This is a genomic window from Marivita sp. S0852, from assembly GCF_046591575.1.
GTDB lineage: Bacteria > Pseudomonadota > Alphaproteobacteria > Rhodobacterales > Rhodobacteraceae > Marivita.
Genome location: NZ_JBIQWA010000017.1, coordinates 1 through 54,388 on the forward strand (window position 1 = coordinate 1; position 54,388 = coordinate 54,388).

61 protein-coding genes and 4 pseudogenes (1 of these 65 cut by a window edge) are annotated in these 54,388 nt (G+C 58.3%); 26 read left to right on the forward strand and 39 right to left on the reverse strand.

Annotation, left to right across the window (positions count from 1 at the left end; genetic code table 11):
• Positions 1 to 162: 162 nt before the first annotated feature.
• From ACG74X_RS20070 to ACG74X_RS20090, 5 genes and pseudogenes are all read right to left on the reverse strand, one after another.
• Positions 163 to 1,215, reverse strand: a complete 1,053-nt coding sequence (locus ACG74X_RS20070; RefSeq protein WP_411237104.1) for an IS110 family transposase — start codon at positions 1,213 to 1,215, stop codon at positions 163 to 165.
• Positions 1,216 to 1,408: 193 nt separating this feature from the next.
• A pseudogene (locus tag ACG74X_RS20075) lies at positions 1,409 to 2,025 on the reverse strand (IS3 family transposase); the annotation flags it as partial.
• 4 nt (positions 2,026 to 2,029) lie between these two features.
• Positions 2,030 to 2,173, reverse strand: a pseudogene (gene tnpB / locus ACG74X_RS20080) (IS66 family insertion sequence element accessory protein TnpB); the annotation flags it as partial.
• Entirely contained in the window at positions 2,170 to 2,577 is a 408-nt protein-coding gene (locus ACG74X_RS20085; RefSeq protein WP_411237105.1) for a transposase, read from the reverse strand. The gene ACG74X_RS20085 and the pseudogene tnpB, both read right to left, overlap by 4 nt.
• Positions 2,578 to 2,677: 100 nt before the next feature.
• Positions 2,678 to 3,355 (reverse strand): acyl-homoserine-lactone synthase, encoded by a 678-nt coding sequence (locus ACG74X_RS20090; RefSeq protein ID WP_411237106.1) that lies wholly within the window; start codon positions 3,353 to 3,355, stop codon positions 2,678 to 2,680.
• A gap of 236 nt (positions 3,356 to 3,591) precedes the next feature.
• Between ACG74X_RS20090 and ACG74X_RS20095 the strand changes: the two genes are divergently transcribed.
• Both ACG74X_RS20095 and ACG74X_RS20100 read left to right on the forward strand, forming a co-directional pair.
• On the forward strand, positions 3,592 to 3,798 hold the full coding sequence (locus ACG74X_RS20095; RefSeq protein WP_411237107.1) for a hypothetical protein: 207 nt from the start codon (positions 3,592 to 3,594) through the stop codon (positions 3,796 to 3,798).
• A 314-nt stretch (positions 3,799 to 4,112) separates the two neighbouring features.
• Positions 4,113 to 4,754, forward strand: coding sequence for a hypothetical protein (locus ACG74X_RS20100; RefSeq protein WP_411237108.1), 642 nt, complete (start codon positions 4,113 to 4,115; stop codon positions 4,752 to 4,754).
• On the opposite strand, the gene ACG74X_RS20105 is transcribed toward ACG74X_RS20100, so the two are convergent.
• The 4 genes from ACG74X_RS20105 to ACG74X_RS20120 all read right to left on the reverse strand — a co-directional run bounded on the left by ACG74X_RS20105 (position 4,751) and on the right by ACG74X_RS20120 (position 11,351).
• Positions 4,751 to 5,266, reverse strand: coding sequence for a disulfide bond formation protein B (locus ACG74X_RS20105; protein WP_411237109.1), 516 nt, complete (start codon positions 5,264 to 5,266; stop codon positions 4,751 to 4,753). The two genes, ACG74X_RS20100 and ACG74X_RS20105, sit on opposite strands and share 4 nt — an antisense overlap.
• Positions 5,267 to 5,367: 101 nt before the next feature.
• Positions 5,368 to 5,709 (reverse strand): copper-binding protein, encoded by a 342-nt coding sequence (locus ACG74X_RS20110; RefSeq protein ID WP_411237110.1) that lies wholly within the window; start codon positions 5,707 to 5,709, stop codon positions 5,368 to 5,370.
• A gap of 33 nt (positions 5,710 to 5,742) precedes the next feature.
• Positions 5,743 to 8,925 carry an efflux RND transporter permease subunit gene (locus ACG74X_RS20115; protein WP_411237111.1) on the reverse strand — a complete coding sequence of 1,061 codons (3,183 nt, stop codon included), beginning with the start codon at positions 8,923 to 8,925 and terminating at the stop codon, positions 5,743 to 5,745.
• Positions 8,922 to 11,351, reverse strand: coding sequence for an efflux RND transporter periplasmic adaptor subunit (locus ACG74X_RS20120; RefSeq protein WP_411237112.1), 2,430 nt, complete (start codon positions 11,349 to 11,351; stop codon positions 8,922 to 8,924). The genes ACG74X_RS20115 and ACG74X_RS20120 overlap by 4 nt, the downstream gene beginning before the upstream one ends.
• Before the next feature lie 119 nt (positions 11,352 to 11,470).
• On the opposite strand from ACG74X_RS20120, the gene ACG74X_RS20125 reads away from it, so the two are divergent.
• Entirely contained in the window at positions 11,471 to 11,980 is a 510-nt protein-coding gene (locus ACG74X_RS20125) for a hypothetical protein (RefSeq protein WP_411237113.1), read from the forward strand.
• Between the two features lie 345 nt (positions 11,981 to 12,325).
• Here ACG74X_RS20125 and cueR read toward each other — a convergent pair whose 3' ends face one another.
• Both cueR and ACG74X_RS20135 read right to left on the reverse strand, forming a co-directional pair.
• Entirely contained in the window at positions 12,326 to 12,727 is a 402-nt protein-coding gene (cueR, locus tag ACG74X_RS20130; protein WP_411237114.1) for a Cu(I)-responsive transcriptional regulator, read from the reverse strand.
• Between the two features lie 12 nt (positions 12,728 to 12,739).
• A complete protein-coding gene (locus ACG74X_RS20135; protein WP_411237116.1) occupies positions 12,740 to 15,250 on the reverse strand; it encodes a heavy metal translocating P-type ATPase in 2,511 nt (836 codons plus the stop codon).
• A gap of 205 nt (positions 15,251 to 15,455) precedes the next feature.
• Between ACG74X_RS20135 and ACG74X_RS20140 the strand changes: the two genes are divergently transcribed.
• Both ACG74X_RS20140 and ACG74X_RS20145 read left to right on the forward strand, forming a co-directional pair.
• On the forward strand, positions 15,456 to 15,749 hold the full coding sequence (locus tag ACG74X_RS20140) for a DUF2933 domain-containing protein (protein WP_411237117.1): 294 nt from the start codon (positions 15,456 to 15,458) through the stop codon (positions 15,747 to 15,749).
• A gap of 74 nt (positions 15,750 to 15,823) precedes the next feature.
• Positions 15,824 to 16,000 carry a heavy-metal-associated domain-containing protein gene (locus tag ACG74X_RS20145; RefSeq protein ID WP_411237162.1) on the forward strand — a complete coding sequence of 59 codons (177 nt, stop codon included), beginning with the start codon at positions 15,824 to 15,826 and terminating at the stop codon, positions 15,998 to 16,000.
• A gap of 9 nt (positions 16,001 to 16,009) precedes the next feature.
• Here the strand turns inward: ACG74X_RS20145 and ACG74X_RS20150 are convergent.
• Positions 16,010 to 16,767 (reverse strand): IS5 family transposase gene (locus ACG74X_RS20150; RefSeq protein WP_411237118.1). Its coding sequence is split into 2 segments (ribosomal slippage): positions 16,010 to 16,446 and positions 16,446 to 16,767, totalling 759 coding nucleotides; the frame shifts between segments, so codons are not numbered across the junction.
• A gap of 456 nt (positions 16,768 to 17,223) precedes the next feature.
• On the opposite strand from ACG74X_RS20150, the gene ACG74X_RS20155 reads away from it, so the two are divergent.
• The 4 genes from ACG74X_RS20155 to ACG74X_RS20170 all read left to right on the forward strand — a co-directional run bounded on the left by ACG74X_RS20155 (position 17,224) and on the right by ACG74X_RS20170 (position 19,358).
• The gene (locus ACG74X_RS20155) at positions 17,224 to 17,478 is read left to right on the forward strand and encodes a PepSY domain-containing protein (protein ID WP_411237119.1); all 255 of its coding nucleotides are present in this window, start codon (positions 17,224 to 17,226) and stop codon (positions 17,476 to 17,478) included.
• Between the two features lie 4 nt (positions 17,479 to 17,482).
• A complete protein-coding gene (locus ACG74X_RS20160) occupies positions 17,483 to 18,058 on the forward strand; it encodes a cytochrome b/b6 domain-containing protein (RefSeq protein ID WP_411237120.1) in 576 nt (191 codons plus the stop codon).
• Positions 18,059 to 18,159: 101 nt separating this feature from the next.
• The gene (locus tag ACG74X_RS20165; RefSeq protein WP_411237121.1) at positions 18,160 to 18,642 is read left to right on the forward strand and encodes a helix-turn-helix transcriptional regulator; all 483 of its coding nucleotides are present in this window, start codon (positions 18,160 to 18,162) and stop codon (positions 18,640 to 18,642) included.
• An 11-nt stretch (positions 18,643 to 18,653) separates the two neighbouring features.
• The gene (locus ACG74X_RS20170) at positions 18,654 to 19,358 is read left to right on the forward strand and encodes a VIT family protein (protein WP_411237122.1); all 705 of its coding nucleotides are present in this window, start codon (positions 18,654 to 18,656) and stop codon (positions 19,356 to 19,358) included.
• A gap of 65 nt (positions 19,359 to 19,423) precedes the next feature.
• On the opposite strand, the gene ACG74X_RS20175 is transcribed toward ACG74X_RS20170, so the two are convergent.
• The 7 genes from ACG74X_RS20175 to ACG74X_RS20205 form a co-directional block, all read right to left on the reverse strand.
• A complete protein-coding gene (locus ACG74X_RS20175) occupies positions 19,424 to 20,152 on the reverse strand; it encodes a DsbA family protein (protein WP_411237123.1) in 729 nt (242 codons plus the stop codon).
• Between the two features lie 10 nt (positions 20,153 to 20,162).
• Positions 20,163 to 20,639: a c-type cytochrome gene (locus ACG74X_RS20180; RefSeq protein ID WP_411237124.1), complete on the reverse strand. Its 477-nt coding sequence runs from the start codon at positions 20,637 to 20,639 to the stop codon at positions 20,163 to 20,165.
• Entirely contained in the window at positions 20,636 to 22,021 is a 1,386-nt protein-coding gene (locus ACG74X_RS20185) for a multicopper oxidase family protein (protein ID WP_411237163.1), read from the reverse strand. Before ACG74X_RS20185 ends, ACG74X_RS20180 begins: the two co-directional genes overlap by 4 nt.
• Entirely contained in the window at positions 22,018 to 22,884 is an 867-nt protein-coding gene (locus tag ACG74X_RS20190; RefSeq protein WP_411237125.1) for a CopD family protein, read from the reverse strand. The genes ACG74X_RS20185 and ACG74X_RS20190 overlap by 4 nt, the downstream gene beginning before the upstream one ends.
• A gap of 3 nt (positions 22,885 to 22,887) precedes the next feature.
• Complete coding sequence (locus ACG74X_RS20195) at positions 22,888 to 23,232, reverse strand: copper resistance protein CopC (RefSeq protein ID WP_411237126.1); 345 nt, start codon at positions 23,230 to 23,232, stop codon at positions 22,888 to 22,890.
• A gap of 25 nt (positions 23,233 to 23,257) precedes the next feature.
• Positions 23,258 to 23,572: a c-type cytochrome gene (locus ACG74X_RS20200; RefSeq protein WP_411237164.1), complete on the reverse strand. Its 315-nt coding sequence runs from the start codon at positions 23,570 to 23,572 to the stop codon at positions 23,258 to 23,260.
• Between the two features lie 125 nt (positions 23,573 to 23,697).
• Positions 23,698 to 24,183: a L,D-transpeptidase gene (locus ACG74X_RS20205; protein ID WP_411237127.1), complete on the reverse strand. Its 486-nt coding sequence runs from the start codon at positions 24,181 to 24,183 to the stop codon at positions 23,698 to 23,700.
• On the opposite strand from ACG74X_RS20205, the gene ACG74X_RS20210 reads away from it, so the two are divergent.
• A complete protein-coding gene (locus tag ACG74X_RS20210; RefSeq protein ID WP_411237167.1) occupies positions 24,141 to 24,320 on the forward strand; it encodes a hypothetical protein in 180 nt (59 codons plus the stop codon). The genes ACG74X_RS20205 and ACG74X_RS20210 overlap by 43 nt on opposite strands.
• Before the next feature lie 68 nt (positions 24,321 to 24,388).
• Here the strand turns inward: ACG74X_RS20210 and ACG74X_RS20215 are convergent, their stop codons facing one another.
• Both ACG74X_RS20215 and ACG74X_RS20220 read right to left on the reverse strand, forming a co-directional pair.
• The gene (locus ACG74X_RS20215; RefSeq protein ID WP_411237128.1) at positions 24,389 to 25,840 is read right to left on the reverse strand and encodes an ATP-binding protein; all 1,452 of its coding nucleotides are present in this window, start codon (positions 25,838 to 25,840) and stop codon (positions 24,389 to 24,391) included.
• On the reverse strand, positions 25,840 to 26,568 hold the full coding sequence (locus tag ACG74X_RS20220) for a response regulator (RefSeq protein ID WP_411237165.1): 729 nt from the start codon (positions 26,566 to 26,568) through the stop codon (positions 25,840 to 25,842). Before ACG74X_RS20220 ends, ACG74X_RS20215 begins: the two co-directional genes overlap by 1 nt.
• Positions 26,569 to 26,813: 245 nt before the next feature.
• On the opposite strand from ACG74X_RS20220, the gene ACG74X_RS20225 reads away from it, so the two are divergent.
• Genes ACG74X_RS20225 through ACG74X_RS20240 form a run of 4 tightly spaced genes read left to right on the forward strand, consistent with a single transcriptional unit; the run spans position 26,814 to position 29,324 of the window.
• Positions 26,814 to 27,200 (forward strand): DUF6010 family protein, encoded by a 387-nt coding sequence (locus tag ACG74X_RS20225; RefSeq protein WP_411237129.1) that lies wholly within the window; start codon positions 26,814 to 26,816, stop codon positions 27,198 to 27,200.
• Positions 27,201 to 27,206: 6 nt separating this feature from the next.
• Entirely contained in the window at positions 27,207 to 27,863 is a 657-nt protein-coding gene (locus ACG74X_RS20230) for a TVP38/TMEM64 family protein (RefSeq protein WP_411237130.1), read from the forward strand.
• Position 27,864: 1 nt separating this feature from the next.
• Positions 27,865 to 28,878: a cation diffusion facilitator family transporter gene (locus tag ACG74X_RS20235; RefSeq protein WP_411237131.1), complete on the forward strand. Its 1,014-nt coding sequence runs from the start codon at positions 27,865 to 27,867 to the stop codon at positions 28,876 to 28,878.
• Positions 28,875 to 29,324: a DUF411 domain-containing protein gene (locus ACG74X_RS20240; RefSeq protein ID WP_411237132.1), complete on the forward strand. Its 450-nt coding sequence runs from the start codon at positions 28,875 to 28,877 to the stop codon at positions 29,322 to 29,324. Before ACG74X_RS20235 ends, ACG74X_RS20240 begins: the two co-directional genes overlap by 4 nt.
• On the opposite strand, the gene ACG74X_RS20245 is transcribed toward ACG74X_RS20240, so the two are convergent.
• A complete protein-coding gene (locus ACG74X_RS20245) occupies positions 29,321 to 29,884 on the reverse strand; it encodes a Crp/Fnr family transcriptional regulator (RefSeq protein WP_411237133.1) in 564 nt (187 codons plus the stop codon). The genes ACG74X_RS20240 and ACG74X_RS20245 overlap by 4 nt on opposite strands.
• A 76-nt stretch (positions 29,885 to 29,960) precedes the next feature.
• Between ACG74X_RS20245 and ACG74X_RS20250 the strand changes: the two genes are divergently transcribed.
• The 4 genes and pseudogenes from ACG74X_RS20250 (at position 29,961) to ACG74X_RS20265 (ending at position 32,278) form a co-directional block, all read left to right on the forward strand.
• Complete coding sequence (locus ACG74X_RS20250; protein ID WP_411237134.1) at positions 29,961 to 30,485, forward strand: hypothetical protein; 525 nt, start codon at positions 29,961 to 29,963, stop codon at positions 30,483 to 30,485.
• Between the two features lie 108 nt (positions 30,486 to 30,593).
• On the forward strand, positions 30,594 to 31,151 hold the full coding sequence (gene petA, locus ACG74X_RS20255; protein WP_411237135.1) for a ubiquinol-cytochrome c reductase iron-sulfur subunit: 558 nt from the start codon (positions 30,594 to 30,596) through the stop codon (positions 31,149 to 31,151).
• Positions 31,144 to 31,410 (forward strand): annotated as a pseudogene (locus ACG74X_RS20260) (cation transporter); the annotation flags it as partial. The gene petA and the pseudogene ACG74X_RS20260, both read left to right, overlap by 8 nt.
• 313 nt (positions 31,411 to 31,723) lie before the next feature.
• Positions 31,724 to 32,278, forward strand: a complete 555-nt coding sequence (locus ACG74X_RS20265; RefSeq protein WP_411237136.1) for a hypothetical protein — start codon at positions 31,724 to 31,726, stop codon at positions 32,276 to 32,278.
• Positions 32,279 to 32,507: 229 nt separating this feature from the next.
• On the opposite strand, the gene ACG74X_RS20270 is transcribed toward ACG74X_RS20265, so the two are convergent.
• A complete protein-coding gene (locus ACG74X_RS20270) occupies positions 32,508 to 32,717 on the reverse strand; it encodes a hypothetical protein (protein WP_411237137.1) in 210 nt (69 codons plus the stop codon).
• Here ACG74X_RS20270 and ACG74X_RS20275 point away from each other — a divergent pair.
• Together ACG74X_RS20275 and ACG74X_RS20280 are read left to right on the forward strand one after the other, a co-directional pair.
• Positions 32,717 to 33,877: a nucleoside triphosphate pyrophosphohydrolase family protein gene (locus ACG74X_RS20275; protein ID WP_411237138.1), complete on the forward strand. Its 1,161-nt coding sequence runs from the start codon at positions 32,717 to 32,719 to the stop codon at positions 33,875 to 33,877. The genes ACG74X_RS20270 and ACG74X_RS20275 overlap by 1 nt on opposite strands.
• A complete protein-coding gene (locus tag ACG74X_RS20280; protein ID WP_411237139.1) occupies positions 33,874 to 34,551 on the forward strand; it encodes a uracil-DNA glycosylase in 678 nt (225 codons plus the stop codon). Before ACG74X_RS20275 ends, ACG74X_RS20280 begins: the two co-directional genes overlap by 4 nt.
• On the opposite strand, the gene ACG74X_RS20285 is transcribed toward ACG74X_RS20280, so the two are convergent.
• The 13 genes and pseudogenes from ACG74X_RS20285 to ACG74X_RS20345 form a co-directional block, all read right to left on the reverse strand.
• Positions 34,532 to 35,329, reverse strand: coding sequence for a hypothetical protein (locus ACG74X_RS20285; protein ID WP_411237140.1), 798 nt, complete (start codon positions 35,327 to 35,329; stop codon positions 34,532 to 34,534). The two genes, ACG74X_RS20280 and ACG74X_RS20285, sit on opposite strands and share 20 nt — an antisense overlap.
• Entirely contained in the window at positions 35,271 to 36,002 is a 732-nt protein-coding gene (locus ACG74X_RS20290) for a C1 family peptidase (protein WP_411237141.1), read from the reverse strand. The genes ACG74X_RS20285 and ACG74X_RS20290 overlap by 59 nt, the downstream gene beginning before the upstream one ends.
• On the reverse strand, positions 35,999 to 37,021 hold the full coding sequence (locus ACG74X_RS20295) for an ImmA/IrrE family metallo-endopeptidase (protein ID WP_411237142.1): 1,023 nt from the start codon (positions 37,019 to 37,021) through the stop codon (positions 35,999 to 36,001). The genes ACG74X_RS20290 and ACG74X_RS20295 overlap by 4 nt, the downstream gene beginning before the upstream one ends.
• A gap of 3 nt (positions 37,022 to 37,024) precedes the next feature.
• Complete coding sequence (locus tag ACG74X_RS20300) at positions 37,025 to 37,384, reverse strand: helix-turn-helix domain-containing protein (RefSeq protein ID WP_411237143.1); 360 nt, start codon at positions 37,382 to 37,384, stop codon at positions 37,025 to 37,027.
• Entirely contained in the window at positions 37,381 to 37,665 is a 285-nt protein-coding gene (locus ACG74X_RS20305) for a hypothetical protein (protein ID WP_411237144.1), read from the reverse strand. Before ACG74X_RS20305 ends, ACG74X_RS20300 begins: the two co-directional genes overlap by 4 nt.
• Before the next feature lie 76 nt (positions 37,666 to 37,741).
• Positions 37,742 to 38,434 (reverse strand): dCTP deaminase domain-containing protein, encoded by a 693-nt coding sequence (locus ACG74X_RS20310; RefSeq protein ID WP_411237145.1) that lies wholly within the window; start codon positions 38,432 to 38,434, stop codon positions 37,742 to 37,744.
• A 142-nt stretch (positions 38,435 to 38,576) separates the two neighbouring features.
• Entirely contained in the window at positions 38,577 to 39,182 is a 606-nt protein-coding gene (gene scpB / locus ACG74X_RS20315; RefSeq protein ID WP_411237146.1) for an SMC-Scp complex subunit ScpB, read from the reverse strand.
• Between the two features lie 3 nt (positions 39,183 to 39,185).
• On the reverse strand, positions 39,186 to 40,064 hold the full coding sequence (locus tag ACG74X_RS20320) for a DUF1403 family protein (RefSeq protein WP_411237147.1): 879 nt from the start codon (positions 40,062 to 40,064) through the stop codon (positions 39,186 to 39,188).
• Between the two features lie 183 nt (positions 40,065 to 40,247).
• Positions 40,248 to 41,864: a ParB/RepB/Spo0J family partition protein gene (locus ACG74X_RS20325; protein ID WP_411237148.1), complete on the reverse strand. Its 1,617-nt coding sequence runs from the start codon at positions 41,862 to 41,864 to the stop codon at positions 40,248 to 40,250.
• A 180-nt stretch (positions 41,865 to 42,044) separates the two neighbouring features.
• On the reverse strand, positions 42,045 to 43,256 hold the full coding sequence (gene repC / locus ACG74X_RS20330; RefSeq protein ID WP_411237149.1) for a plasmid replication protein RepC: 1,212 nt from the start codon (positions 43,254 to 43,256) through the stop codon (positions 42,045 to 42,047).
• Positions 43,257 to 43,469: 213 nt separating this feature from the next.
• On the reverse strand, positions 43,470 to 44,399 hold the full coding sequence (repB, locus tag ACG74X_RS20335; protein WP_411237150.1) for a plasmid partitioning protein RepB: 930 nt from the start codon (positions 44,397 to 44,399) through the stop codon (positions 43,470 to 43,472).
• Positions 44,383 to 45,576 carry a plasmid partitioning protein RepA gene (gene repA / locus ACG74X_RS20340; RefSeq protein ID WP_411237151.1) on the reverse strand — a complete coding sequence of 398 codons (1,194 nt, stop codon included), beginning with the start codon at positions 45,574 to 45,576 and terminating at the stop codon, positions 44,383 to 44,385. Before repA ends, repB begins: the two co-directional genes overlap by 17 nt.
• A 134-nt stretch (positions 45,577 to 45,710) precedes the next feature.
• Positions 45,711 to 46,609 (reverse strand): annotated as a pseudogene (locus ACG74X_RS20345) (recombinase family protein).
• Between the two features lie 33 nt (positions 46,610 to 46,642).
• Between ACG74X_RS20345 and ACG74X_RS20350 the strand changes: the two are divergent.
• From ACG74X_RS20350 to ACG74X_RS20365, 4 genes are all read left to right on the forward strand, one after another.
• On the forward strand, positions 46,643 to 46,885 hold the full coding sequence (locus ACG74X_RS20350) for a hypothetical protein (protein ID WP_411237152.1): 243 nt from the start codon (positions 46,643 to 46,645) through the stop codon (positions 46,883 to 46,885).
• A 24-nt stretch (positions 46,886 to 46,909) separates the two neighbouring features.
• Complete coding sequence (locus tag ACG74X_RS20355) at positions 46,910 to 47,683, forward strand: IS110 family transposase (RefSeq protein ID WP_411237166.1); 774 nt, start codon at positions 46,910 to 46,912, stop codon at positions 47,681 to 47,683.
• 428 nt (positions 47,684 to 48,111) lie between these two features.
• Complete coding sequence (locus ACG74X_RS20360) at positions 48,112 to 48,738, forward strand: recombinase family protein (RefSeq protein WP_411237153.1); 627 nt, start codon at positions 48,112 to 48,114, stop codon at positions 48,736 to 48,738.
• Positions 48,739 to 48,914: 176 nt separating this feature from the next.
• Positions 48,915 to 49,955: an IS110 family transposase gene (locus tag ACG74X_RS20365; RefSeq protein WP_411237154.1), complete on the forward strand. Its 1,041-nt coding sequence runs from the start codon at positions 48,915 to 48,917 to the stop codon at positions 49,953 to 49,955.
• 244 nt (positions 49,956 to 50,199) lie between these two features.
• Here the strand turns inward: ACG74X_RS20365 and ACG74X_RS20370 are convergent, their stop codons facing one another.
• Positions 50,200 to 51,315 carry a tyrosine-type recombinase/integrase gene (locus ACG74X_RS20370; protein WP_411237155.1) on the reverse strand — a complete coding sequence of 372 codons (1,116 nt, stop codon included), beginning with the start codon at positions 51,313 to 51,315 and terminating at the stop codon, positions 50,200 to 50,202.
• 156 nt (positions 51,316 to 51,471) lie between these two features.
• Between ACG74X_RS20370 and ACG74X_RS20375 the strand changes: the two genes are divergently transcribed.
• Positions 51,472 to 52,356 (forward strand): DUF1403 family protein, encoded by an 885-nt coding sequence (locus ACG74X_RS20375; protein ID WP_411237156.1) that lies wholly within the window; start codon positions 51,472 to 51,474, stop codon positions 52,354 to 52,356.
• A 2-nt stretch (positions 52,357 to 52,358) separates the two neighbouring features.
• A complete protein-coding gene (gene scpB, locus ACG74X_RS20380; RefSeq protein ID WP_411237157.1) occupies positions 52,359 to 52,955 on the forward strand; it encodes an SMC-Scp complex subunit ScpB in 597 nt (198 codons plus the stop codon).
• Between the two features lie 95 nt (positions 52,956 to 53,050).
• Here scpB (ACG74X_RS20380) and ACG74X_RS20385 read toward each other — a convergent pair whose 3' ends face one another.
• The gene (locus ACG74X_RS20385; RefSeq protein ID WP_411237158.1) at positions 53,051 to 53,890 is read right to left on the reverse strand and encodes a hypothetical protein; all 840 of its coding nucleotides are present in this window, start codon (positions 53,888 to 53,890) and stop codon (positions 53,051 to 53,053) included.
• A gap of 13 nt (positions 53,891 to 53,903) precedes the next feature.
• Positions 53,904 to 54,388: the 3' portion of a nucleotidyl transferase AbiEii/AbiGii toxin family protein gene (locus ACG74X_RS20390; protein WP_411237159.1), read on the reverse strand. The gene runs 433 nt beyond the window's last position; 485 of the gene's 918 nt are visible here — the last part of the coding sequence; its start codon lies off the right edge, out of view; the stop codon is at positions 53,904 to 53,906.

Genomic DNA, 54,388 nt, shown 5'->3' on the forward strand with positions numbered 1-54,388 from the left:
CCTCCGCCGAAAACACCGAAACTATCCAAACCGAAACATGATCGCAGGCAGATGATCAGTCGCGCCCGAACTATCCGGGAATTACTGAGACGGCTGTCCGGGAATTAGCGTAATCGCTGTCCGGTATTTCTGAAATCCGCCGCATGGAAGCTCCTATATTCGTCAAGCGGCGATTTTAGCTGACTTGGACACACAGAGCTGGCTGTAGATTTCGCGGACGATGTAGCGCTTCAAACATCGAATGATCTCACTTTTGCTCTTCCCATCTTTCGTGCGTTTTTTGACATAGGCTAGTGTTGGTTCATGGCTGCGCATTCGGATGATGGCGACGCGATACAGTGCGGCGTTGGCCTGCCGGTTCCCACCTCGGTTCAATCTGAAGCGGTGTGTTTTTCCGCTGGATGCAGGGATGGGGCAGACACCGCAGAGTTTTGCAAAAGCCGCTTCGGAGCGGATGCGTGCTGGATCGTCGCCGACCAAGATCAACATCTCAGCGACCGTCAGTGTCGCTATTCCATGTGAGGCCATCAGGTCTGGTGCGCGCTCCCTGACAAGACGTTCTAGTTTTTTGTCATGCTCAAGGATCTCTTCATGAAGCGACAGCCAACGGCGTGCCAACGCGCGCATGGCCGCTTTTGCAGAAGCTATAGTATCGACGATTTTGCCTGGGCGGAAAGCTGCAATATGACGGATCAAAGCGACCTTTCCTCGGATTTGATCAAGTGTATCGCGTAAATCGACGGGTGCGTTGATGATCAAAGTTTTGAGCGTAACCATGGCCTGTGAGCGCGATTTGACGGCCGTATCGCGTGCAATCTTCAAATGCCGGATCATCTCTGACGACCCCGTTTGTGTTTTAGGGCTTGCTGTTGCTTGCCCCGAGAGAACGGACCGCGCAGCCCCCTCTGCATCCAAGCTATCGGTCTTACCTTGCGTGTATCGCAGTTGCCGATGTGGCCGCGTGACTTCGATGACATTGTGACCTTGCGCCAGCAAAGACCGAGAAAGACCCGCACCATACGAACCAGTCCCCTCAATGCCAAATGCCACAACTTGTCCAAGCGATCGCGACCAGCGCTCCAATTCCAAGTACCCCTTCGGGTTGGTGGGAATAGACAGTGTTGCCAAACGCGTTCCTTGTGTATCGATTGCAACGGCAACATGTGTTGCTTTGTGAGTGTCGATACCGATGATTACAGGATGTGCAGTCTTCATGGTGCCCTCATTGCTTAGAATGCCCAGGCACCGATCCGAGGGGACAGGACTGTGAAGGGGCGTTCCCGTCAGGCTCCTATGAGGTCACATCTCGCCCGTTGCCGGGGCGACTTGACGGTCGACACGTCAACGCAATGACATGCAGTCAATCGTAGCATGGGTCAGGCCATCAAGCCGCAATACCATACTCACAATCATAGCAATTACCTTTGCCAGACATCGATGCCTTGAACCCGTGCTGGCGCAGGATCTTCTGATAGTCGTGTGAGCAATATTGCGACCCGCGGTCCGTGTGGTGGATGCAGTCCTTTGGTGGTTGCCGGAACGCAATCGCCATTTTCAACGCCCGGATCGCCAGGTCGCGCTTCATCCGGTTGCTGACAGCCCAGCCAATCACACGTCGGGAATGCAAATCCAGGATCACAGCCAAATATAGCCAGCCTTCACGTGTCCAGACATAGCTGATGTCGCCAGCCCATTTTTGATTGGGCTGATCAGCAGTGAAGTCCCGGTCCAGTAGGTTCGGCCCGATGTTAAAGGCGTGGTCGCTGTCCCCCTCTCGGCAGATTGCTTTGCAATCGCCTGCCGGGCAGTGGTCGTCACCTTGTGTTTGCGGGTTCTGACAACGGATATGCCGTTCTGGCGCATCAAACGGCCCACACGACGATGACCGACGTCCAGACCGATCTCCTTTAACTCTTCGGTCATGCGCGGCCTGCCATAGCTGCCCAAGCTGAGACGGGATTGTTCTTTGATGTGTGCCAACGTGACCAGATCAGATCGCTGACTGCGGCTGGCCGGGCGGTTGCGGACCTCCCCAGAACACGAACAGAAGGCCGGAATACGGGTCCTCGGCCAGGACCTTTTCATCCTGCGCCGCCAAGGTATTGAAGCCAAGCCGCATGTCCGTCACCCCGACCGCGAGCCACACCCGTGTATTGCTCGGCACCGGGATCATGCCATCAGCCCCTGCACGAGCCCTATAATAGATGATAGCGCCGTCGGCCCTTCAATTAAGACCCGTCGTCCATCCGACAGCGTGATGTCGACCCGATGTGCCAAAAGAGGGGCCGATGTCGAGCCGGCTGTCCTCATGGGCGCGCCGACGGCATCATGATCTATGGACGGCCCCGACACTTCCACCGGCAAGAAGATACCGTCATCTTCCGGTGCCATTTGCGTTTTGTCCGCAGCAGGGGAAAAGCGGGGGTCTTTCAGCAACTTGAAGATCAGGTTCGCGTTCATCGAATAACGACGGGCAACCTGCGCGACCGACACACCGGAGGCCAAAGCCTGCTCGCAGATCGACCGTTTCTCTTCGTCCGCCCAGAACCGCTTCTTCTGGCCCTTCCTGCCCGCCATGGAGTGCCTCATGATTTCCACTATCGATGGTGGGCACTATCAGCCCCAGATTTCCTCGGTCAGAGCGGCGTCAACGGACGGATACACCAAAACAGGCATTCTACTGAGAATACACTTGCCACGAAGCCTCCTGAACTCGAACATTTGGATTAAGCATTATCGAGCGGTTTCCGCCAATCTCAGAAACGTCGAATTGTGAAGCCAGTGTTTGTGGATCAAGGCAAGCTTTGTGACACAATCGCAAAAATGATGAGTTATCAAATTCCCATAGCCCAACTGAAATTGCATCTCCGTCCGTGCAAGAAGTGCCTAAGATCGTTGGCTTGGCACCCAAGCGCGCATAGATTTTGGTCATACGAGCATCAAACACACCGACAAAATGCTGAATCTCGCACTCATGCATTAATTTTGCCCCTGCCGCCAGCAACGCAGGTGCGGTGGTGCGGTCAGCGCTTTCACCGAGGCACAATCTCGTACATTCCCAGATAAACGGACTCTGTATCGCGACCCCATCGCTTAGATGAATGAAATGGTCGTTGGTCATGGTCTGTCCAACAGTTGGCAGTAGACGCATTGACCCGGCATGGAGACCTTCATCGTTTTCGACGATGATATAGATGGGGTTCAGTTCGTCATAACCATCATGTTCTTCACCATACGCATCAACTGTCACATCCCAGCGCAGTCTTTGCTTGAACTGAATTGCCCGATCACGATGCATGGAAGCTTTTAGCTTTGGTATCTGCATTAATGTGTCGCCGTACTGAAATCTAATCATGCTTCTCTCCTATCTATCGAGAACACACTGACCAAAAAAATATTAACAGATCGTTAATCATACAACATGTTGCGTGGGGAATGCAGGCTGACACAGTATGCGTGGCATCATGCTATGGGTAGTTTATTGTCCTTCGGCGCTAATTTGCCGACCACAGAGACAGGTTCATGGCATTAATCTTTAATTAACAAACCACTCACACCGTCTTACGTGGCGTAAACGTGAAAGGTGAAATAATGACACCTGAATACAGTACTGAGGACGTAGAATACCCGCTGCAACTGCTGGAACATTGGCCTTCCGCCACCAATTATCAGCGCGATCTGATGATTGAAATTTCACGAGCGCATGCGCGTGGTTGGTTTGACACAAAACGCATACTGATTCACCAACTCAAGATGTCGGTCTCTACCCCAGAAGACCACCGTCGTGGCGAACGGTGAACTGTCCCCTCTTCCGACCGGACACCTTGGCCTGACCAAGGAAGCTTAAAAATATCCTAGGTGTTTGATCCGTAAGCGTCCGTCTCGGCTACACTGATGTGCCTTAGAGTGTGTTGATAATGGGTCCCATTATCGTTACCGTAATCATAAACTATTTCCGCAATCGGACAGACAGCGCATCGCTGCAACAGTGCTGAGGATATCAAAGTCGCCATTCCGAGTATACAAGGCCAAATGGCAAGGCGGTCGCTCAAAAATCCGAGCTTGCATTGGAACACGTCGACTGTTGCCTTCCGACATGCCAACCTGCTCACATGCAACGGTTCTTCTCAACCAAGATGCCGGGCGTGCAATTTGTAGTTAACGTCTTGGTCTTCAGCCTGATCGGTCTGCTTCCGGTCTTGATCGTTTATGTTTTGCGCGCCCCAGGATTTGCTTCTGCGTTGATGGACGGTGGGCCGACGCTATCACGATTTCTCAGACAGGTTCTGACAAACGGGCTTCCCGTCGTCTTTTTCGTCAACTACGTCGGCTTCTTCCTGTTTGCGGTGTTGAATGCGAAAGACACCAATAGCCGTGATCCGGCGGTATTCATTCTCTTCGACGTGGTAACTCGCGTCGCTCTTTTTCTCGTTCTCCACGCCTTCATCTATGTGCTTTCCGCCAGTTGGTTCGGCTCATTTGGAGGTAGTAGGTCTACGGCTCTTTCAGTGGTTGCGCCCACACTGGCGCGGTCCGCACTCTTTGAAAACATATCCGGGGTCTACCTGTACGCCACGTTGGTAAGCGCACTGCCGCTTTATGCAACAGCAGCCGGAAGATCACCAATCCTGCAACCATTCGTTGGTCTCTTCTCAAAGACTGTCGGCACTGTTCTGATCGCTCTGGCCGCCTTCGTGTCGGCAGCTATGTGTCTGACGACTATCGCAGCCATTGTCATGTATCTTCAGAGCTAGGTTGCCGTAAGGCTTTCAGATGATCGAGACATGCGCCTCGCATTGGCAAATGCCATGATCCAGATCCCTGCGATAACAAGGCTCCAAAGCGCGTTCCAACTCGCCATAGATAGGCTCAGGAACTCCCATGCGACTTCGTCACACATGACCAAGGTTGATGGTGCAGATGATGCGGAGGGCAAAAGGTCCGCACCTGTCAAGTTAGACATATCAAGACCAGAGCCTGCGCACGCCGTCGGACCTTCCCACCAACCCCGTTCGACGCCGGTGTGGAAAATCCCGATGCCCGCTGTCGTGAAGGCGGCACCAGCACCTGCCATCAAGAGCAGCAAGATGGGCAAACCAACCATGAGGAGCGCGCCAATAGCGATGGCAATGACGTGAGGATACCGCTGCCAAATGCACATCGCGCATGGTGCATAGCCCGCTGCCTGAAACACGAAGGCGGCCAGCAAAAGAACGGCTGATCCGCCGGCAGCGATCAAACCAAGTTGTTTCGGAGACAGGCTCATTCATCTTCCTTTCGCCTACAGGCAGCACGGCGGTCGAACTCGGTGTAACTCTCCAAGCACGCGCCGCAGTTGCCGATTTCGCGGCAACTGCGCATTCGTGGTCAGTTCGGCATTATGGCCCCGATTGCGTACATGCCTTCCTTGCCCTTGACGAGCATCAGGGTCACTTCGTCACCATCGGTCACCTCTCCCATCATCTGCGCGTTTTCCAAAACCGTCATATCCATCGTCATTGCAGGCCAGCCGATCTCGGGAATCGGGTCATGGCTCACATTTGCAGTTCCGTCGCCGATCGAATTGATCACGGCCTTCGCGTGAACCGCGCCCTCCATTTGTTCGGCGGACATCGGCATGTTCGAATGATCCATATTGTGGTTCATTTGCGCGATAGCCCCTGTCGCGGCCAGGGTCAGAAGTGCGAGACTTGTAGTCAGTATCTTCATGAGAAGCTCCATTCTTGAGGTTTGTGAGTTCGATTATTCGGCAGGCAGTGCTGCATCGACGGGCTGCTGAATTGGGGACGTGATTTCGCGGTTTACGCGTTTCAGCGCGAGCCGTTTCCAAATCACGAATATGGAAGGAATGACGAAAAGCGTCAGCAGGGTCGCTGTCACCATGCCGCCGATCATCGGTGCAGCGATGCGTTGCATGATCTCCGAGCCGGTGCCTGTGCCATACATGATCGGGATCAGAGCCGCGAAGATGGTCGCGACCGTCATGACCTTGGGCCTCACCCGCAGAACAGCCCCTTCAAAAACGGCCTCTTCGATATCGTCCCGTGTCAGCTTGCGACGTTCGGATTGGCCGAGTTTTCGCCGTTTCTCCCAAGCTAGATTGAGATAGAGCAGCATGACGATGGCCGTTTCGACGGCCACGCCTGCCAGAGCAATAAAGCCGACGAGGACCGCTATCGAAATGTCAAAGCTGAGATACCACAGAAACCAGACGCCGCCCGCCAACGCGACTGGCAGTGCGGCCAGAATGATACCAACTTCGATCACCCTATTGAATGCCATGAACAACATCAGCGTGATGATCATCAGGGTTGCGGGTGCGACGATAGCCAGCCGTTCCTGCATCCGCTCAATGTACTCATACTGCCCGGACCATGTGAGAGAATATCCGGGAGGTAGGCGCACTTGATCGGCCACGACCCTCTGCGCCTCGGCGACATATCCGCCAAGGTCTCGTCCTGCGATGTCGATAAACACGAACCCCGTGCGTCGGGCGTTTTCTGACCGGATCATGCCAGGGCCATCGACAATTCGGATATCGGCCAAGGCTGTCAGTGGCACATGGGCTCCTGAAGGGGTGACAACGGGCAGGTTTTCGAGCCGTTCGGGGCTATCGCGCCATGCTTGCGGATAGCGCAGGTTGATTGGAAAGCGCTCCAGCCCTTCGACGGATTCCGACACTTGCATGCCACCGATGGCAGTTTGGACCACATCCTGAACGTCCCGAACGCTCATCATGTATCGCGCAGCGGAGTCGCGTTTGACGTCAATTTCGATGAAGCGCCCGCCTACCGGACGCTCGGCATAGGCGGAGGCAGTGCCTTCGATATCCGACACGGCCCGCTCTACCTCGATCCCGACGTCTGTGATGACATTCAAATCGGCACCCGAGATCTTGACACCAACAGGCGTTCGTATCCCGGTGGCAAGCATGTCGATCCGGTTCTTGATCGGCTGGATCCAGACATTGGTCACGCCCGGGATCTGCACAATCCGGTCAAGTTCATTGCGTATATTCTCCATGGTCATACCCGGGCGCCACTCAGCTTCCGGCTTGAGTTGGATCGTGGTTTCCACCATTGTGAGTGGTGCAGGATCGGTAGCAGTTTCTGCACGCCCCACTTTGCCATGCACGGTTTCAACCTCTGGAACTGTAGCGATCAGACGATTGGTCTGTTGCATAAACTCGCGTGCCTTGCCTATCGACACGCCCGGGTAGAAGCTTGGCATATAGAGAAAGTCGCCCTCGTTCAGCTCGGGCATGAACTCGGACCCGAGCCGCTGGTACGGATACCACATCGAAGCCACGAGGGCTCCGGCAAGCAAGGTGGTCGCCCACGGCCAGGCGATGGCCGCGTCTAGGAAGGGACGGTACAGGAAGACCACCAATCGGTTCAGTGGGTTTTTGCGCTCGGGCAAAATTCGGCCCCGGACAAAATATCCCATCAAGACCGGAACCAGTGTGATCGATAGGATCGCGGCGGCGGCCATCGCGTAGGTCTTTGTATAGGCCAGCGGGGCGAAAAGCCTGCCCTCCTGATTTTCAAGCACAAAGACAGGCAGAAAGCTGACCGTGATGATTGCCAAGGAGTAAAAGAGGGCCGGACCGACCTCAGAGGCGCATTCCTGGACGATCCTCCACCTGTTTTCTGCGGTCAGCTTTTCCTTTTCCAGCCGCCTGTGCATCGCCTCGATCATTACGATGGACGCATCGACCATGGCCCCGATGGCAATCGCAATGCCACCAAGCGACATGATGTTCGCATTCACACCCTGCGCCTTCATCAGAATAAAGGCGGCAAAGATGCCCAGGGGCAACGACAGCAGGATCACCAGCGATGAGCGCAGATGCAGCAGGAAGGCCGCACAGACCAGGACGACGACAATGAATTCCTGAGTCAGCTTCTTCTGGAGATTGTCGATTGCGCGTTCGATCACGCCGGACCGGTCATAGGTCGCGATAATCTCTACACCTTCAGGCAGGTTCGGCCGCAATTCTTCGATACGGGCTTCGACCGCTTTGATGGTCGCGAGGGCATTACCCCCCCATCGCATTATGACCACACCGCCAACGGCATCGCCCTGCCCGTCAAACTCTCCGACGCCGCGGCGCAATTCCGGTCCCAGGCGAATGTCAGCAACGTCGCCAAGGGTCAGAGCGGCTCCGCGCTCGTTGATCATCAGGGGTGCACTGGAAAGATCAGAAAGCTCATCAATGTATCCGGACGAGCGGATCATGAATTCCGCTTCGCCCATCTCGATCACGCTTCCGCCGGTTTCGCGATTGGCCGCCTGTATTGCGTTTCTGAGCTGTGTCAGTGTGATGTCATAGGCCCGCAATTTGTTCGGATCGACGACGACCTGGTATTGTTTGACCATGCCGCCAATCGTTGCGACCTCGGACACGCCGTCGACAGCTTGAAGTTCGTATTTCAGAAACCAGTCCTGCAGCGTTCTCAGCTGCGCAAGATCGTGTGTGCCGGTTCTGTCGATCAACGCATATTGGTAGATCCATCCGACTCCGGTGGCATCCGGGCCAAGCTGAGGGGACACCCCCTCCGGCAGGCTGCCGGTGATCTGCCCTAGATATTCGAGGACGCGTGATCTTGCCCAGTACAAGTCCGTGCCATCTTCAAAAACGACATAAACAAAACTGTCACCAAAGAAGGAAAAGCCGCGTACATCCTGTGCGCCGGGTACCGCCAGCAACGATGTGGCGAGCGGATAGGTGATTTGGTTTTCGACCACTTGCGGCGCCTGCCCCGGATAAGGGGTGCGGACGATTACCTGCACATCGGACAGGTCCGGTATCGCATCGACCGGTGTCTCGCGGATGGCCCAGATGCCTGCGACGCCCATCATGACGGCAAGGACCAAAATAACAAACCTATTGGCCAGCGAGGCGCGGATGATCGCCGGGATCACTGGGTAACCCTCCCGTCACGGACAACATCGATCAATGTCATCGAGAAATCCGGGTTGCGCCGCAGGATGAGCGTGACGTCCGTTCCCACTGTGAGTTGGGAAATCTCGAGCTCTTCAGCCAAGGGAAAATCCATCGTCATTCCGGGCATGCCGATATCGATCATCGGCCCATGGGTGATGTTCGCCGTCCGTGATTGAGCATCGATGGAGTTGATTTGACCTGAAACCTGCATGGGCGGTGCCACAGGTTCGGCCGCTGCCAGCACCATGTTCATGCCGTCCGGTCGCGCGAAAGTGAGCACCATCTCCACATCTGTCATCAACGCGGCAGCGTCGAGTGACGGATCAATATCAAAGGCCATGGTCATGCCAGGCATGCCGATATCGGTCATCGGTCCATGGGTGATCGTGGCCTTTGAGGCGTCTGTATCGACACTATCGATCGTGCCTGAGACCACGATGGGCGGTGTCGCAGCTGCCTCTAGCTCGACATCAGACAAGATCATGTTCAAGCCATCCGGCCGTGCAAATGTCAGGGTCATTTGGACGCCGGTTTTCAGCGATGCCATGTCCAAGCCCGGATCGATGGGGAAATCCATGGTCATTCCTGGCATTCCGATCTCAGCCATGGGCCCATGGCTGATGGTTGCGGTTCCAGAATTCAGATCCAGGTCGTCGATGGTGCCGGATACCATGATCGGCGCTGCAGCAGATGTTTCAGCCGCTTCCACCTCTTCGGGATCGGCGCCCTCGGCGCGGACTGCGACTACGGAGAAAAGGCCGCCATCACCTGCCGTGAGATCGAATTCGATCGGCGCGTCGAGGGGCACCGTCTCAAGATCGACCCCCAACACCGGCAGGTCCATCGTCATTGCGGGCCAGCCAAGCTCTGGGATCGGGCCATGCTCCAGTGTTAGCTTGCCATCCGACGTCACCGCGCGTGCAATCCCAGTGCCGGTTCCGGCAATTCCATCATCTGGCGCAAATTCGGTGAGGCTCAGGAGTCCATCTGCGCCACGGGCCACGAGAAACGCGACTGCCTCCCCCTCCTTTAGCCGATCCAGGAGAACATCGGCTCTCACCGGGAAGTCGGATGTCATCGCTGGCCAGTCCAGGCTTTCCAGGGCGTCATGCTGCACGGTTGCCACCCGACTCTCAGGATCGAGAGCAACGAGAACACCGCTGCCCCGCGCCGGGTCGGCATCTGTTGGTGCCATGCGCATGAAGCCCGCACTCAGTGCGCTTTCGCTGTCGATGAGGAATTGTGCGGAGGCAACGACCTCTTCACCCGGGCCCAGGCCCTGAAGAATCTCTGTCCGCCCGCCTTCTCCGAAACTGTCCCGGAGACCGGCAGTGACCAATCTCGGTCGGAAGGTCCCCTCTCCTGTTTTCAGGATGACGCGCTCAGCCGACCCGGTCCGTATCACGGCCTCAGATGGCACTGTCAGGACTGTACGGCTTTCGTTGGGCGTGAGACTGACACTTCCGAACATTCCGGGGCGCAGCACGCCATCGGAGTTGTCAAACCTCAGTCGAACAGGGAGCGTTCGTGTTTGGGGATCGAGTTCGGGATAGATGTAGTCGATGTCGCCTTCAAACACGCGCCCGGGTAAGTGTTCGAACCGAGCAATGGCCCGCATCTCCTCAGAAAGCCGGGCAATATCGCGTTCAAAAACATCTACAATCAGCCAGACCTTCGACAAATCAGCAACAGAGAAGGCAAGCGTTCCGGGTTGCAGATACATACCATCGGCCGCGTTCAGGGCGATAACCACGCCGTTCTGTGGTGCTTCGATCTCGATGTTGCGAACCAGTTCGCCGCCCGCCTCGATCTCCGCAACCTGCCGCGCTGACATACCGTGGCTCATCAACTTGCTGCGCGCTGCATCCAGAATGCGCGGATCACCGGCCTCGACGGCACGAACCAGATCTCCGGTTGCGGTCGCAATGAGCGGCGAGAAGAGCTCAAAGAGCACTTGGTCTTGACTCACCCGATCACCGACCGCTCGCACCTTGAGCTTCTCGATCCACCCTTCAGCGCGGACATGGACATGGCTGGTCAGATGTTCGTCATAGCCCACGAAACCAACAGTCTCGATCCGAGGTTGCACCTCGGTCATGCGGGCAACCGCCGTTCGCACGCCGATTGCGTTGATTTCGGCCGCGTTCAGTGTGACTTCGGCGGGATCACCAGATGGTTCCTGTCCGGCGTAGACGGGAATAAGATCCATCCCCATGGGTGACTTGCCAGGTCCCGGTTGACGGAAATTTGGGTCCATGGGCGCAACCCAATAAAGTATCTCGGGGCCTTCAGACCCTCCTTGCACCGTTGGATTCAGGTACGCCCGCTCAACGTAAACCCCACCGCCCAGGCCGGCTACCAAGGCAAGAACGGAAAGTGCCGCGTATCTTCCACGCATAAACATCTTCTCCTGACGACTGCATTGGATGCAGCGATCGATTGGTCAAACAGCCCGCATATGCGGGCACCGAGATGTCAGGAATGCTGGGGTGGGCGATCTGGGACGAGGGTCTCACGGGATGCATGAGCCTTGAAAATTGCGACCTGCGTCGGCGAAGTAAACGCGTTTTCTTCAGATCGATGATCAAGATGTTGCTGGTAGTCCATGACACAGCAAAGAGCAGTGTGGCACCCGTCGCCGTGTCCGGCGTGAGTGTCTGTTTGCCGCTCGCCATTGTTGTGGGGGTGTTTCGCGTGGATGTGGTTGGACAATTCTCCCGCGGAGGCAGCAGCGGCGATGTGCAGGCCGCGCTCTACGCCGCTGATCTCTCCATCAAATGGCATTGCTTGCGTTCCGACGACGGTGATCGTCAGACACACAAAGGCAAGACATGCCGATCGCAGGAAAAAGATCGCGTTCCAAACCATAATCGCGAGATAGCGCTCTTCATAAGTCGCGGCAATTGGAGCGGGGCTGAAAGATTGTATCAGTTTGTAAAGTTGACCTTTTACAAGACGTCACACTACGGCTCTCAAGGGGACGCGGCCAGATCACGCATCGGACGGATTCCAAGAAAAGGTCAACGCTTCTGACGATCGGTGCGATCATCGCAGGTACGCCGCCCTCCGCACAGTTCCCTCTTTGCTGCCGGAGAAACTAGAATCGCAGGCCAGACGACAACATCGCGCGGTTTCTCGAGCGGTATGACCGCTATGGCATCCCATTCAACGTCGCCTTTGGACCAGGGGCGACTTCCGGTATTGCTCTCCCGGAAATACTCGCGCCGCAGGCAGTTCTTGACGCACTCGACACAGCTTCTGTTCGAAGTATCGCTTCGGAATGACACCAATTCTTGCGTTGAATTTGGTAGCTGAAGTCTTGCGCTTATTTCAAAATCACGATTCCCGCGCTGAAGGATTCCCAAGTCAGACGCGTTTTCATGAGATAGTCTTCAAATTACCGGAGAGGTCCTTCAGGATTGGACAATCTGGTCGGTGGTCTCCGTGGCAGGCCTCGACGAGATACGACAGTGTCTCGCGCATCTCCTGAAGCTGCGCGATCTTGTCGTCGATTGCGCTCAGGTGCTCTTCAGCGATGGCCTTCACTTGGGCGCTTTCCCGCGTCTCGTCCTCGTAGAGGCTCAGGAGGGTCCGGCAGTCCTCGATCGAGAACCCGAGCGCGCGGGCACGACCGAGAAATGCAAGCTTGTGTAAATCGGCCTCCCGGAACGCGCGGTATCCACTTCCGCTGCGCTGCGGCCTGACTAAGCCGATATCCTCATAGTAGCGGATGGTCTTGGGCGGGATGCCGGATCGTTCTGCCACTTCTCCAATGTTCATGAGACGATCCTCCTATTCTGCGGGTTGCGTTTGCGCGCTGATCTTAGGCGCGATGATGTCTCTGTCTTCACGCAAGGCTGGCGCGATGCGGCGCAGACGCAGGGCGTTTGTGAGAACCGAGACCGACGAAAGGGCCATCGCGCCCGCCGCGAAGACGGGGGAGAGAAGGAGACCAAAGGCCGGATAAAGAATCCCTGCGGCAACCGGGATGAGCGCAACATTGTAGCCGAAGGCCCAGACGAGGTTTTGGCGAATGTTCGACATCGTGCGCTTGGAGACCTCGACCGCAGTCACGACGCCGCGCAGATCGCCCGACATCAACACCACATCGGCGGATTCGATGGCGACATCGGTTCCGGTGCCGATGGCGATGCCCACATCCGCATGGGCCAGCGCCGGGGCATCATTGATACCGTCGCCCACGAAGGCAATCTTTCGATCTCCTTTCCGCAAGTCGTCGAGGGCCGCAACCTTGCCGTCGGGCAGAACTCCCGCGATCAAGTGGTCGATCCCGGTCTCGCGCGCGATGGCTTCTGCCGTCTCGCGTTTGTCGCCAGTGATCATCGCAACTTTGAAACCACGCGCGTGAAGCGCGGCGATGGCCTCTTGGCTGGCAGGTTTCACCGGGTCCGCCACAGCGATCACTGCGGCCAATTTGCTGTCAATGGCCGCATAAAGTGCTGTCCGACCCCTCTTTGCCAACTCGGCTTCCGTTTCGACCAAGGCGGCGATTTCGATGCCCTCATGGGTCATGTAACGGTCCGCGCCCACCATCACCTCCTGACCGTCGACGGTCGCGGCGACACCGTAACCCGTAATCGACCGGAAGCCGCTCGCATTCGGAACGGCGATGCCTTCGGACCGCGCGCCGCGGACGATGGCTTCGGCGATGGGATGCTCGGATTGTGCCTCAACGGCGGCGATCAAAGTCAGGACCCGGTCCCGGTCGAAGCCGTTGGCGGTGACCAGATCGGTCAAAGATGGCTGGCCTTCGGTGACTGTCCCGGTCTTGTCGAGGGCAATGACATCCACTTCGGACAAGGCTTGCAGCGCATCACCCTTGCGGAACAAGACCCCCATCTCTGCTGCGCGACCGGTTCCCACCATGATCGAGGTGGGCGTGGCCAGGCCCATGGCGCAAGGACATGCGATGATCAAAACCGAGACGCCGGCCACCAGCGCAAAGGTCAGCGCCGGATCGGGGCCGACAAGCAACCAGACCGCCACCGTGAGCGCAGATAGTATCATGACCGCAGGCACGAACCACAGGGTCACGCGGTCAACAAGGCCCTGGATGGGCAGTTTGGCGCCTTGCGCCTCCTCGACCATGCGGATGATCTGCGCAAGCGTGGTATCCGCACCGACCCGTGCGGCCTTGAATGTCAGGCTACCGGTGCCGTTGACGGTTCCCCCCGTTACTGGGGCACCTGCGGTTTTCTGAACGGGCACAGGTTCTCCAGTGATCATGCTCTCGTCGACATTGCTCGATCCTTCGGTCACCTCGCCATCTACCGGGATCCGCTCACCCGGTCGGACGATGATCACGTCTCCAACCGCCAACGCATCGACATCGACCTCCTGCGTTTCTCCATTTCGCACAATACGGGCAGTGCGGACCTGAAGACCAAGAAGAGCCTGGATCGCGGCACCGGTCCGGCCCTTGGCGCGTGCCTCGAGCCAGCGGCCAATCAGGATGAGGACAACAATCACCGCCGCGGCCTCGAAATAGACCGCGCGCACCCCTTCTGGCAAAAGTCCCGGAAGGAAAGTCGCGACCACGGAATATCCCCAGGCCGCGCCTGTGCCGACGGCGACGAGGCTGTTCATGTCCGGCGCGCCTTTGAAGAGCGCGGGAAACCCCTTGGTGTAGAAATGGCGTCCCGGCCCGAAGAGGACGAGTGTTGCGAGGACGAACTGGATGATCCAAGACGTTTGAAGACCAATCGTCGTCATCACCAAATAATGAAAGGCTGGAATAAGATGGGATCCCATCTCGAGGATGAAGACCGGCAGCGTCAGGATAGCCGCCAATAAGACACTGCGGCGCAGCCCGTCCGCTTCTTCTGCCTTGCGTGCGACACGAGACTGGCTTGCCTGTGCCTCGGCAATCTCGGCCGGATAGCCAATCGCAGCCGATGCGGCCATCAAGTCGCCCAAAGATACCGCGCCCTCAAGATACTCGACCGTCGCCGTTTCTGCCGCCAGATTCACGCCCACTGAAAGCACACCGGGCACGTCCGCCAGCGCCTTGTCCACCCGTCCGACGCAGGAGGCGCAGGACATGGATGCGATGTTCAAGGTGACGCGGGATGTCCGCGCCGGATACCCCAACGCGTCAAGCGCCTGCGTGGCGTCTGTAAGTCGAGCCGGATCATCCAGCGAAAGGCGAGCTGTTTCAGACGCGAGGTTGACGGAGACATCGGAAACCCCGTCGAGCCCCGCCAAGGCCTTTTCAACACGACCCACGCAAGATGCACAGGTCATGCCTTCAATGCTGAGCGTTGTTTGGTTGATGTCGGTCATAGGGTGTCACCTCAATTGCGTGTCCGAGGCAGATATAGGGCTTCCAGTCACTGGAAGCTCAAGGTGTCATCGGATATTTCTTTTTCGGTCGGGACAGCACGAGTTTACAGTATCTCTAACCCTCTGTTTCCAATTGAAATGTATCGATATGTAAGCTTGTCGGGCGAGCGATTGGTGCGGTATTTCCGGAATAGGAGTGTGCTCGATGAATATGTCAGATCAAGAAAACCAGCCGCAGAAATCAAAGATGATGCACGTCGGCATGTGGGTGTGCTGCGCGGTCATGCTGCTTCCGCTAATTGTTTTCTTCGCCCGAGGCGGGACTCTCTCTGGGCTTCAGGACAGTTTGGGCGTGCTAGCCCCAATCGTCCTCTGCCTCGGCGCACATGGCGTGATGTTCTTCTTCATGGGGAAGTCTTGCCATGGAGGCGGCAAGTCATCGGAAAGCGACGCGCCCGGCGTGGCAAAAATCCCTGTCCCGACATCGATGGACGCTTGACCTTCCACCAGCCGGAAGCCCCATCTCTCATCTGGTCAAAGTAAGGGTGCACCATGAGGTTTCACGTTCCGGACATGAGCTGCGGTCATTGTACGGCAGCGATCACCAAAAAGATCGCTGCTCTTGACCCATCGGCAATTGTCTCGACTGACCTCGACAGGAGAACCGTTGAAGTGGAGACGAGGCAAACCGGCACCGCCATTGCGCAAACCATGAAGGCTGTAGGATACGCCTCAGAATTGTTGACTTAGACTCAGGACTCATAGCCAATAAATGACGAGCGCAGCGAGAGCGATGGCCGACAGGAAGACCTTTGGACACCGGTCATAGCGGGTCGCTACACGCCTCCAATCTTTGAGCCTGCCGAACATGATCTCGATCCGGTTGCGTCGTTTGTATCGGCGCTTGTCGTACTTCACAGTTTTCTTGCGCTGTTTTCGACCGGGGATACACGCGCGTATCCCCTTGTCTTTCAACGCTTCTCGGAACCAGTCGGCATCATAGCCGCGATCTCCGAGCAGCCAGTCGACATCCGGCAGGCTGCTCAACAGTGCCCGGGCACCGATGTAGTCGCTGACCTGACCGGCGGTGACGAACAGGTTGAGCGGTCGGCCTTGGCTGTCGCAGACGGCGTGCAGCTTGGTGTTCATGCCGCCCTTGGTGCGGCCAATCAGGCGTCCACGCCCCCCTTTTTCACGCCCATGCTGGTCGCTGTTCGGTGGGCCTTCAGATAGGTTGCGTCAATCATCACGGTCTTCTTTTCGCTGTGCTCGGCAGCAAGACCCGCCATCATCCGGGCGAAGACGCCCTTATCGCTCCATCGCTTCCAGCGGTTGTACAGCGTATTGTGTGGGCCGTAGGCAGCAGGTGCGTCGCGCCACCGTAAACCATTGCGATTGATGAAGATAATACCACTGAGAACGCGCCTGTCATCAACGCGTGGCTTGCCGTGGGACTTCGGAAAGAAGGGCTCAATACGCGCCATCTGCGCATCACTCAGCCAGAAGAGATCAGACATGTTCACCGCTCGGTTTTCGAAACGTGAATCACGCCGTCCCCCGGAAATCAATGAGTCCTGAGCCTAGATCTTGGCGCTTTTGAGCGATTTCTGATCCGTTCACGTAAACGTATAGTTCAGCCACACTGAATTGTTTTGCCGTTCGTTCCAGTACAACCAACGATTACGTCGATGGTACTTATGTATACCTATCTGACTATAAGGCAGAGTCCCCGCTAAAGGGTTTCTTGGAGCTGATCCAATCGACTGAGTAGGGCGCTAAGAAAGGATCAGCTTGGCCCGCTTTTACCGGTTGGTCCGGCAAGAAAGCGCCGTAAGCACGCGCTTATCCGGGCGCCGATAAGCCCTGCGCCAATGGTTCCACGCCGCAATCCTGCCGAAATGACAGGAAGCGCCAACACAAGTTGCCGCCTTGTCGCACCGGACCGTCGGTGCCCCAACGAAAGGATTACACTCATGCGCAAACTCGCATTTATCGCTCTTGTCGCTTTCGCGTCCCCGGCAATCGCTGAGGATGTGACGATGGACAGTACACTCGGCACAACCATCCAAGAGGTTCAGGCCTCCCTCACGGCCATGGGCTATGAAGTGCGCAAGGCTGAAATGGAGGACGGCAAGATCGAGGTCTATTTCGTCCGTGACGGCAAGATGGGCGAAGTCTACGTGAGCACCCAGACAGGTGCGGTCACGAAACTCGAAGTCAAAGGCTGACCCCGTGGTCGCCGCCACCCGACAGACCGACGGGCGCGCAAGCGCCCGTGAGGTCGCCGTCTGGGACCCGCTGGTGCGGTTGATCCATTGGTCCCTCGCCCTGATGATCCTTCTCAATGGCGCGTTCGTGGACGACGAAAGCAAGATCCACGAGTGGATCGGCTATATTGCTTTGGGTCTCGTTGGTTTGCGATTGATCTGGGCAGTTATCGGGCCGCAACACGCGCGGTTTACTGCCTTCCCTCCAAGTCCCGCCCGCGCGGTTCACCATCTCAAGGCGATGCTCGCTGGGGACCGGACCGTGCACCTCTCGCACAACCCGCTCGGGGCGTTGATGGCATACAACATCTGGGCAAGTGTCATCGTCATCGGTGTGACCGGTTACATGATGACGACCATTGCCTTGTTCGGAGTGGATTGGGTCGAAGAGGTTCATGAGGCCGCCTTCAACTGGCTTGTGTTTTCGGTTGCACTGCATGTTGCCGGCGTGGCCTTCGATACCTGGCGGTCCGGTGTCAATCTGGTCCGCGCTATGGTAAACGGGCGCAAGACCATCCCCGAAGGACGCGATGTGATATGAGACTGAGGCTCTGGCCTGCAAAAACGAGGGAAAGGCGCGCAACTGTACTTGCGGGCCTTATCCTTTTGCAGGCTCTATGCGCGCTCTTCTTCATCGGTGACGTGATCGAGGATTTCCGCGCGGGCGGGTTTTTCACCGATCCTCACCTCTCGCTTGAGGCCGTTATCGCCGTTGCCTTGATAGTGGGTGTGCTCTTTCTGATGATCGAATTGCGCGGGTTGCTCACGCGCATGTCGGACATGCAGACGGGACTGGAAATCGCCCATGGACATCTTGCAGAAGTTGTCGAGGGTTTCTTCGAAGACTGGAACCTGACCAACGCGGAGAGGGACGTGGCTCTGATGATACTGAAAGGCCTGGACAACGACGCAATCGCTCAAGTCCGTCACACCGCGCCCGGCACTGTACGCGCGCAAGCGACCAGCATCTATGCAAAATCGTCAACAGACGGGCGGGCACAGTTCATTAGCCTATTCGTCGAAGAATTGCTGGCCGGCGGCATCAGCTCAGAGAATGAGCTCGACACTGCATCGATGAACCACCCCTCTAGAGAACAAGCGGCAAAAAACCGCTCTACCGTGTAAGAAATACCACCATGGTAGAACCAAGCGCCCATCCTGATGATCCGCACTATGTTACCCGCAGTGGTTGGCTTCGTGCGGCCGTACTGGGGGCCAATGATGGTATCGTCTCGGTGTCATCGCTTGTCGTCGGCGTCGCGGCGGCGGATCCCAGCCCGCGTGCGGTCCTGATCGCAGGTGTTGCCGGGTTGGTGGCCGGTGCGATGTCTATGGCCGCCGGTGAATACGTCTCCGTCTCGTCGCAGTCCGATACAGAGCGCGCAGATATTGAGCGCGAAAAAATCGCCCTGGCCGAAATGCCCGAAGATGAATTTAAAGAACTGGTGGCGATCTACGAGGAACGGGGATTGAGCACAGAAACGGCTGAGGCAGTCGCGCGCGAACTGACCGCAAAGGACGCTTTGGACGCCCATGTCAGGGACGAACTAGGCCTTTCAGAGGTGCACGCCGCGAACCCACTTCAAGCGGCATTGGCGTCTGGCGCAACCTTCAGTGTCGCGGCGGCAGTGCCGGTTCTTGCTGCCTATATGGCCCCTGCTTCAGCCATTATCCCGACAGTCTTGACAGTCACCATATTTGCGCTTGTTGCCCTCGGGGCGCTTGGAGCCAAGGCGGGCGCTGCTCCTGTGTTGCCAGCCGTCTTACGCGTCGTTGGATGGGGTGTCTTTGCAATGGCTGTCACGGCAGCCGTCGGGTGGCTGTTTGGCGTAAGCGTATAAGCACCAGGTCGGCACTTGCGCTTTCCGGATAAAATGCAGGTTGCGCCCTGAACGTGCCTCTCGGCCTACTGCCTGGATTCACGTGCCTGTTCCGCAAGACGGATCATCTGATCTGCTTCGATGACCCCCGGAACCAACGCGTCTCCGATCACAAAGGATGGTGTGCCGTTGAAACCAAGCGCGCGGCTCATTTCCATTGACGCCGCGATATGGGCATCGATCTCGGGCGCCTGCATGTCCCGTCGCAGCTGCGCGATATCCAATCCTATGTCCTGCGCGACCTGGATGACGGAAGCTTCCTCGGCCCGGCCCTGCATGCCCATCAACGCCCAGTGAAACTCCTCGTATTTGCCTTGCTCGCGCGCGGCCAATGCAGCGCGCGCGGCAAAAACGGAGCCATCTCCGAGGATCGGCCACTCGCGATAGACCAGCCTCACATTGGGATCTTCGTCCAACAGCGCTTCGATATGCGGCTTCACGCGACGACAATAGGGGCAATTGTAGTCGAAGAATTCCACGACCGTGACATCGCCTTCGGGATTGCCGAGAACGGGCGCGTTCGGGTCGTTCTCGAGGAGATCGCGATTTTCGGAGAGGACACTCGCCGCTGCGGCCGCCTGCCGCTCCTGTTCACGCCGTTCTATGATCTGAACCGCCTCGAGGACGATCTCGGGGTTCTCGCGGATGGCCTCGAGAACCAGTTCCTTGACCCGGTCTTCGCTGAGCCCGTCGGCATTAGACGCGAGCGGCGTGAGCAGAGTGGCGGCCAGAGCCATTGCCGTTGCAATCTTCATGAGATCTCTCCTAGTTCACCGGCACACCATTGGTGCGCGCAGCCTGCATGTCCTGTATTTCCTCGGGCCAGGTGGACTTGATGTAACCGAGGATGTTCCAGATTTCCTGGTCGGTGAGTTGGTCACCGAAGCCGGGCATACCGCTGTCGAATTCCATGCCCTGGGCAGCCATCATCTCGCGGCCCCCAAGTTTCGTGTAGTCAAACAGAACCTGGTCGCTGTGATGCCAGGTGTGACCTGTTTCATCATGTGGCGGTGCAGGCAGCCGACCGTCTTCGCCGGGACTTCGCCAGTTTTCCTGTCCTTCCAGGTTCGCCCCATGGCACGCGGCGCAGGTTTCGGCGTAGAGGGCCTTGCCGGCGACAAGATCGACAGTGGCTGGCATCACGCCGCTTTGGACATTGGCGGCAGACCCGGTCCAGACATAGGCCGCCGCCCCGAGAGCCGCCAAGCCACCAATCGCGAAGACGGCAACCAGACCTCTCATGACACATTGACCCATGCCATCATGCCGGCCGCTGCGTGCGACAGCATATGGCAGTGCAGCAGCCATTTGCCGGGATTGTCGGCTACGAAGGCTATGTCGCGCACCTCGCCCCGGTCGAGCAGTGTGGTGTCTCGAAACGCGCCGAGGCTACCATCGCGTTCAATCTCATAAAAATGCATTCCGTGGAGATGCATGGCATGCGGAAACGACGTGTCGTTGGTAATCTTCAACCGAACAGTCTCACCGAGTGATAGCTCCGCCAGGGGCGGGCCATCCATGCCCCCCACGGCACCGTTGAACGCCCAGAAGCTTCCAGCCTGCATCATGTCGCGCATGGACGACATCCGCCCGCCCATCATGGCACCGCGCATGCCGCCCATGGCCCCGCCTTCCATCAGTAGAGCTATGTCTCTGGCGTTTGCCAGATCGGGCATGGCATGGGCATTTGGCGGAAGGGGTCGAGGTGTTCCCCGCGGCGCACGTGCGCCGTCGCTGGTCACTTCGAAAGCCACCTGCGAGAAGGTTTCATCGCCGCCCAAGTGCACGAGGTGACCTGCGCTGCCCATCTCTGCGGTCACGTCGACGATCAAGTCCACCCGTTGCGCAGATGACAAGAGGAAGGAACCCTCCACAGGTCTGGGCGTTGCCAGCGGCATGCCATCCATCGCCACGACCCAGCCCTCCAGACCATCCAGGGCAAGCTGGAATATGCGGGCGTTGGACGCATTGATCAGGCGCAAGCGGAGACGCTCGTGCCGCTTCACCTTCCTCGCGAGATTATAGGTCCCGTTGGTGGTGATGTAGTTTCCAAGACGTCCCGCATGGCTGAGATCATGCATCGCTCCAAAAGTATCAGCAATCTGGGCTGTCTCCGGATCGATCCGCCAATCGTCCAGGATCAGGACCTCTTCCCGGTCGACATCAATCGGCTCCGGCTCTTCGACGATCAGCGCGCCCTGCAGACCACGCGCGACCTGCTCGAACGAGCGGTTGTGCGCGTGATACCAATAGGTCCCCGCGTCGGGTGCGATGAAATCATAGTCGAAACCCTGTCCGGGGCGTACTGAGTCCTGCGTCAGGCCCGCCACCCCATCCATCGCGTTCTCGATGCGAATTCCGTGCCAATGGGTCGACGTCGGATCGGGCAGGTCATTGATGATCCGTCTTTTTACCCGTGCGCCTTGCGTAACCCGGATTTCCGGGCCGGGCGCGATGCCATCGAACCCCCAGATCTGTGTTTTTCCATAGTCATCAGGCAAAAGCTGTACATCGGCGACACGGGCCGTCACAGAAAGCAGATCCGTTTGTGCGGACAGTGCATTTGGCATGTAAGCCAAACCCGCTGCACTCATCCGAAGAAAGTCACGTTTTGATATGTTCATGATGGCACCTGAAGGATGGATGTGAACACGGCCGTGGCGAGCAGGATCAAACCGATGCAGATCCATTCCACTGTAATCGATCTTGCAAGACGGGCGCCCGCCTTTGCATCGCCTCGCTGTAAAGCAGGAACCAGCCGGGTCTTGTTGATCGCGGCAAGGGTCAGCAGGGCGGTGACGACGGCTATCTTGGTCAACAACGTCAGCCCGTAAGCCGAACCGAGCAGCGCCGGAAGTGATCCCACCAGACGCCAGGTCATCACCACGCCCGCGAGAAGCAGAAGCGGGACTGCAACGGATGCAGCTTGGCCAAAACGATGCCCGAGGATGGCAGCCCCGCTCATTGTGTTCCCCGGCCCCGACAGCCTCTGAAGCGGCAGTAGCACGCCGATCCAAAAGGCAGCCACAATGAGATGAAGAAACAGAACGGCTTCAAACCAAAGGCGATTTTCGCTGGCCACATGGCCGATATCTGAAAAACTCCAGATTGCCACCACACCACCCAAAAGGGCCATCCACAGCCATCGTCCGCCCAGGACCGTTCCTACCAGCAGCGCACCCAAGCCCAGCACCCGCAACAGCAGGGCAGTTCCAGGTGGGGTTTCCCAGAGCAGTGCCAGGATCGCGGGATCGATCATCCCCGAAGCGTCATCCATGAGTACTGCGCCTTGCACTGCAAAGCCGAGCAAAGACGTCGCCATGGCCAGAAGCGCAAAGGTCACGGCCCAAACGCGCACAAAACGATCAATCCTAACCAACTGGTCTGAAAACACTTGGCGACACAATACAAGCCCGACGCTCGTGAGGATGCCGAGGTAAAGCAAGAACTTTGCGGCAATCGCAGCCTGTCCCCAGAAATCTGGCACTGCTCACTGCACTTCGAAGGAAAAGGCACCGTTCATCGGGTGCCCATCAACGCCAAGCCCACGCCACTCGATCTGATATGCCCCCGGTCCCATGGACGTAAGAGGAAGCGAGAATTCTTTGACAAAGCCAGATTGTGTGCCCAGGTCCAATGACTCGGTGTGTGTTTCCGCATGGGTCATCTCGACTTTTGTCAATCGCATCCCATCGTTGAACCGCAATCCAATTGTCTCTGGCACGGCAGCAAGAACGGCACCGTTTTCAGGGGTCATACTTTCTTTTTCGGAATGTGCGAGTGCTTGCGCGCTTGTCAGCGCCAAGAAAACTGTCAGTGCTAATCTATATTTCACGGATCGTCCTTCGTCGGTTCATGCTTCAGTTTATACCATTCGAGCGCTGCAATTCACGAACATAGGCCACAATCATCTTTACGTCGCCGTCCGTGACGCCTTCGACGGGAGGCATGTTCCCAAACCTCCAGTGATGCGCCCGGACGCCGTTCTTTGCCGCCAGAAGGAAGGCGGCATCCGCATGGTGGCTGGGTTCGTAGATCTTATGCACAAGCGGAGGGGCCACGCCGTCCTGCCCGGCGGCATTCGCACCGTGACAGGCCGCGCATTTTGCTTCGTAGGCCAGTTTGCCAATCTCCGCATTGGCAGACAGCGTTTCCGGCACCAGTACATCAACCATGGACGCACCCGCTCGTGCCGTGTCGTCCGCGGCAGGCGCAACGGCATCGCCGGTTGGTCCGGTCCACCAGAAGCCTATGCCAAGAACCACGGCAACGCCGACGGCAACGATCGCATACCGCCCCATCAGATCAGTTTGACCTGCGTGCCGACCGGGGTTCGATTGAACACCTCGATGATATGTTCGTTGTAAAGACCGATACAGCCGCTGGACGAACGGCGACCGATCTTGCGCGTATCGTGGGTCCCGTGAATGCGATAGTATTGCCACGTCAAATGCAGCGACCGCACTCCGAGCGGGTTGTCTGGACCGGGCGGCATGTAGGCCGGCAAGGTTGGATCGCGTTCACGCATCGATGGCGTCGGCGTCCAATCCGGCTCAGGGTCCTTGAAGATGATCTCAGTATAACCCCGTCGCGTGAGTTCGTCCGTCATAGGGACCGATGTCGGATAAAGGAACATTTCACCGTCGGCTGTCCATTGCTGGAGCGCCCGGGAATTGGTGTCTGCGATAATGATGCCTTTGCCCAGACGATCAAAGTGGTCTTTCCAATTGTGGGTTCTGAAGCTTGAAGCGTTTCGCCGAACCGGTGCGAGAGTTTCGGCGCGCATTACCGATGGCGCAAACAGGAGCGCTGCGCCGATGCCGCCAACAAAATGACGACGCGAAAGAGAGGATCGATTTCTTGCCTGCATGGGTCTGCCTCATTTCCATGTCGAACGCTTTGTTTTCTATCGAAGATCAGTGAGCGACGGAACTTGTGAGGCCTTGGAATTTTGTAAGGTTATGTATCAACCCGCGCGTCGGACGACGGCGTCACACCTTCGTGGTCTGAATGGGAACCCCGGTTTCGGTGCCCGCTTCCGGATGCTCGGATGGGAGAATCGGCGTGGTCTGGTGCGCGTTCACCGGCAGAACAATGCGGGCACACAGCCCGCCCTCCGCGCGATTGGAAAGCGTGATGGTGCCGCCGTGTTGCAAGACGATGCTGCGGGCGATCGAAAGGCCGAGCCCATGGCCTCCGGTCTCGCGGGAGCGCGATCCTTCGAGGCGCAGAAACGGCTGGAAGACATCGCGCAAGCGGTCGTCTGGGATCCCGGGCCCAGTGTCCTCGACCAAAATCTCGATGCCGCCCTCGGAGATGGCCCAGGACAGGGTCGGGTTGCGCCCGTAGCGCCCCGCATTGTCGATCAGATTGCGCAAGGCCCGGCGCAGAGCATTGAGTTTGATCTGCACCATTGCCTCAGGTCCCGGGCACACATCCAGCGTATCGTGGGTTGTGTCCTGAATGTCGGTCAGAAACGCGCCAATCTCGATCCGTTGCAGGGCCTCGTCCTGTCCCACGCCGCGCGCATAGGCCAGCGTCGCTTCCACCATATCCTGCATCTCGTCGAGAGAGGCCGCGATGCCGGTCTTGGTCTCCGCATCCTCCACCATCTCGGCATGAACCCTGAGCGCGGTGAGCGGGGATCTCAAGTCATGGGCCAGGGCGGCCAACATCTGCGTCCTGTCCGTGACGAAGCGGGCCAGACGCGCTTGCATGTCATTGAAGGCCGTCGTCAGGTTCCGCACTTCATTTGGGCCGACCGGCGTGAGGGGTCCCTGACCACCACCGCGCCCAAACTCTTCGGCTGCCGCAGCGAGTTCATTCAGGGGTCGCGTCAGCCGGGTCAGCAGGAACCAGAAGATCGCCAGCAGCAACACGGCGGCTGTCAACACGAAGGAAAGTGTGGAGGCCCATGACCATTGGATTGGCGGGCGCTCGAATCGGGTGGCGACGTTCAGCCATTGACCCCCGGTAATGGCGATCGAGACTTCCATCTCGATGGCCGCCAGGGTTCCCTGCATCATTTCGGCGTGCATTTCCGCCATTTCCGGCGAGAGGTTTGGCAGCGGCAACAGCCCCTGTTCAATCTCGTGCACCTCGACGCGGATATCGCGGGTGTAGCCATCGTTTAAAAGCGCACGAATACGCGCTTCAATCGCCCCGTTCTCATCATGGTGGGTGTGCGTGACGGCAGGCGTGTCGCCGAGATCGAAGCGTACAAGGGGCGAGTTCGCGGCCGCAACGATGTCCTCATGCAATTCAGGCGGGGCTTCCTCGATCAGGCGGGCAACGTTTGCCGCACGTCCGGCGGCCTCACTGCCGATGGCCGCCTGGACGGCAAGCGATCGTTCATCGACAAACAGCCACAAACCCACGACCTGCGCCACGAACAGGACCGACACAACCAGAAGAGCGATCTGCGAGCGGAACCCCATACGCATCAGGTCTCGATCTCCACGTCGCAATTGAGACAATACCCGCCATTGCGCACTGTCGATATAATGCGGGGGCGAAGCACGTCCGGTTCGATTTTCCGACGCAGGCGCGAGACCTGGTTGTCGATCGTCCGATCGAAGGGTCCGGCAACGCGGCCTGCGCTCAGCTCCAAGAGCTCATCCCGACTGATCACCGCGCGGGGGCGCTCCAGCATGACTGTCAGCAGGTTTGCTTCTGCCGTTGTCAGTGGATTGACCGTGCCGTCAGGGCAAATGACTTGCCTGGCATCATGATCGAATGTGATCCCGGCAAACGTTGCGCGCTTGCCCGCAAAAGTTCCGCCATGCGGGGTGTATCCGTCTCCCGCGCGGCGGAGGATTGCATTGATCCGCGCCAGAAGCTCACGCGGATTGAACGGTTTGGCCAGATAGTCATCAGCCCCGGTGTCTAGCCCCTTGATCCGATCGTCGTCATCGCCCAGTGCTGTCAGCATAAGGATGGGCGTCTGCTGCTGTTCACGGCGCAGTCGCGCGCAGGCGGCCAGCCCATCTTCCCCCGGCATCATGATGTCGAGCACGATCAGATCGAAGCTGTGTTTGGCCAGCTGCGCATCCATTTCGCCCGCGCTCTTGGCGCCTGTCGCGCGTAGCCCGTTTTTCTCAAGATAGCGCGTCACAGAGTGCCGGATCTCGGCGTGATCGTCGACGACCAGAATATGCGCAGCGGATCCCATCAGCTCTTGACCCCGGTACACCGGAATAACTGCTTCATCCACCAAACATCCAATAAATCTCTCGTCATAACGTACAGAATAGATTGATCTTTGCGGAAAGGCCCGCCTGTCGTTTGTCGCAATATGTATCAATACCCCTGACATGTCTTGACCCTCCAGTAGCTGGAAGCCCCAAGTCACTCTGCATGACAGGTGTATACCCTAACCCATCACGGCAATTTCCCAGCCACCCGGAGCAACAGAGCGTGGGGCGGCCAACGTGGCTCGGTTTGGCACTTTTTGGGCTGACGCTGCCCGCCCATCTTTTTGTGGAACAGGACAGCTCGCTGGTTCTGGCAGCAATCACTCGGGCCCTGATCGGCGGGGCCTATATCGGGTTCGGGGCCGCCGATGGCCGCCGGTCCGTGTTCTGGTCCGAGCTGGCGGTCGCTCTCGTCTTTGGGGCGGCGGCCGTAGCGGGTCTCCTTTGGCATTGGGCAGCCTTGCCTCTGGGCCTCGCGCTCCATGCGCTCTGGGATCTGGCGCATCACAATGCGCGTCGCCTTACCCGGGTCCCGCGCTGGTACATCCCGTTTTGCGTTGTCTTCGACCTGATGGCGGCAGCCTTTCTTGTGCTGCTCTATACGAGGTAGGCCAAGGTGCGTCTCGTCGTTCTCATCCTTCTGGGGCTTGTGCTGGTCATACTGGCGCGTCCGGACCTTGCTGGCCTCGATATCGATCTGCCGGAGCGCGACGACCTGCGTCGCTGGATCGATGCGGCCGGTCTTCTTGGCCCGGTTCTGGTCGTGGCGCTGATGACGTTGGCGATCGTGGCCAGCCCCCTGCCCTTGGCGCCGATCGCGCTTGCCGCCGGGGCCGCCTACGGGCACACCTTCGGAACCTTGCTCGTCGTGCTCGGCGCAGAGATCGGCGCGCTTGCCGCCTTTCTGCTCGCGCGCGGGCTGGGGCGCCCTTTCGTGGAACGCCATGTCGGCGAGACGATCGGGCGCGGGCTGCTGGGATCACAAAATACCCTGACGTTTGTGGTGTTCGGGAGCCGGCTGCTGCCGTTCCTGTCCTTCGACATGGTGAGCTACGCGGCGGGATTGAGTGTCCTACATCTCTGGCGGTTTGCACTGGCGACACTCGCCGGGATCATACCGGCCAGCTTCTTGCTCGCTCATCTCGGCAGCGAGGCCATGAATGGCGACGTGCAAACCGCCACCTGGACGGCGCTGGCGCTCGGCGGGTTCACCGCCCTGTCCGTCCTCGTTGCGGTCTGGCGCGGCAACCACACTGCAAAAAAGGAAATCTGACATGGCCGCTCATGCGCACGCGGGACACATGCCATCTTCGGGCAAGGCTCTGGCCATATCCGCCTGGTTGACCGGCATATACTTCGTGATCGAACTGGCTGTTGGGCTCTGGACCGGCTCGATCGCGGTGCTGTCGGATGCATTTCACACCTTGTCCGCCGTCGGAGGTGTGCTTGTCGCCATCATCGCGCAGCGGATCGCCCGCCGCCCTGCGGACATGGCGCGCAGTTTCGGCTGGTATCGCGCCGAGATCATCGGCGCGCTGGTCAATGGCGGCTTTCTTCTCGGGATGGCGCTTCTGGTGATCTGGATGGGGGCGATGCGGCTCGGGGATCCGATCCATCTGCCCACGGGTCCAATGCTCTGGGTGGCCTTCGGCGGCTTGGTCACCGAGGTGATCTCGCTTGGCCTGATGTGGAAATCCAGCCAGGATGATCTCAATGCCCGCGGCGCACTCTGGCACATCATCCAGACCTTTGTCGGCAGCCTGTTGATCATCGTGACCGCCCTCGTCATCGAATTCACCGGCTTTCTGGCGATCGATCCGATCCTTGGCATGGCCTTCGGGGTCGTGCTCCTTTGGGCCTCGGTCGGGGTCATCCGCGAGGCGGTACATATTCTGTTGGAAGGGACCCCCGAGGACACCGATCTCGACGCTGTGACCGCAGATCTGCGCGCGCAGGACGGCGTTCTCGATGTCCATCATGTCCACGCTTGGACGCTGACCAGCGGCAAGCACGCCTTCTCGGCCCACCTGCGCCACACCGAGCCTGCCGATGCCGCCCGCATCCTTGAGACCGCTTATACGCACCTGACCAAGCATCACGGGTTTCACATGGTGACCCTGCAGCTTGAAACGGATTGCCTCGACGAGCGCCACGCGGAGGATTTGGACATAACGCAATCGATGGGACCGGAGGCAAAGCATCATGCACCATCCGCGCACCACGATCACCTCGACAGGCCCGCTCGCGATGTTAGTTTAGACAACAATTCAAGAGGAAACGACACATGAAACGACGTACCTTTCTGCTGACCGGCGCTGCCGCGACTCTCGCGCTTCCGGCCGTGGCCGATACCGGACCAATCATCAAGGTTGTCAAAACTCCGACCTGCGGATGCTGCACGGCCTGGGTCGATCATGTCCGGCAGGCCGGATTGCCGGTCGAAGCCCAGGATGTCGATCAAGACACCCTCTATGCGCTGAAAGACAGGCTCAAGATCGCGCCAGAGCTTGCCGGGTGCCACACAGCGGTGGTCGGCGATTATTTCATCGAAGGCCATGTGCCGGCTGAAGACATCGCCCGGCTTCTCGCAGAGCAACCGGCGGCGCGCGGGCTGACCGTGCCGGGCATGCCGATGAGTTCCCCCGGGATGGGCGGCCCCGGAGCCGGGGATACCTTCGATACGTTGCTCGTCGGGCTCGATAGCGCGACATCGGTCTTTGCCAGCCACAGCTAGGCCAACGTGTAGGTCCCGCGCGACGGGTTGGTGACCCGACCCGCTTCGACGAGAGCCCGCAGCGCGCGGTACGTGGCCTCATGCGTCAGCTGGAGGCGGGCTGCGAAGTCGACGACGGTGCCCTCCAGAAGACCCGCGACCATCCCCGCCATCACCCGGTCCTCGGCGCGGCGGATGCCGACGATTTCCATGATCTGCCGGTGCGCCTGAACTTGTTGGGCCGCCTGGCGTCCATAGGCGCGCGCGAAATCCGGGTTCGCGAAGGCGGCAAGGACTGCGGATTTGTCTATCCGGATGAGCTCTGCTGCGTCCATCACGATGGCATCGCAATGATAGCGCTCCGAAAAGACTGAGGCTTCGGCGAAACTGGTCCCGGATGTCGCCCGGTGAATGATGAGGCGCTCGCCATTCGGCCCCACCCGCTCGAGATGCACGCGCCCAGTCTTCAGCACATAGAGGCCCCGGGTCCGTGCACCCTCTCGAAAGAGCACGTCGCCAGCCGCAGCCATTTGCGGCCGCACGGCAGATGTCGGGAGAAGGTCATAGGGCTCTGGCAGCATATGATTGAAATCATATTCTAGAGCAGGCCTGCGTGCTAGAGAAAAAGGGTATCGTCCCCTTGTAAAGGATCCCGCCATGCGCATTGTTGCTCTCCTGCTTGCCCTGTCATTGTCTGGACCCGTCGCGGCCCAGCACGGCCACTCCGCGACCGGGCATGCGATGCCGGGTCCGCAGGAAACCGGGCAATCGGCCTTTGCTGCCATGGCCGAGATCGTGGCGCTCCTGCGCGCCGATCCGGCCACCGATTGGGCCAAGGTCGATATCGCGGATCTGAGGCGACATCTGGTGGACATGGAGCTTGTGACGATGGAGGCTGAAGTCATCCGCAGTGTGCGGCCCGCCGGTATCCGTTTCGAGATCCGGGGGGCACCGCGCGTTCTCGAGGCCATTCGTGCCATGGTGCCTGCCCATGCGCCTTTCCTTGTGGCCGAGACGGGTTGGGAGGTCACGACAGAGGATCTCGGGGACGGTGTCGCCCTCGTCGTTGACGGCGATTCCGACGAGATACAGGGTCTCGGGTTCTTCGGATTGATGACCATCGGCGCGCATCACCAGGAGCATCATCTCATGATGGCAAAAGGCGCACCGCCCCACCATTGAGCCAATGATTGGCCTCAGTTTACCTCCGCCAGCCCCCAGGTTGCAGACAAAACGTTACAAAACCCGCGTTGACGTTCCGGCGCGGGAAGGGTGCACACTTGCCATGCTATGGATGCGACCGGCGACACTGAACGCAGGGATTTCCTGTACTATGCCACTGCTGGTGCGGGCGTGGTCGCCTCCGGTGCGGCGCTCTGGCCGCTGATCAATCAGATGAACCCCTCGGCGGATGTGCGCGCCCTGGCGACGATCTCGGTGGATATCTCCGGGCTCGCGGAAGGGACGCAACTGACCGTCAATTGGCGCGGAAAACCCGTCTTCATCCGCCACCGGACGCAAGCGGAGATGGCCCAGGCGCGTGAACAGGCGGTCTCAGCGTTGCCGGACACCGATGCGCGCAACCCCAACCTTCCCGGCGAGGCCGCAGCGCAGGATGAGAACCGCGCCATTCCGGGCCATGACGCCTATCTGGTTATGATCGGTGTCTGCACGCATTTGGGATGTGTCCCGCTTGGCGATGGCGCGGGCGATTTCGGGGGATGGTTCTGTCCCTGCCACGGGTCGCATTACGATACTGCGGGACGCATTCGCAAAGGGCCTGCGCCGGAGAACCTACACATTCCACCTCTGGCCTTGTCCGATAACATGGTGCTGACACTCGGTTAACCTCGCAAGCGTCCTCCTTTTGGTCAGCTACAAGGACGGTGACGCCGCCGTGTGCTCTGTCTGGCTCTGCTCAAGAAACGACGCCATTGGCAATGTGGAGGTGATGTTCGCAGCCCTCGGAGTGTGGGGCACAGCTACCGGTTGGCCAGACCTGATCGTCGCGGCCATCATGGCCAGCCTGTTCTTGTCCTCAGCGTTTCAGATCGTTCGCCAGGCGCTCGCCGAGCGCCGGCTTCATGACACACGGGAATATGCATAGATCCAGACAAGCTGGACCACCTCAGAGTGCAACAAAACAGCGGGTGAACGTGAGTTGCGTTGCTGCGTCTGGGGCAGGGCATACGACTACCGCCGAGCTAATTCGATAGAGTGGGTCCCATTATCGTTACCGCTGCGAGCGAGATTTTGACAATCCATCGACCAACGTTGCAAAACGCGCAAGAAACTCCAACGCGATCAGTTTACGACGGCAAAAATTTGCCTCGGATATCGAACCAGATCGCGAGGACAGCAGGCCTCCAGCGACCATCGACGGCTGGAAAGCTGTCAGCGATTGTGCCAGATTGCCCAGCATGGCAAAACGCAAATCAATTGACCCGCAGCGACGTGCTGAATTTAGAGAAATCGCGCGCGAGATCATTCGTGAGGATCGTGCCGCGAAGAAGTACGGTTACTCACAAAACACGATCGGTGCGATCGAAAGAGCACTAAAATCTGCGTTTCTTGATGGCAGAGCGATCGGCTCGGGCGAGATACCGGACAGCATCAATTCCAACCTTACGTGGGAACAGCTGCCTCCGCGAGCGCGCGACACACTCTCCTCAATGTCCTTTGGCTTCAGTGCGCGCCTAAATGAAAAGACCTATCCACCGAGTGCGATCCGTCGATTTCTCACAGATGGAAAATATCGTTGGAGGACGGAGGCTCTTGATGGCTCACTTCACGATCATTCCGTCGCAGATGGTTCAGTGCGTCCGCTGGTAAAGCTTGGATTAATTGCCGAGGATCCGAGCGCTGATAATCGCTTCGAGCTGACAACTCCTGGCATTGAACATTGCGAGGACTACTGGCGAAGGTCCGACTTCGACGATCCAACGCTGCCGAAAATCAGCCTCCGTCCCACATAGAGAGGGAGTCTGCTAGCACCTGAGGCAATGTCAGATCGTTAGAATCAATGAAGGCGTCCTAAAGTTCGGGTGCGTTCCGCGAAGATTTCGCGGATTGAGCGGCTAACCGTTGACAATACAATGATCAGTTCGTTCAAAGACTGGCCTATCCGCAGCAGCGTTTTTTCTAGATTTCGAGGTATATTCCTACAAAATCACAACATTTACACATAGGCACAAATCATGCTATTCAGGTTTCATGAAACCTGACAATGGCAACACCGCGCATCAGCCGCATGAAGAAACGCTTCAGGTCCAAATACCGGCGGCCACCAAACGCGCGATCCATATCCGTTCCGCTGAGACCGGAGATCCAATGCGCGTGCTCGTCCTTAGAGCACTCGCCGCGTACGGCTTCCCGGTGCCTGAACAAGACCTTGTGGATCGCCGGAAACCCCAATGACAGTCCTTTTGACACTCGCCTCGTATGAAACGGCCGCGCGACGAACCGATCAGCGCCGTGACATCGATGACGGTTTGGCTTTCCCATTGCTGGGCCTGTTTGGCGAAACCGGCAGCCTTCTGAGTGAAGTGAAGAAGAAGCAGCGTGATCCCGTCGCCTATCTCGGCTACGAAGACACTGTCCTCGAAGAGCTTGGCGACGTTCTGTGGTATCTTGCCGCCGTCACAAACCGCGCGCATCTGACCTTGGCTGATTTGGCCGTCAATCTCGACCGTGACCTTGAGTGCTGGCAATCAACTGGCGACAAAGATCTGACCTTCACCGCCATAGAGGCGAGTGCCCAACCTGTCGCTAGCGAACCGTCGCCTGAGTTCGAAACAGCCTTGCTGCGCCTCTCCGCAGAGGTTGGCCTTCTGATGACAGACTACAATGCAGGACGGCTGCAACAAAATCGCTCTGCGCTCAAAGGCCGGTTGATTGCCGTACTTAGAGCCCTTCGCACCGCTGGTCATGAGGCGGGCGTCCCGCTCAGCAAGGCCGCGCAGTCAAATCTTGAAAAGATCAATGACCGCTGGCCAAGGACTCGGCAACCGCCACCTTTGTTCGATGCTGGTTTTCCTGCAACGGAACAACTTCCAAGGCGGCTGAAGATCAGGATCGAAGAGATCGAGCAAGATGGCAAAACGGCAGCAAGACTAACACGAGATGGCGTGTTGATAGGCGACCCCCTAACCGATAATCGAGCCGAAGATGATGACTACAGATTTCATGACGTTTTCCATCTATCCTATGCAGCACATCTTGGGTGGTCGCCGACCTTGCGACGCTTGCTGAAGGTCAAACGAAAGAGCGACCCAGTCACAGATGAAGTACAAGACGGTGCTCGCGCTGTGTTGATAGAGGAAGGCATCGCGACCTGGATATTCAATCATGCTCAGCGCTTAGCGCTGTTCGACGGGATCGAGACGCTGGACTATGGATTACTCAAATCCGTCCGGCGGTTCGTTTCCGGTTACGAGGCAGAAAACTGTCCACTCTGGCTCTGGGAGGATGCTATTTTGAACGGATACAAAGTCTTTCGCGAAGTTCGCACACACCGTGGTGGCACCGTCACCATTGATATGGACGAGCGGAAAATCTGGTTTGACGCACCATGACCCAACAAGCCGCAGATTTTGTGAATGCACTGTGTGATGTGCATCTGGACCACGTTTTCAACCCTTACACGGATCACTGCCCTCTATTTGACCGCGAGGATGCCGCTACCAAGCGTCGGCAAAACCTTGAGCGAAGCCTTGCCTCCGCCATAGACCTAGAAGTCAGAACGATCTGGATCGCCCGCGACCTAGGATATCGTGGTGGCCGACGTACCGGCTTGGCTCTCACAGACGAGATGCACCTTGATGCTTACAGCACTCTATTTCGAGGCCTACCGGTCGAGCGTGCTACAAAAGGGCCACCTGTCGGCGAGCGCACGGCGAACACAATCTGGCGTATGCTAGCGCGAGTCGGTCAGCCAGTGTTCCTGTGGAACGTCTTTCCACTTCACCCGCATGCCCCAGAAGAACCAATGACCAATCGATGCCACACAGCGAAGGAACGGCAGGCATGTAGCTGGTTCTTCAACGCGCTGATAGATCTGCTTAATCCAGACAAGATCATCGCCATCGGCGGCGACGCCCACAAGGCTGTCGAAAGCATGGGTATCAGTAGCGTCCAAGTTCGTCATCCAAGCTATGGAGGTCAAAACGTCTTCATTCGCCAGATTGAAGAAGCCTACAATCTTGGCTCAGACGAGACACCAGATCTCTTTACGCAGCCCGTCGGTTGATCAAGAGCTCATCACAGTCTGTGATGAGCTGGCGGACATCATTCTTGCCCCACTTGCCAACACCATCCTTGCCAGAGTTGGTTTCGAGGTTGGCACTGGTCGAGTTCAAGGTCAGAGTGCCAACCTCGAAACCAGACTCGCGCGCGATGAAAGCTTGTAGGTCAGCCAGCCCAAGAATATTCCCAAGCGTCTTCTGGATATAATAGTGATTGCGATAGGTCGCATAAATATGCAGTCGATTAGTATTCTTTTCGGGCTTCAGCTCGACCAGGCTTAGGCATGGCCGGTTGCGCACATTGCGCATAAGTCTCGCCGGATCGCTCACAACCAGCTCATACTTCTCCGTATGAAATACTCCAGTTCGGGCTTCTCCGAGCATGTCGATCAAGACCGCAAGCTGGTTGATAGGCGGGCCCCCCTTTTGATTTGGCCATGCTACAAACCGCTGAAAGTAGCGTCCCCAACCAGTCTTCATAGCGCGCTCAAAAACCCTCATGTACCGCTCGGCCAATGCTTCAGCACCATCGCCGTGATCGAGGCTTTGTGGGAAAATTGTGTTGGCGACCGTTGAAATTGGATATTGCTTATGCGCCCGCAAAAACCCATCGACATGCCGGATGACCGCGATCTCTTGATCACTCATCAGAGTTGGGTTCTGAATGTGAACATTCACGCCACCCAAATGAAAGCCGTCAGCGTCCCGTAACGCTTTAGCCGTCTCAACCCAAGCGCGCACTGGTGTGCGCGTCAGCGTAACGTCCATCGGATTGAAGTACATCACTGTCTCCTTTCGAGATGACAAAAGCGCCAGCGAGGCGCGGACCTAAATAACTTTCTCGAACCCACGCATGGCCATTGTGGCCCCAATTCGGTCCCCATGAATTGCGCAGCAGCATTACTGGTTCGCCGCCATAATCGCCCTGACCAACCACAATCACGGCATGACCGCGCCGTTGATCTACCGGTTGTCCAATATCCGCCCCAAGGATCACCTCATTGCCGGCATAATCCCAAGTGTCAGGGAATTTGAATGTGTCTGAGACAAACATGCCAATCGCGACTGGCACATTTTGTTCCAGACGTTGGCGCACCGTATGAAGCCCGGCGCCACACCCGCTTGATGCTGAGGTGAGCAACGGTCCTGTTGCTACCGGTGGCCGCCAACTCGACGGGTTCGGCGGTTGCTGAGAGTAAGGCCAGACCCACTCTTCCGGCTGCCCGAGCGCGTGAAGCACAGCTCGCGTATCAGGGATTGTCGTACCTTCATGGGGACCGCTCCCCGCCTGCTGACAAACATGATAAAATAGCCACTCCACGCAGAGGGCCTCCGGATGCAGTCGTGCATGGCGATGAACGTCCGATGCGACAAACGCCAAACAAGTTGGTCGACGCCCCTGATTGCTTACCCCGTGCAACTGATCGCGGATATCGGTGGTGGTCGTCAGTGTCATTGGAGGGCCAACCGCTCCAATCGTTGACGCTCAAACAGACCAGCCTCATCGCTCGTCGCTGTGCGATAGTGTAGGGTTAAGGTCTGCGGATCATCATCCGGATCCCAAGGACGACATTCTTTGAGTTTTAAGGTGTTCGCTGTTGGATAACCTGCTTGAGCAATGATGCGACGCACCGTTGGCGAACCAATAACGCCCTCGGGCACTGGTTCACGGCCGTCTTTGAGGATCGCAAATCCCGCCGCTTTTAACTCGTCAAATGTCCAGACATACCCTGCGCCGGTAGCTTCGTTGAGACGAAGTAGGAACAAGTCATCCCGGCCCGCTTCGATCACGGCTCCTTCGTCTCGCTCAGTGAGCAGCCAAACATCACTGCGCCTGGCATTCGGCAAAGGCTGACCATCGAGAAGATCCAGCTTCAAATCCTTTGGCTTCGCCTTCAACAATTGCTGACGCATCCCGCGTGTGATGACACTTTCACGCTCAAGACCATAGACAGCTCCTGCATAGCTAGTGCCAAACCGCAAAGAGGCCTGGTAGACAATCTCTGGGCTGGTCACATGGTGGACATCCCAGCCCTGCACTTCCATCTGAGCAGTGATCAGGTGTGAGGGCAGCAGAAAGAACGAGGCAAACGCATCCGCCTCACGCTCTTCTGGCGGGACTTGATTGAAGCGGCTGTCAGCGATGGGGCCACGTCGCAGGATACCCTCATCATCGGCATGCGGATCATGACCAAGGGCGAGGTGGCCCAGTTCATGTGCCGCCGTAAATCGCTGCATGCCAAGAGGGCGTTCCGTGTTCAAAATGATACCGGCAGCATCATCTTGCTTCATGAACGCCCCCAAAAGTCTGTCGAGTGGTTGGAACATCAAAGCAGCCCCACGCCGATCAATGCTGTCGAAGACGTCCACGCGTTGCGCGCGCTTTGCACCTTGATCATAGCCGAGGTCTTGCAGGAGCCGCATAGCCCCCTTCATACCCCTCAAGATAGATCTTCGATCGGCTTCCAGGGTCATCAATTAAGCCTTTGACTTCATTTGCAGAAACTCAGCGAACCGCTGCAATTCCTGACGGTCATTATTCGACAGAGCAGATGCAGTTCGCGCCAGAAACGCGACATCTGCCGGCACTGCCGGCTCGTCGCCCGTAAAGTACTGCACCGAGCGCTGATAGAGATGCGCCAGCTTCTTTAGCTCTAGGGCGCTGACGTTTCGCTTTCCTTTCTCAATCTCGGAAACCCCAGTGCGGGGGATACCAAGATGCTGAGCAACTTGGTCTTGCTTCAAGCCAATGTACTCGCGCGCTCCTTTCAGCTTTGCTCCGAGAATTTGGCCTTCATCCTCCGGCCCTTCAAAACCCATTTGTGGCTGTGAATTCATGAGACAGTCTCTCCCTCCTGTTGCTGCTTCTCGCGCCAAAGCAGACGGCTTTGTGCGAGGATGCCTTGAACACAGTCTTCGACGTCGTCGAAACCGCCCGGTGGCATTGTGTCTTCAGGTAGCTCGATTCCAAGCTCAGCTTCGACACGCAACACCACGCGAATTACCACCTGTGAATCCACTTCCGGACGCCACCCCGACTTGGTCGGCGGGCGGTCATTCGCAGCCGCGACAATCTCATCACGGATGGCGGTCTCTACAATAGCTTCTGGAAACTGCATGGCTGCCTCAATGTCGATTTACCCGACACATACATAGCACGTGTCGGATATTCCGACAAGTGGCTCTGTGCAGAAGCTATGGAATACTTACATAGGTGCGTAGTTCCCAGCCGACGAGACCGACAGCCAGCGTGATCAAGATCATTACCAAGGCGCGAAATATCGACACTTGCGTCTGCTGTTTCTGAAGTTTTTGATTTAGGTCGCTTTCAAGCGCTCGCTGTTTCTCTGAAAGGCTTTGCAGCGACAGAATTTCGCCGCTGATCCCGTTGATCAGCTTAGGATCAATACCCTGCAGACCATCCCCTGGCTTCTTCTTAAGGGCCGTTTCCCGGTCGAGATCAGCGTACCAAATCAGAAACAAGGGCTGACCATGAGTTAGGTGCAGCGGCCGCGGACCAGCATTGAGAACAGAGAAGATAAGTTCTCCTTTGTAACCGGGATCTACGTGGAAGCCCGAAATGTTGACCAGGCCGCTAAATTTCTGTCGTGCCTTGATCGAGATAAAAGCCAAAGCATTGTCCGGAACGGTGACAACTTCCTTCGTTGTCAGAAAGCCAAATTGACCAGGCGGGATCGCGAAGGCCTCGCCATCTTGCAGTTTTTTCTTGCTGTGTCGACTGGGCGAGGCGATTTCCCGATCGGGGCTGATGTAAACCTCATCGCCGATGTGCAGAGTGTATGCCGCACAATCAATAGCATCGGTATCAAACGGTTCGATCAGATTGGGTAGTTTGTCACCAAGCTTTTCGCCAGACCAAAACGCCATTTGAGATTTCCTAGAAGCAGTATTAGAAAATTAGAAATACCGGATTTTAAGAAAAATGGCATGACTATGTCGTTGAAGATACACAGTGAATTTATAAATTACAATCGTTGCCACCACTAACCCAGACAGAAGATGTGCATGTTCATGTGCGGCTTTCATGTCTGGTCAACCCCGCATCCTCCAGCTGCTCCCGATCTGGCAGGTCCTGAAGCGACTGCAAATCAAAAGCTATGAGGAACTGTTCCGTCGTGACATAGGTGTAAGGTGCTCCGCGCCGCGGCGCGCGCGGCCCGGTCCCGATCAGCCCTTGCGCATGTAATCTGCCGATCAGATCGCGGCTGATCTCCTTGCCGAAAATGTCCTTGAGACCGTCCCGCGTGATTGGTTGGTGATAGGCAATAGCGGAGAGGACAGCGACATCGTATTCGCGCAGGTCCAAATCCTGATCGCCCACATCCGCGGCCGTCCGGATCGCCGCCGCGTAGGCCGGCCGAGTCCGCAACATCCATCCACCGGCGACCTTGGCCACTTCAAACGCGCGTCCTTCGAGATCAGCGGCAAGATCGTCGATCAGCAGATCGACCGAGGCCCCCTGCCCCACCACGCGGGCCAGGTCCACGCGCGGCACGGGCGCGCTACTGGCAAAAAGAACCGCCTCGATCCGGCGCATCCATTCGCGCCAGCGCAGCTCGGCGGGGAGGTCTTCCAACTCCCTGTCGAGTTTTTGGTCAGCGTGATCCTTGGCCATCGCTCAGATCCCGTAGAGCCGGAAGGTGTCCCGCCCGGTCAACTCACGCACAGCGCCGAGGTCCACCAGCCGTTCGCAGAACCGGCGTGCGGCGCGATCGGACCGGAGCGAGGTTAGGGATGTCGGCGCCACAGCGTCCCGGATCAGAAACTGCGCCACCGCTTCCTCGGCGCCCTTCGCTCGGAGCTTTGGCCCGACCTCTTTCAAGCGCGCTGCACGCCGGGCCAAATCAGCACCCTCGCGCACGGCCTCGACCGCGGCCGCCAAGATCGCTCGATGGCAGGCCAGGCGCAGCTCTTCATCTGATTTACGCAGATCGGCCCGCCTGAGACCGAGCGCGAGGAGCGGCAGGACATGGTTCCACCCCAGCGACTGCGCCAAAGCCGCGTCGGCCAGGATCAACGCCGTAGCGGGCTCCCTCGGTCGATCCGCGAGAACCGCCTGCAGCACGAACGCGGTCCGCGCGACCGGAGGCCCCTGCCCCGCATCCAGCCAGGTTGCGATCTGGTCGGCGTCGATCTCGGGCAAAGCCCGGCGCAGGGCCTTGACAGAAGCCGGTCGCTCTACCGCCCGTCGCCAGGAGAGATAGATCTCACCCGCCGGTCCCGAACTGTCACCGGGCTGCAAGAACGCCACCGCATCGCGCAGTTCCGAAGCCCGTTTCGGTCGTCCCTGATGGGTCACGCAGGCCTCTGCGGCGCGCAGCGCCAACCGTGCACGTAGCAAGGTCTGGGGGACCGCATGTTGGCTCAACACAAGATGCAGATGGTTCAGCGCCGCACCCGACAAAAACGCCACATATTCAGGGGTTTCGGGTCGTCCGGCAGTGACCCAAGCGGGCAAATGCGGTAACTTATCGAAGCTGTCAGTGGCGTAGATCATGTCACAACACTATCGCACTACGGCGCTTTCTGCCACAATATAGTGTACAAACCGCCCCACCCTGCGGTTACTTATTATGTCCAATAAGTTTGCCTTATCGGACGTAAAAAGATATACTGCGAAGCAGTTCAATATCATTGCCGGATTCAGTGGAAAATGCCCTCAGAGACCGAGAAATCGACGTCAGCGCCCTCTGATGAGCTGGAAGATGCTCGCGTCGACGAGAGAGATCAAGAGGAAAGCGATGGCATTGCTTTGCCCTCCCATGTCGCCGGTTCTGGCTCGCTCGATCGACTGGTCGATACCGCCCGCGTCTGCGGTCGCCATCTCGCCCTTCTTCAGGTGATCAAGGAGCTGCGCCGTCCCCTCCCCTTTCGCCTCGCGCACGGCCTCGAGGATCCGGACCTTGGGCACGCGGTTCAGGTAGGTATCGGCCGTCGGCTCCCAACCCGCCTCGACCATGTCGAGTTCGACCGCCTGTGCGACCAAGTCGGGCTGGGTCATCTGCTTGGTCAAACCGCTGGCGGAGATACCGGCACTATAGGGGTTCACCTTCTCATGGAGCGCGTTGATCCCGAAGCTGAGGCTATGCGCGAGAAGGGACAGCGCACTCGCCTGATCGAGGGACGTCAGGTAGTCCCAGAGAGCGGCATCATCGCCGAGCGGCAGGTCGGCCTCCCACTCCGCGTGGCGCTCGTCAATGAGCTTGGCCACCACGCTATCCTTCAGATCGCTCGCCTGCGCCGACATATAGACGTGACGCACCCAAGCCTCGAGGCAGTTGCCGGCCGAATTGGATGTCCGGAAGATGTCATTGACGAGCTTCAGGAGCAGCAGCGTCAGGGCGACGTCAGGAGAACGCCCGATAGCTTCCCGCAGCGCCAGGGTGCGGAGCGCCGTCAGTTCCATGATCAGCCGCTCGGGCAGGTCGAGCGAGACATCGATCCATTTCCAACCTTCGGCCGCGATGGCTTCGGCTTCAGCCTGAAGCTTCCCGCTGACCAGACGATCGAGAAGGGCAGGGTCTTCCAGCCAACCGCCGTCATCGCCTTGGAAGAGGTCATGCAACATGGTGCCTCTAGCCGACTCATAGGCCTCGACTCCGACAAAGGCGGCACGACGGTCAGAGGCGCGCACAGAGGTTTCGGCCAGCATGCGTCGGATCTGATAGTGCTCCTTGTTCCACGACGACCGGATCGCCTCCCAGACCTGAACCTGGCGCTCGTGATCCGGATTGACCGTGAAGGCCATGAGCTGCTCCAGCGTCATTTCATCCTCGGCGTAGAGCTCGAGCAGGGCAGGGGCCACGGCGGCGAGTTTCAGGCGCTGTTTGACCACCTGCGGTGTGACGAAGAAGGCGGCTGCGATCTCTTCATCGCCTTGACCCTTCTCCCGCAGTGCCACGAAGGCGCGGAAATGATGGAGCGGATGCAAGGCAGCGCGCTGCATGTTCTCAGCGAGCGAGTCATCTTCGGCAAGGATCGTGGACTTGGCATCCCGCACGATACACGAAATGGGCGCCGACTTGGCCAGGCGTTTCTGCTTCACCAACAGCGACAGCGCCTGGAAGCGTCGGCCGCCGACCGGGATCTCGTACGTGCGGGTTTCGGCACCGTCATCGTCCAGGACGGGCCGGACGCTCAGGCTCTGCAGCAACCCGCGGCGGGCCATGTCTTCGGCCAGTTCCTCGACCGAGATGCCGGCCTTGATGCGCCGAACGTTGGACCGGCTCAGCACGAGCTTGTCGAAAGGAATGTCCCGAGAAGGGAACAGGATGATTTTCTGGGCAGATTTCGCCATCAGATCTTCTCCACGACGGGCGCCGGAAGCCACTCTCCCGATCTCACTTCCCGTCACCCCACAAACCAACAAACCTTTCCCTCTTTAATTCTGACGCCCCCGAGACAGGACCTTAACAGCTGTTAAGTCGTCAGTCCCGAGGGGGCGGAACAGTACGCAGTCTCTCAAACTTAACAGCTGTTAAGCTGCAGATCGTCGCCCAATCAATGCCATGACCATCGGCCCACAGGAAAACTCACCGGCCGCAGCTTTGGCAGTCAGAGCTCGCAAGTATCCACCAGGCGATCTGATGTCCTCAAAGCGTTCCAGCATGGCAGCAACAACGATCGACGCTTGCTCCGGACCCATGAACCGCTGTGCTTCTTCCCATGCAGACGCACTGATCCCCATGGCTGGCCGCACATGGCACGCCGCATCGAAGAGCTGATGCCAATGCCAGATCTCACCTTGGTAGAAGGTCTTGAGCGAGGGACATGCCGCAATCACTAGGTGGAGCGGGATCTTTGGCAGGTGTCTTGTGACCTGTTCATCAACGTCAGCCACCGGCTCATTCGTATCCACATCTGGCACACTCGCCGCCGCCCCGCTTTCTTCTAAAGCAGGTTCAAGATCTATAGATTCTTTATTTGAATTATGGTGGTGACGCTCAGATTGGGCATCATTGGTGTTCATTTCTTCTGTTTCAGGGCCATCAATGATGTTGCGTGCCTGGTCAAGGAGAGCTTCAAGGTCGGCTCGATAGGCCGCAAGGTCCTCAATTGAAAGCTTGCGGCGAAGCGCGCGGGCTGTGAGGGCGGCCTTGTCGCGAAGCTGATCCCAGAAGCCTAGGCCGGGCTGCATCTCGTCTCCGAACTCGGCGAGGGCCGCGAGATCGCGTCGCATGAGGCTTACTACCTCTCTCAGGCGCCTGACGCGCTCCTCGGCCTCACGTACGGCCTCTGCGGCCCGTGCTATCTCCTCGGACTGACAGTAGAGCGGGGAAAGATCGAAGCCAAAGGCAACGCGATCTTCGCCGTGCTTGCGGATGTAACGCTTCCCATTGGGGCTATCACGCCGCTGGAGCAAGCCAGCCTCGACAAGACGCGCGAGGTGACGACGCATCGTGGAGCAGGGCATACCATTCAGGCGCTCACAGATCGCCTTGTTCGAGGGGAAGACGACCATTTCGGCGTTCCCGCCAAGCGCATCGTCCGGAAAGAAGCTGAGGAGCCCCTGCAAAACCGTCAGATTACGTTCCGAGACCCCAAAGGCCGCTTGCGCCTTAGAGAGCTCGCGCAGGAGTTCCCACTTGTTAACGGGTCTGGCTGGAACAGACGCCTCGGGTCGCTCAATGACGCGCAAATGGGCGTGGGAAATCGGCCGCATAAACGGCGAGATTGGTGTGTACTCCATGAAAATATCCACGAAGACAAAAAATCTAGGGCCGGCGAATCGCTTTGCGCTTGCGGGGTAGGGGCCAGAACGCTACATTCAGAAGTGCGAAAACTGAGATTTTGTAGCGGGCTGATCCCGGTGCGAAACCTTACAAAGGTCTCGTGAAGCTAGCTTCTCGGGGCCTTTTTCTTTTTGCCTGTATCGTGCCTCCTTCTTGTTGGTTGCTCTTCCTCAGTCTCCTGAACGCTTCCAGCGCTCATGAAGCTCGGTAATCAGCTTTGGGGCGTTGCCCTCCAACCAGCTGATAAAATCAGGTTCATCCGTAGTCAGATCGAGTTTAAGCTGCTTGCCTTGGCGGCCGGTCTTGACCGCCGCAGCACCGACACCGGGGATCGCCAAAGCAGGCACGCCCTTTCTAGACGGGCTTGCTTTCTTCTCTGCGCTCTTCGCAGCTGCTAGAACTGCGAGAAACGCACGCTCAGAAACCTCATCGACCGAGCCGGAACTTTCGGACTTGGCTGCATGAGCTACGGTTTGCAGTTGGCCTCGATCACCGTCGTATGCACCCAAAGCCTTTTTGAGCTCTTCCCATCTCGGGCGACCAATCCCGGGAGCCGCACCAATTGCCTGGATGAGTTCCTCGCCGACTGTCCGAACGACACTCAAGAGTTGTGAAACCCCAGCTTCGTGGAGGTTAAGGACTTCAGCGACACCTCGATTGGTGCGCTCAGCCCCTTCCAAATGATCACCGTCCAGAAGCGCCGTCGCAACGAGCGCACGCTCAATAAAGCTCAGATCACGACGCTCTTGGTTCTCGAGAAGCTGATCTCGAAGCGCTTGATCACCCTCAACCTCTGTGACGATGGCTCGAACTTTGATACCGAGTTCGCGACATGCTTCCAAGCGTCTTCGGCCATAGATCAGGTTGTAGCGATCGCCTTCCAGTGGGCGGACCAAGACAGGCACACGCTGTCCGTTCTTGGAAATAGAGTTCTTCAGGCCCTCAACTTCAATCTGCAGCCTATCATCCAACCGCCCTTCGGTAACAATCTGCGCCGGATCGATCTCAAATACACCGCCACGCAGTCGGCGCCCTTCAAGAGCGTCAGGAGCGTTACGAAGGGTCTGCAGCGGCAGGCCAAGTTTAGGCTTTCTTGCCATTCCGCCCCCATGTGTTCTGGATGATTTCAGCGATCTCATCGTTCACTGCGTTCATAGATTCGATCGCACGATCAAACGTCTGACGCGTGAAGTCCCGCTTGTCAGCTTCGTAGAGCGTTTGCTTGGTCAAACCGGCATCAGAAATTGCGGTCGATTCAACCATGTGATTGGTCAGGACCGACCTCCCAAACAGCCCGCGAATGAAGGCGATGACTTCGGTTTGTGGCGCGTCGCCGACTTTGTATCGCGTTGGCAAGAATCGCAGCCAATCGAAGCGCAGATTTGCGCCTGCATCCCTGATTACTCCAAGGAGATCCGCAGTCATTCGCAAGAATTGGGACATCGACATAAGGTCAAGCATCTGCGGGTGAACCGTCACGAGGACGCCCGAGGACGCGGAAAGTGCTGACATCGTCAAGAAACCAAGCTGCGGCGGGCAGTCGATCACAACAACGTCGTAGTTCGCTTCAACACTATCGAGTGCGTCATGAACTCTCGCGAAGAACGCCTTCGCTCCGCCTCGCTGGATCGCAGCAGGCGTCTCGTGCTCGAACTCCATGAGTTCAAGGTTGCCCGGGATAAGATCAAGGCCACGGATGTAGGTCTTGCGGATCACTTCGGCGATCGGAACCGGATCGTCATAGCGAACGGCATCATAGAGGGTTCCGCCCTCCATGAGGTCGAGTTCTGGCTGGATTCCGTGAAGAGCCGAAAGTGATGCTTGGGGGTCGAGATCGATCGCAAGAACCCTGTACCCCTTGAGCGCCAAGCGCTGAGCGAGGTGAGCAGACGTCGTCGTTTTGCCGGACCCGCCCTTGAAGTTCACCACTGAAATGACTTGAAGCTCGTCACCGTCGCGACGTCCAGGCACGTAAGTTCCAGACTTTTTTGCGTTTCCTTCAAGCGTCTGCCGGATTTCCCAGATATCGTCGAGCGTATAGCGGCGATGACTTCCAGCCGTCGTCTCGACGTCAACGATCTTTCCTTCTCGATGAAGCTTCCGAAGATAGGTATGGTCGACGCCAAGGAGCTCAGCAGCTTCGCCGCTGGTCAAAGTGCGCATCACCTTCTTTGCATCCGGTGGGAAGTGTGCAGCGCGCTGAGCATGCAGGTTCGACGCGAGAAGTTCCGCGTAGTGTCCGATGGCGATATCTAGATCCTGTTCTGCTTCGCTCATGTCTGCCCCGATCCGTGGGCGCGTTTTTTATGTGACCGCGCGTTATTTTTCGAGACTATTGCCCGACCAACCGGATTCGTGCAAGCACTTTCTAGATTTAGTGGCAATCGGTTGGGCCAACACAAGTGTGATCCTCAGAGGAGCCCCAGCTTTTCAGCACGCTCCAGCAGCATTCTGACCGAAGACGGCTGCCAGCTGGCACGACCTCGAGGGGTGCGTTCACGCATAGACTAAAGCCGGTCGCAGATTGCCTGAAGGGTGATGTCTGGATCCGCGCCCTTGATGCCAGCCACAATCGCAGGCAGGCGGTCGTCGGTTTCGCGGCGTCCGGCGCGGCCAAGCACTGCATCTGGTAGAAACCCGTCGCGCACATACGCCCTCACGGCGCGGAGCAGGCGGCTTTGCGTCCAGCGCCGATCATGGGGCAGGGGGCCATTGATGATCCGCAGGACGTCCTCCCAAGCCATGTCGGGGCGCAGGCGGCGCACATGCGGCACCCAATCCTGCGCTTTCTCGTTCAGTCGCTCCATGTAGCCGTCCTGTCGCGCCAGCCGCACTTTGCGCAGCGCGGCGGGGTCCTTGGCGCGAAGCCCCGGGTTGCCCCCGATGCGCCCTTTGGCGCGTGCCGAAACAAGCCCGGCCTTGGTGCGTTCGCGGATCAGGGCACGTTCAAACTCGGCCGCCGCACCCAGAACCTGCAATGTGAATTTGCCCTGCGGGGATGCAGTGTCGATCGGGTCCTGCAGCGAGCGGAAAAACGCACCCTTGGCCTCCAGTCTTTCGATTACCTCGAGCAAGTGCGTCAGAGACCGTGCAAGCCGGTCGATCCGCACAACGACCAGCGTATCGCCGCTCTGGACGCGGTCGAGCACGCGTGCCAGCACCGGTCGCGCGCGATTGCCGCCTGAGGCATGCTCTTCGAAGATGTCGCGCAACCCGCAGACTGAAGAGCCTCCGACTGGGGCAGGGGGCTCTGATCCTCTGTGGATACATGACGTAATCGCGGGCGCGCAATTTCGGATGTTTGGTGCATTCTGCGATCCTATAATTTTCACAGGAGGATGCCATGAAGACCTTTGCCGCTCTGGATGTGTCGAAAAGGAGTACGTCGATCCACATTGTCGATGAGAATGGGGTTTGTCTTTGGCGGGGAAAGACGCTGACTGATCCCGATGCTCTTGCCGAGGCTCTGTCTCCATTCGCCGACAGCCTTTCGTCGGTTGGCTTGGAAACCGGGTGCTGGACAACCTGGCTCTGGCATGAGTTGACGGATCGAGGGTTTCCAATGGTTTGTATGGATGCCCGTTAGGCGCATGCGGCGCTTTCGATTAGCATTAACAAGACGGACGCCAATGATGCACAAGGGCTCGCACATCTGCTGCGGACGGGCCTCTATCGGGAGGTCCGGGTCAAAAGCTGGGAGGACATGCAGAAACGGACACTGTTGCGTGCGCGCGCCACCATGTTGCGCTGTGTTCTGGACCTTGCCAATGCAATCCGAGGGGCGCTGCGCACCTTCGGTATCTCGCTTCCTGCAGGTTCCGGGAATGGCGGGGCAAAAACCTTCGAGCGACGAGTGGTCGACTATCTTGTCAAACGACCGGACCTGGATGTGATCGTCAGCCCGTTGCTCGAAGCCTGGCGAGCGGGCCGGGCACAGGTAGCGCGTCAGGAAAGCGAAATTCGCCGGATCGTGCGCAATGATCCGCGCTGCCAGTTGCTGATGACGGTGCCCGGGGTCGGGCATCTGACGGCTGTAGGCTATGTTGGCACCATTGGTGATCCCGCAACGTTCAAGTCCGGGCGCATAGCCGCTGCCTGGATCGGATTGACCCCAAGGCGCTACCAGTCGGGCGCGATCAATCAACAGGGCCGAATATCAAGGCAGGGGGACAAGCTGTTACGATCTTACCTGTATGAAGCCGCCGCGCATCTGCTGACCCGCGCGAAGACCGAAAGCGCGCTCCGTCGCTGGGGCCTGAAACTGCGCGAGCGCATTGGGTTCAAGCGGGCAAACGTGGCAGTCGCACGCAAGCTGGCGGTGATCTTGCATGCGATGTGGCGCACCGGGCGTCCATTCGAAGCAGAAGGGTCTGTCCCGGCATAATGTGTCGCAACAAGAAGGGCCCGACGATGTAGGGGCCGCAAAGAGATCCGCTGCTGTGAAGCTGCGGGTGCGTCCACCGGGACGTGAGACATGAGGACTACCGCGATATGCGCGCTGCAATCGGCTTACGGCGAATTGCGCTTGGAGACATAGCGGAGTCCGTTTCGAACCACATGATGCGGCAGTGTTACGACTGACCGCGAAGACAACCCTGACCCCGGCCACGCACACTGCATTCGACACACGGCAGCAGCGCCTTGATGCTGATATCATCGCCTGCGAAAAACACATATTTGTCGTGATGTTTTCCCGGTTCAGGCCGGAGCCTGATATCTGCGATCAGCCGTCTACGAAAACTCCATATAAATCATTTGCCGAAAACAACGCATCGAAATAGGTTTATTGTGATCTCTTCGAAGGATATTGCCATGGGACTGATCGGCTACGCCCGGATTTCGACCATCGAGGGCGCGCAGGTGCTCGACCGCCAGCTTGACGCCCTCAACGCTGCCGGATGCGAGCGGATATTTGAGGATCGTGCTTCCGGTGCGAAAGCCGAGCGCCCCGGTCTTTCGGCTTGTCTGGACTTTTTGCGCAAAGATGACGTGCTTGTCGTGCTTGATCTCGACCGGCTCGGTCGCCTGGCTGGCGAGTTGATCACTCTTATTGACCAGCTGGCTGCAAGGGGTGTTGCATTCCGGGCGCTGAACGCACCGATGGACACGACAACGCCGACGGGGCGCGCTTTCCTTCAGATTCAGGCCGCTTTTGCTGAAATGGAGCGCAACATCATCCGACAAAGGGTAAACGAAGGGCTGATCGCAGCGCGTGCCAGAGGCCGCAAAGGCGGACGGCCCAGGATCATGACCGCTGACAAGCTGCGTTACGCAAAGCATCTCATGGCAGATAGGGCCAGACCCATTCCCGAAATATGCAAGGAGTTGGGAGAGATCAGGCCTTCGACCCTATACCACTACCTGCATGCTGACGGATCCTTGAAGACCGCTGGCCGCGATCTGCTTGAAAATGCCAGGAAGGAAGAAAGTGGCACTTGACCGGAGAGCCGCGATTAGACAACGCGGGCATAGCCTATCAGGGACATGAAATCGGGCCGTTTGCAATTTAAGATATCACTAATAATCGACATGGTGTGATTGCGGCGGCCGCTCTCCGGTGGCGAACGAGGTCCGGTATACTGGCCTCATGGATATATGCCGTGAGGAGAACGACCATGAAATATTATGCCGGACTGGATGTGTCTCTCAAAGAGATTTCGATCTGTGTTGTAGATCAGGACGGGGAAATTGCCATGCTTGGCAGCGTGCCAGCCGATGCAGAAGCCGTAGCAGGATGGTTCAGGAACCGATCTCTTCAGCCGGAGAAAATCGTCCACGAGAGCGGCCAGCTCTCGATTTGGCTGCAACGTGGAATGGCTGAAATTGGTTTGCCAGCTATCTGCATTGATGCCCGCAAAGCACACAAAAGCCTGTCGGCACGTCTCAACAAGTCTGATGCCGCTGATGCGGAAGGTCTGGCGCAACTTGCACGCATGAATTGGTTCACGCCGATCCACATTCGTAGCGAAGATGCTGATCGCCTGCGCAGCCTCATTGGAGCCCGCGAACGTCTGATCCGGCTTCGCAAGGATCTGGAAGGTCATATCCGGGGCATGCTGAAAACCTTTGGCATCCGCATGACCGGGGTTGGACAGGGCAAACAGCGGCAAGGTTTCCGTGACCAATTGGCCGCCGCAGGAGAAGCCGATCCTGTTTTACGTACCATTGCAGATGGATTCATTGCTGCCCACAGCACGCTTTGCCAGGCGACTGCCGATCTGGAACGCGCAGTGCAGGCGAAGGGCAAAAGCCACCCTGTTGCCCGACGCTTGATGACGATCCCTGGGGTTGGCCCGATTGTCTCTCTCAGCTTCGTCGCTTTGGTCGATGACCCAAGGCGGTTCAGCAAATCCTCGGACGTGGGAGCATTCCTGGGCCTGACGCCAAGGCGACATCAATCCGGTGAAATGGATTGGTCGGGCCGTGTTTCCAGGTGTGGAGATGCAGCTATGCGCGGGCTCCTGTTTGAAGCGGCATCCTGCGTAATCCGACAAGTAAAGCGGTTCTGCTCGCTCAAATCCTGGGCCTTGCGACTTGCTGCGCGACGCGGGTTCCGCAAGGCAGCAGTCGCAACCGCACGCAAGATCGCCGTTCTGATGCTGACACTATGGAAGAGCGAAGCCGACTATCAATGGATAAAGGAGGCCACTGCCTGATCTGAATTTCCGCCGCTGAACGGGCGGGAAGCGAAGTCCCGATGGGACGGAGGTTGATTGATCTCGTAAAAACGGTTGGGACGCGGCACGCGGTGCTCATCCCGCAAACGACATTGGAGACGATCTACCACCGAAAACCATCATGAGGCGCAACGCGACCTCGGAGAGAACCATGACCCCCGACGGACAAATCGTTATCCCGCTTGACACAGCCGCAATCAGAGAACCGTTTCGTCGCAGACACTTACAGCCCCGCGGCCTTGGTCAGGTTCACCCGGAACCGGTCGCGGCGGCGCTGGTATCGCCGTGTCATCTCCGCCGAGGCGTGACCAAGCTGCTTCTGGACGTAGCGTTCGTCGATTTCGGCCGAACTGGCGAGGCCTGCGCGCAGCGAGTGACCGGAAAACAGCGCGAGGCGGTCTTTCTCGGGCAGGTCAGCGCGAATACCGCTCTTGAGCACGGTCTGCTTGATGAGGCGGGCAACGTGCTTGTCCGAGAGCCGAGCTCCCAGCGCCTTCTTGCCGTCGCGCGACGTGCGCACGAAGACTGGTCCGAAGTCGATCCGGGCGAAGTGCAACCATTGTTCCAGTGCATGGACGGGGCAGGTCTGGTCGGACGATCCCCTGCCGATCTCGACCTCGCGCCAGCCGGTCTTGGCGTTCAGGGTGAGCAGGGCACCATCGTCGAGGATCTCGATCCAACCGCCTGCGTCGGGAGTGTCGTCCTTGCCGTGATCCAGGCTGACGATTTCCGAGCGACGCAGGCCGCCAGCGTAGCCGATCAAGAGGATGGCGCGATCCCGAAGCCCGCGCAGATCAAAGGGCAGCGTGGCCACCATCGAGAGGATGTCTTCCGCCAGGATCGCTTCCTTCTGGACTGGCGGTCGCGCATGCTTTCGCTTGATCCCGGCCAGCACCGTCGCGATGTGCCGGTTCTTGCGGTCGAGAGTGAACCCTCGCTGCGCGTAGTTCCAGGCGAGACCCGACAGGCGGCGGTCGATAGTGCTGACCGATAGGGGTCGGGACGCCGACTGCGAAGGCGAGGAGCTCGACCCGGAGGCCAGATCCGCGAGATAGAGCCCGATCATCTCCGGTGACGGCGGCAGCGGCTTGGCGCCCTTCATCCGGCACCAACGCGCGAAATGTGCCCAGTCCTTTGCATAGGCCTTCAGCGTGTTCTCGGACGCTGCGGCCCGGGCATAGACGCGGGCGGTATCGACCAGTCGATCGAGCGAGCCAGAACCGGCGACATGGGAGGGCAAAGCAATGCCATCGCTTTCCTCTTGATCTCTCTCGTCGACGCGAGCATCTTCCAGCTCATCAGAGGGCGCTGACGTCGATTTCTCGGTCTCTGAGGGCATTTTCCACTGAATCCGGCAATGATATTGAACTGCTTCGCAGTATATCTTTTTACGTCCGATAAGGCAAACTTATTGGACATAGCGAAGAACTGGAAAGCGGGGCGGTTTGTGTGCTATTTTCTGGCGAAAAGCGCCGCGAAAGTGTAAGCTCTGGGCATGACATTTGCCCGGCCGGATCACATCCACGACCCCGACACATTACCCACAATGCCTGCCTGGGTCACCTCTGCGCGCGCTGAAACCACTGAAGATGTTGTGTTTTTGTCGGGCGCGGCGCTAAGCCACCTGCATCTAGTGTTGGGACGCGAGGAGGTGCCCCAAGCCTTGTTGCGGGAGCGGCTGGCGCTGCGCGCCGCAGAGGTTTGTGTCGCGTTTTCCGGGCGACCGGAAAGGGCAGGGGAGCTGCGTGATGCGCTGCATCTGTTGCGTCCGGGCGATCTGCCTGGACCGGCGGGGGATACCTGCCTCGCCTGGCGGCGTGCGGTGGAGCGACCGGTGTCGCTCAAGGCGCTGTGCCCAGCCGAGCCGACCCTCGAGCAGGCCGCGATCGCAGCATGGCTCGATGCGGGGCAGGGCGCACCGGTAGCTCGTGCCGCGATGGTGCTGGAGACGGTCCTGACGGAAGCGCCGCGCGCTGACGTGCCGGCGTTTATCCTTGCCGACACGGCCCTCGCCCAAGCGCTTGGCTGGGAGCATCTTTTGCCGCTGCTCGCCACAGGCCTGAGACGCGCCGACCTGCGCAAGCAAGGCGATGACCTGCGCCTGGCCTGTCATCGCGCGCTAATCTCATCGGCGACCGAGGCGGTCAGGCAGGCCGCCGACCTCGCGCGTCGGGCCGCGCATCTGATGGCGGTCGCGCCGAAGCTGCGGGCCAAGGGCGCTGGCGACGCGGTTAAAATGTTTCTGACGCGTGATGCGGTCGCGCCGTCTGCCTTGCCGTTGCCGGATCGGGCGGCGCGTCGGCTCTGTGACCGGCTTGTCGATCTGGGCGCTATACGCGAGTTGACGGGCCGCGACATTTTCCGGCTCTACGGGGTCTAGCGATGGCAAAGCATCGCTCTGACCTCGAGCTTGACTGCGAGTTGCCCGACCTGCCGCCTGAGCTGCGCTGGCGCGAGTGGATGCGGCGGATCGAGGCGGTGCTCTTTGCATCGGCCTCGCCGGTGCCGCGCGAAGACCTTGCGCGCGTCGTGGGGCAGGGGGCCTCGGTCGATCTGCTGATCGAAGACCTCGCTGCCGACTTCGAGGGGCGGGCCTTCGAGATCGCCCAGGTCGCCGGCGGCTGGATGTTCCGGACGCGGGCTATCTACGCCCCTGCGATCCGCGCAGCTGCGGATATCGGGGATCAGCTACTCGATCTGAGAGAATTCGACGTCGCGGTCCTGGCCGCTATCGCCTACCACCAGCCGATCACGCGCGATGGGCTGAAGGATATCTTCGGCAAGGAGATCAGCCGTGACCTGATCGGGCGGCGGCATGCGCACGGCCTGATCGGGACCGGGCCACGGTCGCCTCGGCGCGGCGCACCCTACACTTTCGTCACGACCGAGCAGTTCCTTGTTGCATTTGATCTGGAGACTCTCGCGGATCTGCCAGAGCGGGAGCAGTTGGAGGACGCAGGTCTGGATGGCGGGTCATAGGAATGGTGGCGGGCTGGCGATCCCCGTATTGGCCAGACGGTGAGGCATGTCGTGGACATTTCGTAACGCTCCCAATCGTGACTTGTTGAGAGAACTCAGGCTTCGATCCTGAGCCCTCTGAACAGAGCTTCCCAAGGATCCCCATCCTCGGTCATCGCGCCCGGTTCCAGGTGCGCCATGTTCTCGTCGATGACTGCGTTGTGGTAGTTCTTGAGCCAGCTGTATTTGCGCCGCACCGTCGCATTGGGACAGTCGGCGAGACCGCTCTCCACCAACGTTTTGTGCCTACCCAGAAACTCGATCCAGCCGGCGTATTCGCCGTCGAGCTCGCTGAGACTGGCGCGAAGATAGTCGATGTAGTGGAGGCCTGACTCGTCCTGGCGCAGGAGGTTGTTCAGGTGACGCTCTTCATCCTCATAGGAATGTCCTTCCCGCCAGAGCGTTTGGTCCTGCCGGTGGCGTTCGATGACATCTTCATGGATCGCAATGCGCGGGAAGATGACCTCGCCTTCTTCCATGAAATAAGCCCGAACGAGGGCAGGCCCAAACACCGGACCACTGAAGTCGATGCCGAGATGCATAGGGCCGATCGTCATTGCGCCGCGCACCAATATGCCGTTCGCCACGCATTCGATCTGGATGTGCAGCAGATCGATGAGTTCCCAGACCAAAGGGCCGGCCTGGTACTGAGTTTCAATGGTTCTGGTTCTTACGATCGCGTCAGACACGATCTCTGCATGGACTTCGCTGATCATCCGCATCTCGTCGGAGCGGGTGGGTGGCGTGGCATCCCCTTCGGACACCCTGCGAAACATGGAAAGCAAGTGCCTGATCTCTGCACCGCTTCGCGTGTGCAGGAGGTTCCTGAAACCGAGGACATCAAAAAAGGTAACAAGGCATTCTTCGTAGTCGGGGTCGTTCTCGAAATCAGTCATCTCTGATCCATCTTCAGCCGAGGAGCTTCTCCAGCTCTTCCCCTTGGGCGGCATGCTTCTTGGGGTTTTCTGCTTTCAGCTTGTTCACGTTGATGAGCTTCCATCGGACCGCTGGAAGCTCGGCCGCCTGAGGGCGCTCGATCGCGTCGAAGTCGGGATTGCCTTCATGCAGGGTTCTCAGAAACCTCTTCGCGTCCTCATCCATGCGGGATTGGATGTCCGCGATCAGGCGGTCGCGCGTTGAGATCAATTCCGCAAGGTCGACGGCTTCCTTCGTCATGCCCTCGAATTCCCGAGCATAGGGCTGATTCTGATCGATCAGGTTTGGGTTCAGCAATTCGTGCGGCGGGCGTGGTGAACTCGCGACGTAGATCAGAAAAGTACGGAACAACGCGTCGGTAAACCCTTCGTTCTCGTAGAGCAGTTTAACGTCGTAGAGATCCCGCGGGTGCTGGCGATCTAGGGCCGCATGTAGCTTGCCGCCGAACAAATCTTCGA

What these genes read in the sequence shown, in the direction of transcription:
- ACG74X_RS20180 (WP_411237124.1), bottom strand. Translation starts at nt 20,639, where the DNA reads ATGAGAGGTCTGGTTGCCGTCTTCGCGATTGGTGGCTTGGCGGCTCTC.
- ACG74X_RS20070 (WP_411237104.1), bottom strand. Translation starts at nt 1,215, where the DNA reads ATGAAGACTGCACATCCTGTAATCATCGGTATCGACACTCACAAAGCA.
- scpB (WP_411237157.1), top strand. Translation starts at nt 52,359, where the DNA reads ATGGCAAAGCATCGCTCTGACCTCGAGCTTGACTGCGAGTTGCCCGAC.
- scpB (WP_411237146.1), bottom strand. Translation starts at nt 39,182, where the DNA reads ATGGCCAAGGATCACGCTGACCAAAAACTCGACAGGGAGTTGGAAGAC.
- ACG74X_RS20175 (WP_411237123.1), bottom strand. Translation starts at nt 20,152, where the DNA reads ATGAAGATTGCAACGGCAATGGCTCTGGCCGCCACTCTGCTCACGCCG.
- ACG74X_RS20310 (WP_411237145.1), bottom strand. Translation starts at nt 38,434, where the DNA reads ATGGCGTTTTGGTCTGGCGAAAAGCTTGGTGACAAACTACCCAATCTG.
- ACG74X_RS20220 (WP_411237165.1), bottom strand. Translation starts at nt 26,568, where the DNA reads ATGGGATCCGCTGCGCATATTCTGGTCGTCGACGATCACGCCGAGATC.
- ACG74X_RS20245 (WP_411237133.1), bottom strand. Translation starts at nt 29,884, where the DNA reads ATGCTGCCAGAGCCCTATGACCTTCTCCCGACATCTGCCGTGCGGCCG.
- ACG74X_RS20155 (WP_411237119.1), top strand. Translation starts at nt 17,224, where the DNA reads ATGCGCAAACTCGCATTTATCGCTCTTGTCGCTTTCGCGTCCCCGGCA.
- ACG74X_RS20200 (WP_411237164.1), bottom strand. Translation starts at nt 23,572, where the DNA reads ATGGTTGATGTACTGGTGCCGGAAACGCTGTCTGCCAATGCGGAGATT.
- ACG74X_RS20215 (WP_411237128.1), bottom strand. Translation starts at nt 25,840, where the DNA reads ATGCGTATGGGGTTCCGCTCGCAGATCGCTCTTCTGGTTGTGTCGGTC.
- ACG74X_RS20290 (WP_411237141.1), bottom strand. Translation starts at nt 36,002, where the DNA reads ATGACACTGACGACCACCACCGATATCCGCGATCAGTTGCACGGGGTA.
- ACG74X_RS20385 (WP_411237158.1), bottom strand. Translation starts at nt 53,890, where the DNA reads ATGACTGATTTCGAGAACGACCCCGACTACGAAGAATGCCTTGTTACC.
- ACG74X_RS20300 (WP_411237143.1), bottom strand. Translation starts at nt 37,384, where the DNA reads ATGAATTCACAGCCACAAATGGGTTTTGAAGGGCCGGAGGATGAAGGC.
- ACG74X_RS20140 (WP_411237117.1), top strand. Translation starts at nt 15,456, where the DNA reads ATGAATATGTCAGATCAAGAAAACCAGCCGCAGAAATCAAAGATGATG.
- ACG74X_RS20205 (WP_411237127.1), bottom strand. Translation starts at nt 24,183, where the DNA reads ATGCGCGCCGAAACTCTCGCACCGGTTCGGCGAAACGCTTCAAGCTTC.
- ACG74X_RS20320 (WP_411237147.1), bottom strand. Translation starts at nt 40,064, where the DNA reads ATGATCTACGCCACTGACAGCTTCGATAAGTTACCGCATTTGCCCGCT.
- petA (WP_411237135.1), top strand. Translation starts at nt 30,594, where the DNA reads ATGGATGCGACCGGCGACACTGAACGCAGGGATTTCCTGTACTATGCC.
- ACG74X_RS20100 (WP_411237108.1), top strand. Translation starts at nt 4,113, where the DNA reads ATGCAACGGTTCTTCTCAACCAAGATGCCGGGCGTGCAATTTGTAGTT.
- ACG74X_RS20370 (WP_411237155.1), bottom strand. Translation starts at nt 51,315, where the DNA reads ATGCCCTCAGAGACCGAGAAATCGACGTCAGCGCCCTCTGATGAGCTG.
- repA (WP_411237151.1), bottom strand. Translation starts at nt 45,576, where the DNA reads ATGAGCGAAGCAGAACAGGATCTAGATATCGCCATCGGACACTACGCG.
- ACG74X_RS20360 (WP_411237153.1), top strand. Translation starts at nt 48,112, where the DNA reads ATGGGACTGATCGGCTACGCCCGGATTTCGACCATCGAGGGCGCGCAG.
- ACG74X_RS20125 (WP_411237113.1), top strand. Translation starts at nt 11,471, where the DNA reads ATGAGCCTTGAAAATTGCGACCTGCGTCGGCGAAGTAAACGCGTTTTC.
- ACG74X_RS20135 (WP_411237116.1), bottom strand. Translation starts at nt 15,250, where the DNA reads ATGACCGACATCAACCAAACAACGCTCAGCATTGAAGGCATGACCTGT.
- ACG74X_RS20110 (WP_411237110.1), bottom strand. Translation starts at nt 5,709, where the DNA reads ATGAAGATACTGACTACAAGTCTCGCACTTCTGACCCTGGCCGCGACA.
- ACG74X_RS20285 (WP_411237140.1), bottom strand. Translation starts at nt 35,329, where the DNA reads ATGTACTTCAATCCGATGGACGTTACGCTGACGCGCACACCAGTGCGC.
- ACG74X_RS20240 (WP_411237132.1), top strand. Translation starts at nt 28,875, where the DNA reads ATGAAACGACGTACCTTTCTGCTGACCGGCGCTGCCGCGACTCTCGCG.
- ACG74X_RS20350 (WP_411237152.1), top strand. Translation starts at nt 46,643, where the DNA reads ATGAAGACCTTTGCCGCTCTGGATGTGTCGAAAAGGAGTACGTCGATC.
- ACG74X_RS20250 (WP_411237134.1), top strand. Translation starts at nt 29,961, where the DNA reads ATGCGCATTGTTGCTCTCCTGCTTGCCCTGTCATTGTCTGGACCCGTC.
- ACG74X_RS20145 (WP_411237162.1), top strand. Translation starts at nt 15,824, where the DNA reads ATGAGCTGCGGTCATTGTACGGCAGCGATCACCAAAAAGATCGCTGCT.
- ACG74X_RS20185 (WP_411237163.1), bottom strand. Translation starts at nt 22,021, where the DNA reads ATGAACATATCAAAACGTGACTTTCTTCGGATGAGTGCAGCGGGTTTG.
- ACG74X_RS20105 (WP_411237109.1), bottom strand. Translation starts at nt 5,266, where the DNA reads ATGAGCCTGTCTCCGAAACAACTTGGTTTGATCGCTGCCGGCGGATCA.
- cueR (WP_411237114.1), bottom strand. Translation starts at nt 12,727, where the DNA reads ATGAACATTGGAGAAGTGGCAGAACGATCCGGCATCCCGCCCAAGACC.
- ACG74X_RS20090 (WP_411237106.1), bottom strand. Translation starts at nt 3,355, where the DNA reads ATGATTAGATTTCAGTACGGCGACACATTAATGCAGATACCAAAGCTA.
- ACG74X_RS20085 (WP_411237105.1), bottom strand. Translation starts at nt 2,577, where the DNA reads ATGGCGGGCAGGAAGGGCCAGAAGAAGCGGTTCTGGGCGGACGAAGAG.
- ACG74X_RS20120 (WP_411237112.1), bottom strand. Translation starts at nt 11,351, where the DNA reads ATGTTTATGCGTGGAAGATACGCGGCACTTTCCGTTCTTGCCTTGGTA.
- ACG74X_RS20365 (WP_411237154.1), top strand. Translation starts at nt 48,915, where the DNA reads ATGAAATATTATGCCGGACTGGATGTGTCTCTCAAAGAGATTTCGATC.
- ACG74X_RS20375 (WP_411237156.1), top strand. Translation starts at nt 51,472, where the DNA reads ATGACATTTGCCCGGCCGGATCACATCCACGACCCCGACACATTACCC.
- repB (WP_411237150.1), bottom strand. Translation starts at nt 44,399, where the DNA reads ATGGCAAGAAAGCCTAAACTTGGCCTGCCGCTGCAGACCCTTCGTAAC.
- repC (WP_411237149.1), bottom strand. Translation starts at nt 43,256, where the DNA reads ATGGAGTACACACCAATCTCGCCGTTTATGCGGCCGATTTCCCACGCC.
- ACG74X_RS20095 (WP_411237107.1), top strand. Translation starts at nt 3,592, where the DNA reads ATGACACCTGAATACAGTACTGAGGACGTAGAATACCCGCTGCAACTG.
- ACG74X_RS20325 (WP_411237148.1), bottom strand. Translation starts at nt 41,864, where the DNA reads ATGGCGAAATCTGCCCAGAAAATCATCCTGTTCCCTTCTCGGGACATT.
- ACG74X_RS20235 (WP_411237131.1), top strand. Translation starts at nt 27,865, where the DNA reads ATGGCCGCTCATGCGCACGCGGGACACATGCCATCTTCGGGCAAGGCT.
- ACG74X_RS20265 (WP_411237136.1), top strand. Translation starts at nt 31,724, where the DNA reads ATGGCAAAACGCAAATCAATTGACCCGCAGCGACGTGCTGAATTTAGA.
- ACG74X_RS20170 (WP_411237122.1), top strand. Translation starts at nt 18,654, where the DNA reads ATGGTAGAACCAAGCGCCCATCCTGATGATCCGCACTATGTTACCCGC.
- ACG74X_RS20280 (WP_411237139.1), top strand. Translation starts at nt 33,874, where the DNA reads ATGACCCAACAAGCCGCAGATTTTGTGAATGCACTGTGTGATGTGCAT.
- ACG74X_RS20275 (WP_411237138.1), top strand. Translation starts at nt 32,717, where the DNA reads ATGACAGTCCTTTTGACACTCGCCTCGTATGAAACGGCCGCGCGACGA.
- ACG74X_RS20305 (WP_411237144.1), bottom strand. Translation starts at nt 37,665, where the DNA reads ATGCAGTTTCCAGAAGCTATTGTAGAGACCGCCATCCGTGATGAGATT.
- ACG74X_RS20295 (WP_411237142.1), bottom strand. Translation starts at nt 37,021, where the DNA reads ATGACCCTGGAAGCCGATCGAAGATCTATCTTGAGGGGTATGAAGGGG.